This window comes from Pseudomonas sp. NY15463 (assembly GCF_048068415.1).
Lineage (GTDB): Bacteria > Pseudomonadota > Gammaproteobacteria > Pseudomonadales > Pseudomonadaceae > Aquipseudomonas > Aquipseudomonas mosselii_C.
The window spans coordinates 459,345-515,660 of record NZ_JBLUQD010000004.1; the positions used below are offsets into that span (position 1 = coordinate 459,345).

Here is a 56,316-nt window from a genome sequence, read left to right on the forward strand (position 1 = left end):
CAGGCGCTGCGGCCGGCGCGGGCGTGGACCTGCTGGTCGGTGGCCTGACCTTGGGGGCCGCAGCCCTGGCTGGCGCGATTGCAGGGGGCGCGTTACAGACGGCGCGCAACTACGGCGCACGCTTGATGGGCAAGCTCAAAGGCCAGCGCGAACTAACCGTGGACGACACGGTGCTGCGCCTGCTGGCGTTGCGTCAGCAGCAGTTGATGGTGGCACTCGACAGCCGCGGGCATGCGGCGCAGGACAGCATTCGCCTGGCCATACCGGATGAAAAAGCCTGGCGCGAGGGCAAGCTGCCCGACGCCCTGGGTAAAGCCCGGGCGCATCCGCAGTGGTCGACCCTGAACCCTGGCTCCAGGGTGAATCAGGCCCAACGCCAGGAACAGCTGGAGGCGTTGGTGGCCCAGCTCTGACGCCACAACACCGGCGCGCCGGGCCTACACCTGACACTCATGCCGGCGCAGGCGCACGGCAAGCCTCGACGCCTCAGGCGTTGCTGCGCAGCAGGCGCAGGCCATTGAACACGACCAGCAGGCTCACCCCCATGTCGGCGAACACCGCCATCCACAGAGTCGCCGTGCCAGTGAAGGTGATCGCCAGGAACAGCGCCTTCACGCCTAACGCCAGGACAATGTTCTGTACCAGAATGGCCGCGCTTTGACGCGACAGCCTGACGAACGCCGGAATCTTGCGCAGGTCGTCGTCCATCAGCGCCACATCGGCCGTTTCGATGGCGGTGTCGGTGCCGGCGGCAGCCATGGCGAAGCCAATCTCGGCACGGGCCAGGGCCGGTGCATCGTTGATACCGTCACCCACCATCCCTACGCGGTGGCCTTGGGCGTACAGGTTCTCGATGCTCTGTAACTTGTCGGCCGGCAGCAAGTTGCCTTCGGCAAGGTCGATGCCGACCTGCGCGGCGATGGCTTGGGCGGTGTGCGGATTGTCGCCGGTCAGCATGATGGTCTTGATGCCCAGCGCGTGCAGCTCGGCGATTGCCTGACGGCTGCTGTCCTTGACCGTGTCGGCCACAGCGAACAGCGCCAGCGGGCCGCTGCGGTCGAGCAGCAAGACCACGGTCTTGCCTTGGCGCTCCAGAGCGTCCAACGGCACTTCAAGCGCAGGCGAGCACAACCCCAACTCCTCCACCAGACGGTGATTGCCCAGGTGATAGGTTTGACCATCGATGTCGCCGCGCACACCACGGCCGGCCAAGGCCGCGAACCCCTCGACGTCACTCAGCGCAATGCCGTGCGCCTTGGCAAACTGCGCGATGGCGCCGGATACCGGATGGTCGGAGCGGGCCGCCAAACTGGCGGCGAGGGCCTGGGCACGGCCTTCAAAGCGCGGGTCGAGCACCTGGCTGTCGGTTTGCACAGGCTTACCGTGGGTAATGGTGCCGGTCTTGTCCAGGGCTAGGTAGTCCAGCTTGCGCCCACCTTCCAGGTAGACGCCGCCTTTGATCAGAATGCCTTTGCGCGCCGCAGCAGCCAGACCGCTGACGATGGTCACCGGAGTGGAAATCACCAAGGCGCATGGGCAGGCCACCACCAGCAGCACCAAGGCGCGGTAGATCCAGTCGAACCAGGCGTCGCCCATCAGCAGCGGTGGAATCAGCGCAACCGCCAACGCCACGACAAACACCACGGGGGTATAGAGGCGCGAGAACTGGTCGACGAAGCGTTGCGTCGGCGCGCGAGCGCCTTGGGCCTGCTCGACGGCCTTGATGATGCGCGCCAGGGTCGATTGGCCGGCAGCGGCGCTCACCCGGTATTCGAGGGCGCCGGCCTGGTTGATCGTGCCAGCGAACAGTTTGTCGCCCGCCGCCTTCTCGACGGGCAGGCTTTCGCCGGTAATCGGCGCCTGATCGACGCTGGATTGCCCACTGAGCACCTCGCCGTCCAGGCCGATACGCTCCCCCGGGCGCACCCGCACCCGTGCACCGATGGCCACGTCGCGCACGTCTACCTCACGCCACTGGCCATCGGGCTGCTGCACGGTGGCCATGTCCGGCGCCAACTGCATCAAACCACTGATGGCGTTGCGCGCCCGGTCCAGCGAGCGGGCCTCGATCAGCTCGGCGATGGTGAACAGCACCATCACCATCGCCGCTTCCGGCCACTGGCCGATGAGCACGGCGCCGGTCACGGCGATGCTCATCAGCGCGTTGATGTTGAGGTTGCGGTTCTTCAGGGCGATCCAGCCTTTCTTGTAGGTGCCCAGGCCACAGCCGAGAATGGCCGCCAAGGCCAGCAGCGCTACAATCCACTCCGGCGCAACGCCAGAGAAATGCACGACTTCGGCGGCGATCGCCGCAATACCCGACAAAGCCAATGGCCAAACCGACTTCTTCACCGCTGGCGGCGCTATGCCTTCGTCGTCGGCGGCCAGTGGCTCGGCCTTCATCCCCAAGCTGTCGATGGCCCGCTCGATGGCGGCGGTGCCATCGAGTGTGTGGCGCACGCCAAGCACGCGATTGATCAGGTTGAACTCCAACTGCTCGATGCCAGCGAGCTTGCCGAGCTTGTCCTGGATCAGCGTCTGTTCGGTGGGGCAATCCATCGCCTCAATGCGAAAACGACTGAGCTGCGCGCTGGCGCTGGCATGTTCGCTCAGTTGCACCAAGGCCGGGGCAGCCTTGCTGGCGCAGCAGTGGTGGGCGTGGCCTGCGTGTTGGCCTGAATGGCCATGGGCGTGATCATGCGCGTGGTCGTGCGGGGAGTCGTGGCTGACGGGGTGGTTCATGGGTTCGTCCTTAAAGGGAGCCTGTTGCCAAGTGAACACCCTGTAGCCACTATAGGGTCAACCCATTCGCTGGAGATTTGCCATGAAGATCGGAGAGCTGGCCAAAGCCACGGACTGCGCAGTGGAAACCATCCGCTACTACGAGCGCGAGCAACTGCTGCCAGAGCCTGCCCGCACCGAGGGTAACTACCGGCTCTACACCCAGGCCCATGTGGAGCGGCTGACGTTCATCCGCAACTGCCGCACCCTGGACATGACCCTGGATGAAATCCGCAGCCTGCTGCGCCTGCGCGACAGCCCGGAAGGTTCGTGCGGCAGCGTGAATGCGCTGATCGACGCGCATATCGAACATGTGCAGGCCAGGATCGACGGACTAGTGGCGTTGCAGGAGCAACTGGTGGACTTGCGCAGGCAGTGCAGCGCGCAGGGGGCGGAGTGCGCGATTCTGCAGCAACTGGAGACCAACGGGGCGGTGTCGATGCCAGAGGTGGAGCATTCGCATGTGGGGCGTAGCCACGGGCATTGATGGTGTCTGTACAAATGCCTTCGCGGGCAAGTCGGGACGCCGAACCGCCGCTCCCACAGGTGTACCGCTGATTCCAAACCCTGCGGTGTGCCTGTGGGAGATCAACCAGCCCTTAGGGCTGCGCTGTCGCGCAGAGAACTGATTTCGCAAGCGCGCCGCGTACCCTGTGGGAGCGGGCTTGCCCGCGAATGCGTCAGCTCAGGCGACGAGGATCTGTCAGACCGCCATCGGCGCTGTCATCGGCGCATGGTGTTCGTACCCATCCAGCCAAAAATCGCTCGGCTCGATCTTCTCCAGCCACTCCGGCGCATAGACACCCGTTTCGGCAAATGCCGGCACACGCTCGCTGATCACCAGCTTCGGCGCCTCCAGTGGCTCGCGCTTGAGCTGCTCGTTGAGCATGTCCAGGTGGTTTTCGTACACATGGGCATCGCCAATGAAGTAGGTGAACCAGCGTGGGGTGTAGCCGGTCAGGCGACCGAACAGCGACAGCAGCGCGGCGCCCTCGGTGAGGTTGAACGGCGTGCCCAGGCCCAGGTCGTTGGAGCGGATGTAGAGCGTCAGGGAGATTTCCTTGGTCTCGACATTCGGGTGGAACTGGTACAGCAGGTGGCACGGCGGCAGGGCCATTTCATCGAGCTGGGCGCAGTTCCAGCCATGGAACAGGATGCGTCGGCTGCCTGGGTCGTGGGCGATGGTGTCCAGGCACTGGCGCACCTGGTCGATGGCCTTGAACAGCACGACGAACGCCTGGCCGTCTTCTTCATCCTGGGCGATGCTGCGGAAACCGGCCTTTTCGGCCATCTCGATAGCCGCCGGGTTGCTCAGCGGGATGCGCTTGTAGCCCGGCCACTGGCGCCACTGCACGCCGTAGATCTCGCCCAGGTCGTCATGCCCCTGGCGGAACGGGTTGGCCAGCCACTGGGCATTTTCGTTGGCGTTCTGGTCCCAGACCTTGCAGCCCAGTTCGCGGAACTCTGCGGCGTTCTTCACACCGCGCAAGAAACCCACCATCTCGCCAATCGCCGACTTGAACGCCAGCTTGCGCGTGGTAATGGCCGGGAAGCCCTTTTGCAGGTCGAACCGCAGCATGGCGCCCGGCAGGCTGATGGTGCGGATACCGGTGCGGTTTTCCTGCAGCGTGCCGTTTTCGATCACGTCACGGACCAGGTCCAGATACTGTTTCATGGCTTACCTGTAGCGAACACGGCAGGGGGATCGCCCCTGCCGTGGAGGTTTCAGTGGGCGGGTGTCGCCGTTGGCTTGCGATTATAAGCCCACCAGATCAGGCCGAGACCAGCGAGGATCATCGGTACGCAGAGAATCTGACCCATGGTCAGCCAACCCCAGGCGATGTAACCCAGCTGAGCGTCCGGTACGCGGACGAACTCGACGATGAAGCGGAAGATGCCGTAGAACAGCGCGAACATGCCAGACACCGCCATGGTTGGCCGAGGCTTGCGCGAGAACGCCCAGAGAATCACGAACAGCGCCACGCCTTCGAGGGCGAACTGATACAGCTGCGACGGGTGACGCGGCAATTGGGCCGGGTCGCTGAACGGCGGGAAGATCATCGCCCACGGCACGTCGGTGGGCTTGCCCCACAGCTCGGCGTTGATGAAGTTGCCGATGCGCCCCGCGCCCAGGCCAATCGGCACCAGCGGGGCAACGAAGTCCATCAGTTCGAAGAACGACTTGTTGTTGCGCTTGCCGAACCACAGCGCCGCCAGCATCACGCCGATGAAGCCGCCGTGGAACGACATGCCGCCCTTCCACACCTCGAAGATCAAGGTCGGGTTGGCCAGGTACTGGTGCAGGTCGTAGAACAGCACGTAGCCCAAGCGGCCACCGACGATCACCCCCATCGATAGCCAGAACACCAGGTCGGAGAGTTTTTCGCGGCTCCAGGTGGGGTCGAAGCGGTTCAGTCGACGCGAGGCCAGCAGCCAGGCGCCGCCAATGCCGATCAGGTACATCAGGCCGTACCAGTGGATTTTCAGCGGCCCGAGGGCCACGGCCACGGGGTCGATCTGCGGATAAGGCAGCATGCTCAGTCCTCTTTGTTCAAATCAGGAAGCTCAAGCCGACACAGAACAGCAGTGCGGCGAACAGGCGCTTGAGTGCGCGCGGCGACAGCGTGTGCGCCAGGCGCGCGCCGAAGCGGGCGAAAAACATGCTGGTCACGGCGATGCCGACCAGCGCGGGCAGGTAGACATAGCCCAGGCTGTGGGCCGGCAGGTGCTCCTCGTGCCAACCCAGCCACATGAAGCTCAACGCGCTGGCCACGGCGATCGGCAGGCCACAGGCCGACGAGGTGGCCACCGCCTGCTGCATGGGCAGGCTGCGCCAGGTCAGGAACGGCACGGTCAGCGAACCGCCGCCGATACCGAAAATCGCCGAAGCCCAGCCGATCACGCCACCGGCAGCGGTGAGCGCCGGCTTGCCGGGAATGCCTCGGCTGGCCTTGGGTTTGATTTCCAGCGCCATCTGCGCCGCGATCACCAAGGCGAACACACCAATGATCTTTTGCAACATCGGGCCCTGGATCAGCGACGCGGTCTTGGCCCCGACCAGTGCACCGAGCAGGATGCCCAGGGTCATCCAGGCGAAGATCGGCCACTGCACCGCGCCTTTGCGCTGGTGTTCGAGCACGGCGTTGATCGAGGTGAAGACGATGGTCGCCAGCGATGTACCGACCGCCAGGTGGGTGAGCACGGAAGGATCGAAGCCCTGCAAGGTGAAGCTGAATACCAGCACAGGCACGATGATGATTCCACCGCCCACGCCGAACAGCCCGGCCAGCACGCCGGCACAGGCTCCCAACAGCAGGTAGAGTACGAATTCCATTCGTGGCCCCAGTCAAAAACAATCCGGCATGGTAACGGAAGCCAAGGCCGCGGCTCTAGTGAACTCTGTGTCAGGAGCGGGTTTGCCGGTAAAGTGGCCGAAAACACAGGGGATAACCTATGTGCCTGATCGTATTCGCGTGGCAGCCGGGGAGCGCCCGGCCGCTGGTGGTCGCGGCCAACCGGGACGAGTTCTACGCCCGGCCAACGCAAGCCCTGGCGGCGTGGGAGGATGCACCGGGGGTGCATGCGGGACGCGACCTGGAGGCTGGCGGCAGTTGGTTGGGGATCGGGCCGCAGGGGCGCTTCGCAGCACTGACCAATATCCGCGCCCCAGGCCAGCCCCAGGGGCCGCGCTCGCGGGGCGAGTTGGTCGCGGCCTATTTGCAGGGCGAGCTGGGCGTCGAGGCCTATCTGGACCAAGTTGCCAGTCGCAGCGCGCAATATTCGGGTTTCAACCTGCTGGTGGGTGATTCGCAGCAACTGGGCTACCTGCATGCGCGGGAAGCCTCCCCGCGCCTGCTGGCGGCGGGCGTGTACGGGCTGTCCAACGCTGGGCTGGATACGCCGTGGCCGAAGCTGCTCAAGGCGCGCAGTGGGCTGCAAAGCCTGCTCGACTCGGCTGATCCCCAGCAGTTGCTTGCGCTGCTGGCCGATGCCACTCAAGCCCCCGACAGTGCGCTGCCAGACACCGGCGTAGGGCTGGCCACCGAGAAATTGCTGTCGAGTGTGTTCATTGCCAGCCAGAACTACGGGACCCGGGCGAGTACGGTGCTGATTGTGGATAACTCAGGACGGCGACGAATGGTGGAGCGCAGCTTCGGGCCGTTCGGTGGGCATCTGGGGGAAGTGGATATCACGATTTGAAGCCATAGGGGCGCTTGGCGCACCTTTCGCAGCAAACGGCCGCTCAGGGAGACGCAGGCCCGTGTAGGAGCGGCCTTGTGCCGCGAAAGGCCCGCAAAGCGGGCCCATGATCTCAGAGCGTCTTGTTCGGCCCGATCATCCGCGCCAGCCCAAGGTTCTTCAGCGCCAGTTGCAACGCACTGTGGGTCAGCTGCGGGTTGTCATGGCTCAGCGCGTCTTCCAGCAGTTCCTTGGCCTTGCTCAGGTTCACCTGACGCAGCATCCACTTCACCTTCGGCAGGTTGGTGGCGTTCATCGACAGGCTGTCGAAGCCCATGGCCATCAGCAGGATCGCCGCCGCAGGATCACCGGCCATCTCGCCGCAGATACTCACCGGCTTGCCCTCACCATGGGCATCGCGCACCACGGTGTTGAGCGCTTGCAGCACGGCGGGGTGCAGGTAGTCGTAAAGGTCGGCGACCCGCGGGTTGTTGCGGTCCACCGCCAGCAGGTACTGGGTGAGGTCGTTGGAGCCGACCGACAGGAAGTCCACCTGCCGCGCCAGCTCCTTGGTCTGGTACACCGCTGCCGGGATTTCCACCATCACGCCTACCGGCGGCATCGGCACGTCGGTGCCTTCGTCACGCACTTCGCCCCAGGCCCGGTGGATCAGGTGCAGGGCCTCTTCCAGCTCGTGGATACCAGAGATCATCGGCAGCAGGATGCGCAGGTTGTTAAGACCCTCGCTGGCCTTGAGCATGGCGCGGGTCTGCACCAGGAAGATTTCCGGGTGATCGAGGGTGACGCGAATACCACGCCAGCCGAGGAACGGGTTTTCTTCCTTGATCGGGAAATACGACAGGGCCTTGTCGCCGCCGATGTCGAGGGTCCGCATGGTCACCGGCAACGGGTGGAAGGCTTGCAACTGCTCGCGATAGATCGCTAGCTGTTCCTTCTCGCTAGGGAAACGCTGATTGATCATGAACGGCACTTCGGTGCGGTACAGACCAACCCCTTCGGCGCCACGCTGCTGGGCGCGAGCCACGTCGGCCAGCAGGCCAGTGTTGACCCACAGCGGCATGCGGTGGCCGTCGGGAGTGACGCACGGCAGCTCGCGCAGCGCGTCGAGGCCACGCGCCAACTGGCGCTCCTCCTCGACAACGTCGCTGTACTGTTTGCGCAGCACCTCGCCGGGGTTGGTGAATACCTCGCCCTTGTAGCCGTCGACGATCAGCTCGATGCCGTCGACCTTCGAATACGGCAGGTCGACCAGGCCCATGACCGTGGGAATACCCATCGCCCGGGCCAGAATCGCCACGTGGGAGTTGCCCGAACCGAGTACCGATACCAAGCCGACCAGCTTGCCCTCGGGCACCTCGCCGAGCATGGCAGGGGTCAGCTCTTCGCTGACCAGGATGGTGTTGTCCTGGTACACCAGCGACTGCGAGCGGGCCTCCTGAAGGTAAGCCAACAGGCGCCGGCCGAGGTCCTTGACGTCCGACGCGCGCTCGCGCAGGTAGTCGTCGTCCATCAGCTCGAAGCGGTTGACGTGCTCGCCGACCACTTGGCGCAGAGCGCCTTGGGCCCATTGGCCAGTCTTGATGACCTCGACCACCTCGCCGCCCAGGGCGGCGTCTTCGAGCATCATCAGATACACGTCGAACAACGCGCGCTCTTCGGGGCGCAGCTGGGTAGCCAGCTTCGCCGAAAGCTTGCGCATGTCTTCGCGCACGCCTTCAAGGGCGTTGTTGAATAGCTTGAGTTCGTTGTCGATGTCTTCGACAGTCTTGTCCGGCACCACTTCAAGATCGGCCGGCGGCAGCATCACCACTGCACGGCCCACCGCTGCACCGGGCGAGCCGGGTACGCCGACAAAACGCGCTTCCTGGATGCCCTTGCCCTGACGGCCCAGACCACGGATCGAACCGGTGGCCTCGGCGTGGGCGATAACACCGGCGAGCTGAGCGCTCATGGTCACCAGGAAGGCTTCTTCTCCCTCGTCGAACTGACGCCGCTCTTTCTGCTGGATCACCAGGACCCCGACCACACGGCGGTGGTGAATGATCGGCGCGCCGAGGAAGGAGGCGAAGCGCTCTTCGCCGGTCTCGGCGAAATAGCGGTAACGGGGGTGGTCGGCGGCGTTCTCGAGGTTCAGCGGCTCCTCGCGGGTGCCGACCAGGCCGACCAGGCCTTCGTTGGGGGCCATGCTGACTTTGCCGATGGACCGCTTGTTCAGGCCCTCGGTGGCCATCAGCACGAAACGGTTGGTTTCGGGGTCGAGCAAGTAGACCGAGCAGACTTGGCTGCCCATGGCCTCCTTGACGCGCAAGACAATGATACCCAACGCCGTCTTGAGATCTTTGGCGGAGTTCACTTCCTGGACGATCTTGCGCAGCGTATTGAGCATGGCTCGGGGTCGGACTCCGTCGTCAGTCGCGCGTCAGCAGGCGCGGGGCTAGCTCTTTCAGGGCGCGTCGGTAGACCTCGCGCTTGAATGTCACCACCTGGCCCAGCGGATACCAGTAGCTGACCCAGCGCCAGCCGTCGAATTCCGGTTTGCCGGTGAGGTCCATGCGCACCCGTTGCTCGTTGCTCACGAGGCGCAGCAAGAACCACTTTTGTTTCTGGCCAATGCACAGCGGCTGGCTGTGGGTGCGCACCAGGCGCTGGGGTAAACGATAACGCAACCAGCCACGGGTGCAGGCAAGTATTTCCACATCCTGGCGTTCCAGGCCAACTTCTTCGTTCAGCTCGCGGTACAGGGCGTCTTCTGGTGTTTCGTCAGGGTTGATGCCCCCCTGGGGAAACTGCCAGGCATCCTGGTTGATCCGCCGAGCCCATAGCACCTGCCCGGCATCATTCGTGAGAATGATCCCGACATTGGGGCGAAAACCATCGGGGTCGATCACGGCAGCAACCTCGCAAACGCATGTCGCCGCATTGTTCCACAAAGCCTGCGAGCGCAGCAACGCGCCCGCCACGCTTATGTGCAGAGCGATCAAAACTCCGTATTCTGCGGGGCTTCCCGAGGCTTCTGCGAGCGACCCACATGCGCCTGGCTTTATTCGACCTGGACAATACCCTCCTCGGCGGCGACAGCGACCACGCCTGGGGTGACTACCTGTGCGAGCGGGGCATCCTCGACCCGGTCGCGTACAAGGCACGCAACGATGCCTTCTACCAGGATTACCTGGCCGGCACCCTGGACCTGCAGGCCTACCTGGCCTTCTCCATGGAGATCCTTGCCGCCACCGAGCCTGCCCAGCTCGACCAGTGGCACCGCGCGTTCATGCACGACTGCATCGAACCGATCATCCTGCCCAAGGCCCTGGCCTTGCTGCAGCAGCATCGCGAGGCGGGCGACCAACTGGTGATCATCACCGCCACCAACCGCTTCGTCACCGCCCCCATCGCCCGCCGCCTCGGCGTGCGCGTGCTGCTGGCGACCGAATGCGAGAGGCAGGATGGCCGCTACACCGGGCGCAGTACCGATATACCGTGTTTTCGTGAAGGCAAGGTGACGCGGCTGAACCGCTGGATGCTGGAAAACGGCTTCGACCTGGAAGACAGCTACTTCTACAGCGATTCGATGAATGACTTGCCGCTGCTGGAGAAAGTGACCCATGCGGTGGCGGTGGACCCAGACCCGAAGCTGCGCAACGAAGCCCAGGCGCGCGGCTGGCCGGTGATTTCGTTGCGCGATTGAAGTATTCCTGGCCCAGCCCTTTCGCGGTGGTCCACATAGGCGATGAAAAACTATCAGACCGGTTTGGCGCCCATCAGCCCGGCGATGGACAGCAGGCACACTCCGCTGAACAGCGCCAGCGCCAGGGTGAACCTGAGCCCTACTCGCTCAGCCTTGCGTAGCCGGTTCAGGCGCACCAGCAGCCACCACACAGCGAACACGCCGAATGCGTAAAGGACGCTGGAGGCCAGCACCCAGGTCTGCCCCAGGGGCCAGCCAACCAGATGGACCAGCCACCAGCCGGTGAACGGCATGCTCACCAGGCACAACCCCATCAGCAACCAGACGAACACCAGCGGCCGGCGCAGCAGCTTGGCGTAGGCCTCACTGTCGCCCTTGCGCCGAGCCCGCACGGTCCAGACCGCCAGGCACAGGGCGCCAAGCAGCAAGATGGCGGTGGCAGCGATATGCAGGGTCTTGAGGGTGGTCAGGTGTTCCATTTCTGGATTGTCCTTTATCAGGCCGTTCGTGCGCTGCCGTCTGCTCTTGTAAGAGCGGCCTCGTGCCGCTCCTACACAAAGCGCGATATCTGGCTTAGCTTAGCTGCTCAGCCGAGGAACAGCTTGTAAGCCGGGTTCTCGGTTTCATCCCAGTACGGATAGCCGATCTTGGCCAAGGCCGCCGGTACCAGGTGACGCTCTTCTTCCGGCACCTGCAAGCCCGCCACCACCCGGCCATCAGCAGCGCCGTGGTTGCGGTAGTGGAACATCGAAATGTTCCAGCGGCCACCGAGTTTGTTGAGGAAGTTGAACAGCGCGCCGGGCCTTTCGGGGAACTCGAAGCGCAGCACGATCTCATCGCTGGCCCCAGCCGAATGCCCACCGACCATGTGGCGGATGTGCAGCTTGGCCAGTTCGTTGTCAGTCAGGTCGGTGACTGGGAAGCCTTGCTCGGTCAGATGCTGTACCAGTGCCGCGCGCGGATCGTTTTCCGGGTGGGTCTGCACGCCGACGAAGATGTGCGCTTCGTCCGAGGTGTGCTTGCGGTAGTTGAACTCAGTGATCTGGCGCTTGCCGATAGCCTCGCAGAAGGCCTTGAAGCTGCCCGGACGCTCAGGGATGGTCACGGCGATGATCGCCTCGCGCTTTTCGCCAAGTTCGGCGCGCTCGGCTACGTGGCGCAAGCGGTCGAAGTTGACGTTGGCGCCAGAGTCGATAGCCACCAGGGTCTGCCCGGTCACACCTTTGAGTTCGACATACTTCTTGATACCCGCCACGCCCAAAGCACCGGCAGGTTCGGTGATCGAGCGGGTATCGTCGTAGATATCCTTGATGGCGGCACAGATTTCGTCGGTACTGACGGTGATCACCTCATCCACATGCTGACGGCAGATGTCAAAGGTGTGCTGGCCGATCTGCGCCACCGCCACGCCGTCGGCGAACAAGCCGACCTGCGGCAGTACCACGCGCTCGCCAGCGGCCATGGCGGCTTGCAGGCAGTTGGAGTCGTCCGGCTCGACGCCGATCACCTTGATCTGCGGGCGCAGGTACTTCACGTAGGCAGCGATCCCGGCAATCAGGCCGCCGCCACCGACCGGCACGAAGATCGCGTCCAGCTGGCCTGGATGCTGACGCAGGATTTCCATGGCCACGGTGCCCTGTCCGGCAATGGTGTGCGGGTCGTCGTAAGGGTGGATGTAGACGAAGCCCTTTTCCTCGACCAGTTTCAGCGAGTACGCCAGCGCCTCGGGGAACGAGTCGCCGTGCAGTACCACTTTGCCGCCCCGCGAACGCACACCTTCGATCTTGATTTCGGGGGTGGTCTTAGGCATCACGATGGTGGCCTTGATGCCCAGCTCGCGCGCCGCCAGGGCCAGGCCCTGGGCATGGTTGCCGGCCGAGGCGGTGACCACGCCACGGGCCAGTTCCTCAGCCGTAAGCTGCGCCAGCTTGTTGTAAGCCCCGCGGATCTTGAACGAGAACACCGGCTGCAAGTCTTCGCGCTTGAGCAGCACGCTGTTGCCCAGGCGCTTGCTCAGTTGCCCGGCGCTGTGCAGCGGGGTTTCGACGGCAACGTCGTAGACGCGCGAGGTGAGGATCTTCTTGACGTACTGTTCGAGCATCGGGAAAGCATCACTGGGCCGCGGGACAAGGGCTGGGAGTCTACCGCAGCGGGCTGTCGGGCAGCCACAGCAAAGCCCTCCTAGCCGTTATACTAGGCCCCTTTGCCATCCGCCCAGCCCCTTCCCGGAGCCCGCATGACCCAGGACCAACTCAAACAGGCCGTCGCCCAGGCCGCTGTCGATCTCATCCTCCCGAAGCTGGATGACAAGAGCATCGTCGGCGTCGGCACCGGTTCCACAGCCAACTTCTTCATAGACGCCCTGGCCCAGCACAAGGCTGCCTTCGATGGCGCCGTTGCCAGTTCCGAGGCCACCGCCCAGCGCCTGAAGGGCCATGGCATTCCGGTGTATGAACTCAACAGCGTCAGCGAGCTGGAGTTCTACGTGGATGGCGCAGACGAAAGCGATGCCCACCTGAACCTGATCAAAGGCGGTGGCGCAGCCCTGACCCGCGAGAAGATCGTCGCGGCAGTGGCCAAGACCTTCATCTGCATCGCCGATGCCAGCAAGTTGGTGCCAGTGCTGGGCGCCTTCCCGTTGCCGGTCGAGGTCATCCCCATGGCCCGCAGCCACGTGGCGCGCCAACTGGTCAAGCTGGGCGGCGACCCGGTCTACCGCGAAGGCGTGGTGACCGATAACGGCAACGTGATCCTGGATGTCCACAACCTGCAGATCACCAACCCAGTGGAGCTGGAAGCCCAGATCAACGCGATTGTTGGCGTGGTGACCAACGGCCTGTTCGCTGCGCGACCGGCTGACGTGCTGCTGCTGGGCACCGCCGAAGGCGTGAAGAGCCTTAAGGCTGAGTGAAGCGCGCCGCCTCTACGGGTGCTGTAGGAGCGGCCTTGTGTCGCGAAAGGGCCGCGTAGCGGCCCCGACGATAGGTGCCGTAGCCAAGATCTTGGGGGCGCGCAGCGGCCCCAGGGTTTATGTGTCATGCAAGATCGAGGGCGCGGCCTTTGATTCGGTGGCTTGCCGGGTCAATCGGCCGACTGGCGGAACACATAGAACAGGTTCGGCTCGCTCACCAGATACAGCGTGCCGGCCTCGTCCATCGCCATCCCTTCGGCCTGGGGCACAGGCTGCTTCAGCCCCTGGGAGCCCTTGCGCAGTGACAAGGTGCTCAATGGCCGCCCCTCCACATCCAGCTCGATCACCAGCCGCGACTCATCCGAGAGCGCCAGCAAATGCCCGCTGCGCTCGTCGTATTGCAGGCTCGACAAGTCCCGCACGAAAAGACGCGCATCGCGCTCGCGGTCTTGCACCACATGCACCGCGTAGGGCTGCTCGGGGTTGGTGTGGGGAAAGCCGTGCACTTCGTAGATCAACATCGGGTCGCGCTCCTTGGCCACGAACAGGCGTTTGCCTGCCGAATCGTATGCCAGCCCTTCGAAGCCCTTGTTGCCATTCAGGCCAATGCCCAAGGTCAGTTGCTCAGCATCGCCGGCATCGAGAAACGGCGTGTCGTCATCCAGGCGCACTTGAATCAGGCGCTGCTGGCGCTCGTCGGTGATCACGTAGGTGTTGGGCCCCACGTACTCCACCGCCTCAGGGTCGCCAAAACCGGTCAGTGGGACGCGGCGCAGAATACGCCCGTCCAACGACAGTTCGATCAGCTCTGGGCTGGAGTTAGTAACCGTGAACAGGCTCTTGCGATCAGGATCGAAGGTCAGCGCCGAAAGGTCCGCGTGCAGCCCCTCGATCGGCTGGGCTTCAAGGGTGACCTGATAGCGATCCAGGGCAATGCCCTGCTCGACCGGCTGCCACCACGTCTTGAGATTGAACCAGCCGCGCTCGAACAGGCGAAACTCATGCCCCGCCACGCCCAGCAGTGCCAACAGGACGAACAGAACAACAACACAGATCAAACGGTAGCTTCGGCGCATCAGGGCAAGCTCGACGGAAAGAGTGCGAATCTAACCATCTACAACTGAACCCAACCTTAAAGCCATCGACGCAAACGGCTGGCGAACCTGTCAGTTTTTTCGGAAGCGATAGAAGAGGTTGGGCTCACTGACCATGTACAGGTTGCCCTGGTCATCCATTGTGACCCCTTCAGCTCGTGGAATGGTGTCCTTCAGGCCATTGAAACCACCCAGCAGGGTCATGAAACTGACCTGCTCGCCCTGCTCGTTCAGCTCCAGTAACAGGCTCGACTCGGCCGACAGCGCCAACACATTGCCGGTACGCGGGTCGACCGCCACGGCAGACAGGTTGCGCACGTCCAGTTGATCGCTGGGTAACGCCACGCGTGGCCCCGTGGGCAGACTGCGGCCGTCAGTATTGATGGCAAACAGCTTGGGCGGACGCTCTTCGCCCAGCAGCAGGCGCTGACGCGTAGCATCCCAGGCGATGCCCTCGAAGCCCTTGTTGCTGTCTTCGGACGCGCCCAGGTCGAACGCCGGGTAATCGTCGCGGTTGAGCGAGGTGGTATCGGCCTCGACCTTGACCACCACCACGTCATGCCAGCGCTCGTCGACGATACCAATCCGGCCGTCCTCCATCACCGCCACCCCTTCGGGGTTGGCCCATCCCTGGAGGGGGATTTTGCGCAGCAGATTGCCTTGCAGGTCGAGTTCAGCCAGGAACGGGTGCTTACCCATCACGGCGAACAGCGTACGGGTGTGCGGATTGAAGGAAAGGTCCGACGCCTCGTCGCGCTCCATGCCCACCAAGGGCTTGGCATCGATATCCACGACGTAGGCCGGCAGCCAGACGCTCTGCTGGCGCTGCGCCTGGCTCTGGAAGCGCTCCTTGAGCCACAGCACACCACGATCGTCCCAGTGCATGGCCACAGCCACGCCGTAGCCGATCACCACCAGGGCACCGAGCAAAACGGGCCAACGCAACAAAGCGCTGCGCTTTGGGGCGGGCGGGAGCGGCGTGGCGGAGGGTGCGACCATCGTTTCGGATCCTAAGGCGTGCCGTTATGTACTGCATAACGTCGGCGAATGGGCATGAAGCTGCGCATTATCCGTATCGTTTGTGAAAAAAACGGCAAAACCGGCGATAGCAGCCTGCCATCGCCGTCACAGGATCAGAGCACGCGGCTTTCGAAACGGCACACGCCTGGAAGCTCCAGCACCAGCTCGTCACCGACGTTGAACGGGCCGACACCTGCCGGGGTGCCGGTGAGGATCACATCGCCCGCCTGCAGCGAGAAGCACGCCGCCATGTACTGGATGATCGGCACGATGGGGTTGAGCATCATCGCGCTGTTGCCGTCCTGGCGCACTTCACCGTTGATGCTCAGGCGCAACGGGATGTCGGTCACGTCCTCGAAGCTGGACGCGGCAACGAACGGCGGCAACACGCAGGCACCATCGAAACTCTTGCACAGCTCCCATGGCAGACCCTTTTCCTTGAGCTTGCTCTGCACGTCGCGCAGGGTCAGGTCCAGCGCCGGGGCGTAGCCCGAGATGGCGTCCAGCACCTCTTCCTCGGTCGGTTTGGTCGACAGCGACTTGCCCAGCAGCACGGCAATTTCGGCTTCGTAATGCACCGAGCCACGGTCGGTCGGAATCTTGAAGCCGCCTTCCAGGGGTACCACGCAACTGCCAGGCTTGATGAACAGCAGCGGCTCGGCGGGGATCGGGTTGTTCAGCTCCTTGGCGTGCTCGGCATAGTTGCGCCCGATGCACACCACCTTGCCCAACGGGAAGTGAATACGGGTGCCATCTACATACTGGTGCTGGTAACTCATGGCCGACTCCTGTGAATACTGCTTTTATTCGGGAGCGAAGATCTTACCCGGATTCATGATGCCGTTAGGGTCGAACACGGCCTTTATTGCCTTCATGCAGGCGATTTCTTCGGCTGAACGGCTGTAGCCCAGGTAGTCGCGCTTGGTCATGCCAACCCCGTGCTCGGCGGAAATCGAGCCGTTGTAGCGCTGGACGATCTCGAACACCCACTTGTTGACCTTAGTGCACGAGGCGAAGAAATCATCCTTGCTCATGTGCTCGGGCTTGAGGATGTTCAAGTGCAGGTTGCCATCGCCGATGTGGCCGTACCAGACCACTTCGTAGTCGGGGTAGTGCTGCGCGACGATGCTGTCTATATCGCGCAGGAATGCCGGCACCTTGGAGACGGTCACCGAGATATCGTTCTTGTATGGGGTCCAGTGCGAGATGGTTTCGGACAGGTATTCGCGCAGCTTCCACAGGTTCTTGAGCTGCGTCTCGCTCTGGCTCATCACCCCGTCGAGCACCCACCCCTGCTCCACGCAATGCTCGAAGGTGGCCAGCGCCTGGTTGGCCACCTCGTCGCTGCTGGCTTCGAACTCCAGCAGGGCATAGAACGGGCAGTCGGTCTCAAACGGCGCGGGCACGTCGCCGCGGGCCATGATCTTGGCCATACCCTTGTCGGAGAAGAACTCGAAAGCGGTAAGGTCGAGCTTGTCCTGAAAGGCGTGCAGCACCGGCATGATCGCGTCGAAGTCCGGCGTGCCGAGCACCATGGCGGTCAGGTTGCGCGGGGCGCGGTCCAGGCGCATGGTTGCCTCGACCACGAAGCCCAGGGTACCTTCGGCGCCAATGAACAGCTGGCGCAGGTCGTAGCCGGTGGCGTTCTTGATCAAGTCCTTGTTCAGTTCGAGCAACTCGCCCTTGCCGGTGACCACTTTGAGTCCGGCGACCCAGTTGCGGGTCATGCCGTAGCGGATCACCTTGATACCACCGGCGTTGGTGCCGATGTTGCCCCCAATCTGGCTGGAACCGCTGGAAGCGAAGTCCACCGGGTAATACAGGCGATTGTCTTCGGCGAACTGCTGCAATTGGCGGGTGATCACACCGGGCTGGCAGACCACGGTGCGATCGAATGCGTTGAACCCGATGATCTGGTTCATGTAGTCGAACGCCACCACCACCTCGCCGTTGGCGGCCACTGCCGCCCCCGACAGGCCGGTACGGCCACCTGAAGGCACCAACGCAACCGTGTGCCGGTTGGCCCACCGGACAATGGCCTGGACCTGTTCGACGGTCTTGGGGAACACGATGGCGCTGGGCGCAGGCGGGTAGTGCTTGGTCCAGTCCTTGCCGTAGGCCTCCAGCGAAGCCGGGTCGGTGAGCAACTTGCCAGGGTCGACAAGGGCCTTCAGTTCATCCAGTACTGCACGCTCGATCATCGTCGTAACTCTCAACTCATTCATAGTGAGCCTGAATACGCCTCACTGTCTGAAACAGCTCAGTAAGTGTCGCGTATGGTAGCATGGCGCTCCCGCTGTTCGTGCTAAGGCCGATGCCGCGCCGCAACACCCCTCGCCATTTTTCTCCGGGATACAGGTTTAAGCAGATGAGCAAGACTTCTCTCGAAAAGAGCAAGATCAGGTTCCTTCTTCTCGAAGGCGTCCACCAGAATGCCGTGGACACCCTCAAGGCTGCCGGCTACACCAACATCGAGTACCTCACCGGCTCGCTGCCTGATGCAGAACTGAAGGAAAAGATCGCTGATGCCCACTTCATCGGCATCCGCTCGCGCACCCAGCTGACCGAAGAGGTCTTCGACTGCGCGAAGAAACTGGTCGCAGTCGGCTGTTTCTGCATCGGCACCAACCAGGTTGACCTGGGCGCGGCCCGCGAGCGCGGCATCGCCGTGTTCAACGCCCCCTACTCCAACACCCGCTCGGTTGCCGAACTGGTGCTGGCCGAGGCCATCCTGCTGCTGCGCGGCATTCCTGAGAAAAACGCTTCCTGCCACCGTGGCGGCTGGATCAAGAGCGCGGCCAACTCCTTCGAGATCCGTGGCAAGAAGCTGGGCATCGTCGGCTACGGCTCGATTGGCACCCAGTTGTCGGTGCTGGCCGAGAGCCTGGGCATGCAGGTCTACTTCTACGACCCGCTGACCAAGCTGCCACTGGGCAACGCCACCCAGATCACCAGCCTGAACGAACTGCTGGGCCTGGCCGACATCATCTCGCTGCACGTTCCCGAGCTGCCATCGACCCAGTGGATGATCGGCGAGAAGGAAATCCGTGCCATGAAGAAGGGCTCGATCCTGATCAACGCCGCCCGTGGCACCGTGGTCGAGCTGGACCACCTGGCCGCCGCGATCAAGGACAAGCACCTGATCGGCGCCGCCATCGACGTGTTCCCGGTCGAGCCGCGCTCCAACGATGAAGAGTTCGAAAGCCCGCTGCGCGGCCTGGACAACGTGATCCTGACCCCACACATCGGTGGTTCCACCGCCGAGGCCCAAGCCAACATCGGCCTGGAAGTGGCCGAGAAGCTGGTCAAGTACAGCGACAACGGTACGTCCGTATCGTCGGTCAACTTCCCTGAAGTGGCCCTGCCGGCTCACCCAGGCAAGCACCGCCTGCTGCACATCCACGAAAACATCCCAGGCGTACTCAGCGAGATCAACAAAGTCTTCGCCGAGAACGGTATCAACATCTCCGGTCAGTTCCTGCAGACCGACGAGAAAGTCGGTTACGTGGTCATCGACGTTGACGCCGAGTATTCGGACCTGGCGCAAGAAAAATTGCAGCACATCAAGGGCACCATTCGCTCGCGCGTACTGTTCTGATTTTTCTGGCGACATGAAAAAGGGAGGCCCAGGTGGCCTCCCTTTTTTTACCTGCACGATCAGCAGTGCAGCGCGACCCAACGCTTACTTGACGTTGACGGTGATCTTCTGCGACTCGACGCTCGGCTTGAACGGCACGTGATACTGGTCGCCCAGGACCAGTTGCAAGGTGTGCTTGCCAGGGGTCAGGGTGATGGTCGCTTCGGTCTGCGCCTTGCCGAAGTGCAGTACCTGCGGGCCGGCCGGCAGCGGGGCGTGGTTCTCTGGCATCAGGCTGGTGGGCAGCGGCGTGTCGCTCAATGGTGCCTTGTCGACATCCACCAGCAGGTGGTGATGGCCGGTGTGCGGGGTTTGGTCACCGGCAGGCTTCAGGCCCATGCCCTCGATGCCGAATTTGACGGTGAAGGTCTTCTCGACCGTAGCACCATCGGCGGGGGAAACGATGAAGACCTTGGCGCCTTCCGGTGGCTGCTGGCTCTTCAAGGCATCCGCGGCACAGGCCAATACCGAGGCCCCCATCAGCAGACCGGCGACGGCAGCACGCGAAAATAGGCTGTTCATTCACTTCTCCTGTGATTCACTTCAATTGACCGCTATGGCGTAAACGAAACCCTGCGGTAGTTCACCATAGTCCAACTGAAGACCCAGAGGTTCAGAAAAGAGCCACAGAAATAATTCAAACCGGGTTAAACATTGGTAGGGTCTTGGGGTCATAGGCTGCGTTCGACCGGGCAGGGGAAAAGCCTCGGCGAATGAAATTCATCTGCCAAGAAATAAGGGGCACTCATGCGTTTGACCATTGGCGTACTGCTGGCCGTACTCTTCAGCCCATTGGCCCAGGCCGACCTGATCGACGAAATCAACGACCGTGGGGAGCTGCGCATTGCCGTGCAGCCCGATGCGGCGCCCTATGCCTATAAAGAGAAGGACAACGAGCCACTGACCGGCTTCGACATCGAACTGGGACAGGCCCTGGCAAATGAACTGGGCGTGCGCGCCGAATTCATCGAAACACCCGAAGGGGAAGTATTGCCCGGCGTCCAGGATGGCAAGTTCGACATCACCGTGCAAAAGTCCGGCACCGGACTCGATACGGCCCTGCAAGCCAGCGAATCGTTCGGCCGCGACAAACTGATGATTCCCTTCCAGAAAGACAATCCGGCCTTCGAAAGCGCACTGAACAATGCGCTGCAACGTATCAAGGACGATGGTCGGCTACTGAAGCTCGAAGACAAATGGCTCAAGGACTCGGTACAGAACGCCGCCGAACGGTGATAACCCCTCGCGGGGCTTGCCCCGCGATCAGCGGCCCAGCAAAGCGCGCTGGGCGTCTTCCAGCTCCAGCTCACTGAATACCTGCACGCCCGCGCGCCGCAGCAACGCCACGGTCACCCCTTCGCCAGGCACCTTCACGCCGCTGAAGCTGCCGTCATACGTCAGTCGATTGCCACACGAAGGACTCCCCGACTTGAGCACCGCCACGCCGATGCCATGCTTGCGCACCAGCGCCAGGGCACATTGCGCACCGGCCAGGAAGGCCGCGCTGACCGTTTCGCCCAGCACCGTGATCACCTGGGCCTCGCCATCGAGCACCTGACTGCCCTGCCCGCCCGGAATCTCTGCCGGGGCGCGCGGCGTCGGCAGCCCACCGGCCACCTCAGGACACAACGCCACCACCCGCCCCTCGGCCTGCCAGCGTTGCAGCACGTCGGGGTAGCCGCTGGCCCGCCCGTCATAACGCACCGGCTGGCCTAGCAGGCACGCGCTGACCAGGACTTTGGCCACCTCAGAACGGGTCATTGCCACGACGGCGGAACCAACCGGTCAACGACAGGCGTTCACGCCGCGCCGGAAGGACTTCGTGAGGCACATCGCCGGAGAGGAACACCACCAGCGTACCGGCCTGCGGCTGCACGTCATGCACGACGCCATCGTGCAAGAACATGCGCAACTGACCGCCGTCCTCGGGCTGCCAGCCTTCGTTGAGATACAGCACCGCCGAGACCATGCGTCGGTCGTCATCGCGGAAACGGTCCAGGTGACGCTTATAGAAAGCCCCTGGCGGATAAAGCGCGAAATGGCACTCGAAATCCTCAAGCCCCAGGTACAAACCTTGGTTGATGGCCTGGCGCAGACTGTCCATGGTGTCCAGGTAGCGGTCGCACGGTGCCGACTCGCCAGGGTCGAGCCACTGGATCTGGTCGCCGCGGATCGCCTCGCGCACCTCTTGCGAGGCGCCGCGCCCGACACCGGCAGGGTTGAGTTCGCCCTCGCTGTAGCGACGCCGGCATTCACCCGCAAGCTCGCGCGACAGCGCCTCAGGCAGGAATAGGGTTTGCTGCGACCAGCCACAGGTGGCCAGGTCGTCGACGATCGCCGACAGCAGTGGGTGTTCGAGAGGAATGTGCATGGCGCATCATAGCCATTCGGCATGCGTGCGCACAGCGCCACTTGGTCAGGAACCACGCGCGACGGCTCGACAAAGCCCCGCCACGCCAAGGACAATAGCGACCTGCCGACAGGAGTCCTGAATGCGCCGTCTGTTTTCCCTGCTTCTGCTGATGATCTGCACAATGCCTGTCTGGGCAGATAGCCTGGATCAGCTGTACAAGGCCGCTGGCTGGCCCGACCAACGCGCCCATTTCAACGATGCCGTGAGCGCCGCCCAGCAGCGCTACCGCAACAGCCTGCCGCCTGCGGTCTACCAGGCACTGGTCAACAATAGCAACCAGCGCTTCCAGGCCCAGGCAATGGATCGCCGTGCCCAGGCACAACTGCGCAGCAATCTGCCCAACCCGGCCCCAGCCCTGGCATTCTTCCAGTCACCGCTCGGACGCAAGGTCGTGGCCGCCGAGCTGTTGGCCACGCGCAAGGACCAACTGGCGAAGAACGCCAAGGGCCTGCCGAAAATGCCAGCCAGCGACAACCGCCTGTTGATCATCGGCCATTTGGCCAAGGCACTGCCAGCCCGCGAAGCTGGGGCCGAGGTCAGCCTGGCGATTGCCGGCGTGGCCGCCGACAGCCTCAGCTCGATGATCCCCGGCCTGTTCGGCGGCGGTCAGGCCCAGGGCCTGCTCGACGGCCAGCGCCAGCGGCTAATGAACCAGGTCGGTGAAGACCTGAACAACACCCTGCTGTACGTCTACCGCGACTTGTCGGACACCGAGCTAGAAGCGTTCTCGACCTTCGCCGAATCGGCCGACGGCCAAGCCTACTACAAGGCCGCAGTGGCAGCGGTACGTGCTGCGCTCGCGGTTGGCCAACAGGCCTCGGACCTCAACTGATCAGCCCAGGCGCTGACCGATGAAGTCGAAGTAGCGCTGGCGGATGCCCGGCAGCTCGTTGGCCAAGTGATGGCGCGCCTCAGGCAACATGAGGATCTGCGGTTCGGCGAACTTGGCCTTGAGCACTTGCAAATTGTGCTGCCAATCCACCGTGCCATCCGCCTCGCCCTGCACGATCAGCGGCCGCCGCATACTGGGCGGAGCCGCCTCGATGCGCTTGACCCACTTCAACAACGCCCCGACCCAAGCCGTGGGTAGCCGCCTGGGCTGCAACGGATCGGCCTGCAAGAACGGCAGGAACGCCGGGTCATTGGTGTTTTCGCTGAAGCGCCGCTCGATGCCGTTGACGAAATGGCGCAGCACACAATAGCTCAACTTCGACCAGTGCCAGTCCCGGGGGCGCACCAGTGGCGCCAGCAGGATCACCTCGCCATCCACCGGGCTCTGCTCACCCGCATGCAGCAGATGGTCGATCACGATCGCGCCCCCGGTACTTTGCCCGCACAAGTGCCAGGGGCGCGGTAACTCCAACTGGCGTGCCTGCTCGAACAGCCCCTCCAGCGCCTGCTGGTAGAGCGCGAAGTCCTCGATGCTGGCCCGCTCGCCACTGGACAGACCGTGCCCGGGCAAGTCACAACTGATCACGGCGTAACCGCGCACCAAGGCCCAGTCGATCACATGCCGGTACAGCCCCATGTGGTCGTAGTAGCCGTGCAGCACGAACAACGTCGCCACCGGGCACTCCGGCAACCACACCTGTGCGACCAGATCGAACCCTGCGACCTGAAAGCCACCCAGCCAGCTGTGCACAGGCAGGTCGAGCCCGTAGAAGCGTTGGTAATCGCGGCCTTGCTCGGGCAACGGCTGGCGTTCGACAAGCGGTGACAGGCTGCTGCGCAGCAGGTCGGGGTGGAAAGCGACAGGCATCAGGTACATCCACAACGGGGCAAGTATTGATCTGGGATATTCAGCTCTGGGCGGTGCCGTGGCAAGCTGCAACACTGTTCAACGGGCGGCGCGCCCCCACCAGGCAGCGTGCCCTCCCCACCGCTTCGTAGGCTGCCCATGCCCACCCGACACACCCGAACACTGCTCATCACCATCGCCGCCCTGCTCTGCGCCGCCATGCTGTGGTGGGCCTACGACAGCTTCCAGTCCCGCTACCTGCGCCCCTTCGACAACCAGGCCATGTTCTTCGATGGCAGCCAGTTGCAGCTGCCGCCTGAGTTGGCAGGCCCTGGCCCGATCCGCGTGGTGCATTTCTGGGACCCGGCCTGCCCTTGCAACGTCGGCAACCAACAGCACCTTACTGAGCTGGTGACACGCTTCGCCGCGCAGGGGGTGCGTTTTCATGTGCTGCAAAAACCCGGCAGCCACGGCCAATTGCCAGCCAATCTGGACTCGCTCCAGGCGCTGGACAACCTGCCTGGCAGCGAACACCTCCCCGCCACCCCGGCCGTAGCGATCTGGGACCGCGAAGGCAAGCTCGCCTACTTCGGCCCCTACAGCGAAGGTGCGGTGTGCAACTCAGGCAACAGTTTCATCGAACCGATCCTCGATGCGCTGAACCGGGGACGTCACGTACAGGCCTCCAACACGCTCGCGGTTGGCTGCTACTGCCCTTGGGCCGGCTGACGCACACGTGCCGGATTACCCATCACCACCGCGCCCGCCGGCACATCGCGGGTGACCACGCTGCCGGCGCCCACCACCGCGTTATCGCCAATGGTCACGCCCGGCAGGATGATCGCCCCACCACCGATCCATACGTTGTCCCCGATGCTCACTGGCCGACCACTCTCCAGCCCACTGCGGCGTTGCTCGGCGTCCAACGGATGGTCGGCGGTATAGATCTGCACCGCCGGCCCGATCTGGCAGTCGGCGCCGATACGCACCGGCAGCACATCGAGGATCACGCAGTTGAAATTGATGAAAGTATTGGCACCCACGCTGAGGTTGTAGCCGTAGTCACAGAAGAACGGCGGGCGAATCACCACGCCCTCGCCCACGCTCGCGAAGTGCTCGGCAAGCAGGGCGTGACGCGCCTGGCTGAGCAGCTCCACACTATGGTTGTAGCGGTGCATCCAGTGCTTGTTGGTAACCTGCTCCATTTGCAGCTCAGGGCAACTGGCGCGATAAGGCAAGCCTGACAGCATTTTCTGTTTTTCGCTGAGGGACATGGAAACTCCTTGTAGGGGACTATGCTCAGTGCGCGAACCCGCCGATGATCGGACCACATTTTTTCGCTCGAGTGCATAAAGGAGTCTCGATGAAGCGCAGCCTGACCCTGCTGGCCGTGGTGCTTGTGATTGCCGCCGCTGGCATCGGTTATGGGTACGTGCAGGGCAAGCAGCCCGTGCGTGACGGCGAGGTGGCCATCGAAGGCTTGCAGGCGCCGGTCAGCGTGCGTTTCGATGCCCGTGGCGTGCCCCACCTGCAAGCGCAGAACGAACAAGACCTGTACCGCGCGTTCGGCTATGTGCACGCCCAGGACCGCCTGTTCCAGATGGAGATCATGCGCCGCCTGGCCCGAGGCGAGCTGGCCGAGGTACTGGGTGCAAAACTGCTGCCCACCGACACCCTGTTCCGCAGCCTGCGCATCCGCGAGCAAGCAGCACTAATGGCGCAGCGCATCGATCACCAGTCCCCCGCCTGGCAGGCGCTGCAGGCGTACCTGGACGGCGTGAACCGGTGGCAGGCAAGTCACCCCCAGCCCATGGAGTTCGATCTGCTGGGCATCACTCCACGGCCCTTCACTGCCGAGGACACCCTGAGCATCGCCGGCTACCTGGCCTACAGCTTCGCCGCCGCATTCCGTACCGAGCCTGCGCTGACCTACATACGCGACCAGCTCGGCAGCCAATACCTGAAGATATTCGACCTCGACTGGCAACCCGACGGCGCCCTGGCAGCGCCCCTGGCCGCCGCCGACTGGCGCGCCCTCGAACAGCTCGCGCAACTGAGCCACGACGCCCTCGGCGAGGCGGGCATCCCGCAATTCGAAGGCAGCAACGCCTGGGTGGTTGCCGGCAAACATACCCGCAGCGGCCGACCGCTGCTGGCGGGCGATCCGCACATCGGCTTCGCCGTGCCAGCGGTATGGTACGAGGCCGAACTGTCAGCACCTGGCTTCAACCTGTATGGCTACTTTCAGGGCCTCAATCCGTTTGCCCTGCTGGGGCACAACCGCGACTTCGGCTGGAGCCTGACCATGTTCCAGAACGACGACCTCGACCTGATCGCCGAAAAGACCCATCCAGACAACCCTGAGCTGGTGATGGTCGATGGTCGCTGGCAACCCCTGGAGAAGACCGAACAAACCATCGCCATCAAGGACGAGCAAGCCGCCCACATCACCTTGCGCCGCTCGCCCCACGGCCCGATCGTCAACAGCGTGCTGGGCGACACCGCCGGCAAGACGCCCATCGCCATGTGGTGGGCGTTCCTTGAAACCGAAAACCCGATCCTGGAAGGCTTTTATCAGATCAACCGCGCCGATACCCTGGCCAAGATGCGCGAGGCCGCAACCAAGGTGCAAGCACCAGGGCTGAACCTGGTGTGGGCCAATGCTCGCGGCGATATCGGCTGGTGGGCCGCAGCACGCCTGCCGATCCGCCCCAACGGGGTCAACCCGGCGTTCATCCTCGACGGCAGCAGCCAGCAGGCAGACAAGCCTGGCTTCTACCCATTCAGCGCCAACCCTCAACAGGAAAACCCGGCCAGCGGCTACATCGTCTCGGCCAACTATCAACCACCTGCCGGGATGCCGATACCGGGCTACTACAACCTGGCAGACCGTGGCCGCCAGCTCGACCGCCACCTGAGCGATCCCGACATCCAATGGGACCTCCAGAACAGCCAGGTCCTGCAATTGGACACTAGCAACGACTATGGCCCACGCACCCTGGCCCCCTTGCTCGGCACCTTGCGTGGCGTGGCCGAAGGCGACGAGGAAAAGGAACTGGTCGAACAACTGGCAGCTTGGCGCGGCGACTACCCACTGGACTCCACCAGCGCCACGCTGTTCAACCAGTTCCTCTACGAGTTGGCCTTCGCTGCCCTACATGACGAACTGGGCGACACCTGGTTCCCGGTGCTGCTCAGCACCCGCGCCATCGACGCCGCCCTGCCGCGCCTGGCCGCCGATCCAGCCTCACCCTGGTGGACACTGCGCGGCGCCAATGAACGCACCGACCGCACCGCCATCGTGCGCCTGGCCTGGCAGCGCAGCCTCACACACCTGCGTAAGACCTTCGGCCAGGACCCGGCCAGTTGGCAGTGGGGCAAGGCCCATACCCTGACCCATAATCACCCGCTCGGGGTGCAAAAGCCGCTGAACCTGCTGTTCAACGTCGGCCCCTTCGCCGCGCCCGGCACCCACGAGGTTCCCAACAACCTGTCGGCCAAGATCGGCCCGGCACCTTGGCCGGTCACCTACGGCCCCTCGACCCGGCGCCTGATCGACTTTGCCGACGCTGGCGCTGCGCTCACCATCAATCCGGTCGGGCAGAGCGGCGTGCCGTTCGATACGCACTATGCCGACCAAGCCGAAGACTACATCCAAGGGCGCTACCACAGGGCGCGCCTGGGGGTGATCCCGGCGCAGAGCACGTTGCGCCTGGTGCCTGAGCGCGGATCCACATCCACAGCCTCCCGCCACGACTGAATTCCTTTCGCCCCTTCATGAGATAGACCGCATGCAGAAACACTTCATCGAGATCGACGGCGCACGCATGAGCTATGTCGACCAAGGTCAGGGCTTCCCAGTGCTGCTGGGCCACAGTTACCTGTGGTCAGCGGCCATGTGGCAGCCGCAGGTCGAGGCGCTGTCGCAGCACTTCCGGCTGATCGTGCCCGAGTTGTGGGGCCACGGCGACTCCGATGCTCCACCGGCCAATACCACCGACATGCAGGCACTGACGCGCCAACATGTCACCTTGCTGGACAAGCTGGGTATCGAGCGCTGCCATCTGGTGGGGCTTTCGGTTGGCGGCATGTGGGGCGCCGAGCTGGCCATCACCCACCCCGAGCGCATCGATCGCCTGGTGTTGCTGGACACCTACCTGGGCGCCGAACCCGAAGCCACGCGCCTCAAGTATTTCGCCCTGCTGGACGCGGCCAGCGCAGCCGGTGAGTTCAGCGACGCACTGCTCGACATCATCGTGCCGATCTTCTTCCACGCCGGTGGCCAAACGGTGCCGGAAATTCGCGAACGGTTCCGTGCAGATCTCAAAGCCACCCGCGCAGAGACCATTCGGCAGAGCCTCGATCCGATGGGCCGGGTGATCTTCGGGCGGCCGGACCTGCTCGGCCGACTGGGTGAGTTGCCGGGTGAGCGCAGCATCGTGGTATGTGGCGACCAGGACATTCCGCGACCACCGGCCGAATCGAATGAAATGTCGCGGATCATCGGCTGCCTGGCAGCCCAGATCCCGTTTGCCGGGCATATCTCCAGCCTGGAGAACCCACGGGTGGTGAATGCGTTCTTGCTGAATTGGTTGCCGCGTAACGGTTAGGCACCTGATTGCCAAGCAACTCAGCCTGGCAAGCGGCAGGTGAGCGGGCATGGGCAAATTGCCCGGCAATTTTCCTTGGGAGAGGCGGAATTTTTTCGCGTCAATCGGGCTCGAAGTGAAGCCAACCTGTGACCTGTACGGCCCATCACACCCACAAGGACGTTAACGATGAACAGCCCCAGCTCGCCTGCTACGAACGAACAACTGCTGTGGCTCATGGCCTTGCGCCGGGCGTTGAGTCAGCGCTGAGCCTACAGGTGGGGCGCTGGGTTCAGGCATTGCACCATCTCTGTAGGAGATCACCCAGCCCTTTGGGCTGCACTGTCGCGCAGAGAACTGATTTCGCAAGCGCTCCGCGTACCCTGTGGGAGCGGCGGTTCGGCGCCCCGACTTGCCCGCGAAGCAGGCGACTCGGTGTATGGCACCGGCTTCGCCGGTGTTCGCGGGCAAGCCCGCTCCCACTCCCCCTGCTAAATCAAAAAGTTATGTGTAGTTCTATGAGAGCGGGCTTGTCCCGCGAAGGGCTGCAAAGCAGCCCCAGGATTTGTGCAGCAGCCGGGATTCTTGGGGCCGCTGCGGTGGATTCAGGCATTGCCCATAAAGCCGTGCAGCACACACAAAAACGCCGACGCAAATGCGTCGGCGCTTTTCGTTTCGGGCCGCGAATCAGAACGCTGGCAGCACCGCGCCCTGGTATTTCTTGGCGATGAATTCCTTCACCTCAGGGCTGGTCAGGGCCTTGGCCAGCTTCTGGATGGCGTCGCTGTTCTTGTTGTCCGGGCGAGCAACCAGGAAGTTGACGTAAGGCGAATCGCTACCTTCGATCACCAGGGCGTCCTTGGCTGGGTTCAAGCCAGCTTCCAAGGCATAGTTGGTGTTGATCATGTCCAGGTCGACCTGATCCAGCACGCGCGGCAGCATGGCCGATTCCAGCTCACGGAACTTGAGTTTCTTGGGGTTCTCGGCGATGTCTTTCGGGGTGGCCAGGGCGTTCTTTGGATCCTTCAGGGTGATAAGGCCAGCTTTCTGCAACAGCAGCAAGGCACGGCCACTGTTGCTGCCCTCGTTCGGGATCGCGACGGTAGCGCCTTCCTTCAGCTCAGCCAGGCTCTTGACCTTCTTGGAGTAACCACCAAAGGGCTCGACGTGCACGCCGATCACGGTTTCCAGGTGGGTGCCCTTGCCTTCGTTGAAGTTCTGCAAGTACGGCAGGGTCTGGAAGTAGTTGGCGTCCAGGCGTTTCTGGTCTACCTGCACGTTCGGCTGCACGTAGTCAGTGAAGACCTTGATCTGCAGGTCGACACCTTCCTTGGCCAGGGTCGGCTTGATCAGTTCGAGGATTTCAGCATGCGGTACTGGGGTGGCGGCCACGACCAGTTTCTCGGCGGCAGACGCCAGGCCTGCGAAGGACAGGGCGGCGGCCAGGGCAGTGGTCAGCAGGGTCTTTTTCATGGTGATCCTTGTTCTTGAGCTGGGCCATCGCAGATGGCGGCGAAGTCGGGTGCCCATCCGTTTGGGCGGGCGTGAGGCGGACGATACCGGGATTCTTTATTGCGCAAAAATATCTTTTATTTAGCTGCTTATTCCAAAAACAAAATGCCACCACCGCGTTTGCTTATGAGCCCGCCAAGACTGACGCCGCGCCTACACGTCCAGCGTCCGCAGAGCCTCCTGCAAGACCCTGCGCAACCCGGCAACGGTCTGCGCATCCCGGCTCTGGGCCAGTTGACCAAGCTGGCGAGCCAGCGCTTGCAGCGGTGCACGCTCAGGCAGGTCCAGATGCTGCGCCAGGATTTCCTCGCCATCGCTGACCAGCAAAGCAAAGTGGATGACGTTCTCCAGCTCCCGGGTGTTGCCCGGCCAGGCATGGGCTTCGAGCGCCTGTTGAGCCGCTTCGCTGATCAGCGGCACCGGGCGGTCAAGGCGCACGCTGTAGATACCGACGAAGTACTCGGCCAGTGGCAGGATATCGCCCACCCGCTCACGCAGGGCGGGTAGCTCCAGTTCACCCTCGTGCAGATAGTGATAGAGCCGTTCGTTGAAACGCCCCGCTTGCACCGCCTGGGCCAGATCGATACTGGACGCCGCCACTAGGCGCACGTCCACCGGTTGCGGGTGGCTGGCGCCGACCCGTGTGACCTCGCGGTTTTCCAGGGCGGCGAGCAGCTTGGCCTGAATCGCCAGCGGCAGGTCGGCGATCTCATCCAGGTACAGCGTGCCGCCGTTGGCCGATCCGAACCAGCCGGCACGGCTGCTGGCGGTGCCGCCCTGGCTGCCGGCGCTGTAGCCGAACAGCTCAGCATCGGCGTAGGTGTGGCTGATGGCCGCGCAGTTGACCGACACGAACAGCCCGCCACGATCACTGGCGCGATGAATCTGCCGGGCCAGCAGTTCCTTGCCGGTGCCGGTTTCACCACGGATCAGCACTGGCAGTGGCTGCGGGGCCAGGCGTTCAAGGGCCTCGCGTAGCGCCTGCGAGCGCGGGTCGACGAACACCAGCGCCTTGGCACGGATGCTCAGCGGGCTCTTGTCCAGTTCAGGGAAGGTCAGCAGCGGCTGGCCGAAGGGTGCGTGAAAGCTCATGGAATACTCCCGCCCCGGTCAGCAGCGACCGGGGATCAAGACAAGACGATGGAAAACCGCAGGCTCAGGCGCGGCGCAGCGCGCGCTGGTCAACTCGGGCCTGTAGGCGGAACAGGTAGGCGAAGCCCTGCTCCCAACGCTCATGGCCAGACTTGACGTTGATATGTCCAGCATTGGCCAGCAGCCCCGCCTCCGCGCCCCAGGCGCGAGCCAGGTGCAGCGCACGCGGCACACTGACGGCTGGGTCGTTGTCGGAGCTGACCACTTGGCTGGGGAACGGCAACGCTTGCATCGGGATTGGCGCGAAGTTGCGCAGCGCCGGCGCACAGGCCGGGCGCTCGACGTCGGCCGGAGCCACCAGCAGTGCGCCGCGCACCCGGCGCAGCAGATTCGGGCTGGCCTGGGAGGCCCAGTGAGCGACGGTGATACAGCCCAGGCTATGAGCGATCAGAATCACCGGCGAGGGCTCGGCGACAATCGCCTGCTCCAGTGCCTGCACCCAGTCGCGCCGCTGTGGGGTGAGCCAGTCGTGCTGCTCGACCCGGGCGCTGTTGGGCAGGCTGCGCTGCCAGTGACTCTGCCAATGGTTGTCTGGCGATCCTTGCCAGCCCGGCACAATCAGGTAACGAATCGACTCATTGCGCATGGGGACGCCTCCAGAAGTTTGCGTGCTTGAGGTGCAAGTATAGGGAGGCAGTTATATTCGTAAAGGAATAAGAAGATATTTGTTAATATCTCTAAGTTTTAAGCGACAACCTAGAAGTGAAAGCGCTACGGCGCTGGTTTGCAAACTGGGGTCAAGGGCGACGGCCTATAAACAGCAAAAGGAGAGCGCTTTTTACTTGTCGCTTGCCGCTTCAAGCTTGCAGCTAAAAAAAAGGACCATCCCCTGCCAAGGAAAATGGCCCATAAGCACTTGCCTGAAGAGGATGTCGCCGATCAGCGCGCGGTTATCACCGCCAGCTTGCTGATCCCGGCACGTTCGATGGCCGCCATGGCCCGGGCCACTTCGCCGTAATTCACGCCATCGTCGGCCTGCAACTGCACACGCAGCTCGGCGTCCTTGTCCTTGGCGGCCTTGAGGTTGGTCTCCAGCAGGTCGGGCTGGATCTCGTCCTTGTTGATGAACAGCTTGCCGCTGCCATCGATGCTCACCACCAACGGGTCCTTCTGCTCCACCGGAGCCACGGCCTCGGTCTTGGGCAGGTTGATGGGGATGGCATTGGTCAGCAGGGGCGCGGTGACGATGAACACCACCAGCAGCACCAGCATGACGTCCACCAGCGGGGTGACGTTGATTTCACTCAACACTTCATCGCTGTCCTGGGTCGAGAAGGCCATGTCAGGAGGCCTCCTTCACTGGCTGGGTGAAACCAGCTTGCTGGCGCTGGGCGGTAGGGTGCAGCAACACACGGAAGGCACTCTTCTGCGCCAGGCTGTAGAAGTCATGGGCGAAGTCGTCCAGGTCGGCGGCGGTAAGCTTGAGGCGGCGCAGGAAGTAGTTGTAGACCAGCACCGCCGGCACCGCGACAGCAATACCCACACCGGTAGCCACCAGCGCCGCGCCGATGGGGCCGGCCACGGTTTCCAGGCTGGCCGAGCCTGCCGCGCTGATCCCCTTAAGCGCCTCCATGATGCCCCATACCGTGCCGAACAGGCCGATGAAGGGCGAGGTGCTGCCGATACTGGCGACCACCGCCAGGCCGGTTTCCAGCGAACGGCGCTCGCGCACGATCTGCTGGCGCAGGGCACGCTCCAGGCGGTCCTGATGGTTGATCGCGTGGCTCAGGTCACTGGCCTGGCCCAGCTCGCCCACGGCGATGGCGGCGTAGCCGGCCTGTGCCACACGGGCGGCGGGGCCGGGCTGCGCGTGGCTCAGCTCGGCGGCAGCGTCGAGGCTCGAAGCGGCCCAGAACTGCTGGTGGAAGCGCTTGTCCTGATGCTTCAGCCGCACGAACTGCACGACCTTGATCAGGGCCAGCGCCCAGGTAACGACAGAGAAGCCGACCAACAACCAGATGACGGCGCTTTCAACGGATTCGAGTGGGGATGCCAACAGGCTCATGATGTAGTCCTTCCTAGGTTCGGTGGCGCATTAACGCAACTTGAAATCGATCGGTACGCTGACCCAGCCCGCTTGGGCCACGTCGCCCTGCTTGGCCGGCACGAAGCTCCAGCGCTTGACGGCGGCCAGCGCAGCGGCGTCCAGGGCATCGCGGCCACTGCTTTTCTGAATCTGGATCTGCCCCGGCTTACCGCTGGGCAACACCTCCACGCGCAACAGCACGGTGCCTTCCCAGCCACGCCGCTGGGCCATCTGCGGATACTCCGGCGCCGGGTTCTTCAGGTAGGCGGCATTCGCCGAAGGCGGCGTTACCGGGGCTGGCGCAGGTGGCGCGGGCGGTGCCGGGGCGGCCACGGGAGCCGGAGGCGGAGCCTCGACGGGCTTGGGCGCGGGCGCAGGTTCTGGCTTAGGCTTGGCCACCGGTTTCGGCGCTGGCTTGGGCTTGGGTTTGGGCTTGGCGGCCAGCTCATCGACCACCGGCGGGGGTGGCTCGACCACGGGCGGCGCGGGTGCGGGTGGCGGCGGCTCGACCACCGGTGGCGCAGGTGCGGCGAACTCGATGGTCATCGGCGGAATCTGTGGCGGCACGATTGGCAGCGCGGGCGTGGGGGCCTGGCTGATCCAGTAAGCCGCGGCGCCGTGCAAGGCCAGCACCAGCAGGCCCAGAACCAGCGTGTCGCGGCGCTTGAGCCCACTGGCTGGAGTGCGCTGCAGGCGCAACTGACCAAGCGGCAGGCGCAGCGTGCGTCCGAGCTCGACCAGATCACCCGCTGCCGGGTGCCATGGTTGCTCAAAGGCCCTGACGGCCGTCTGGACATTACCCATTTGCTCAAACTCCCTATGGGCTGGATTCAGGTGTGTGGCTGAATCTTCGGGGTTTGAGGCTTATCTCTAAAAGTAACTTTTAAAGTTAATATTAGGCTTATTTGGAATATTAAATTGTACCATTAGCCTCCAGCCCGCAGCGTGCGTGGGTTGCAGCGAAGGTGCTGAGTGCTCGATGCCTTTAAGGCATATGAAATATTCGCCAAAGGCATCAGATAATAAAAAACCGGGCACTGTCCCTAATGCCCGTCAGTTAAGCCAATGGGGGCCGCTTTGCGACCCTTTCGCGGCACAAGGCCGCTCCTACAATGTCCGCGTAAGCCCGGGTAGTGCCGGCTTGTACGGTCGTGTAGGAGCGGCCTTGTGCCGCGCAAGGGACGCGCAGCGGCCCCAATTACTGCAACAAAGGCTTAACTGACGGGCATTAGGCGCAGTCCCGGTTTTTCAGTGCGCTGGGATCGCTTAGATATCCGCCACCTTCTGCCAGACCTTCGGTCGGAAGAACAACGTCTCGCCGCGCGCCAGCCCGCTCAGGCTGTCGTGATCCTTGACCACCTCGGCCTCGATCAGCTCGCTCTGCCCTTCGACCTTCAGCGTGACCCGAGTGGTGGCCCCCAGCGGACGGATATCGCGCACCTCGGCGGCATGGTGACCTTCAGTCTCATGCCGCGACAGCGAGACCTCGTGCGGGCGGAACAGCACGTGATGGCCTTCGCTCAAGGCCAGGCGGTTGGAATCGCCCAGGAAGTGGTAGACGAAATCGTTGGCCGGCTGCTCGTACACCTCGCCGGGCGAGCCGATCTGCTCGATCACACCCTTGTTCATCACCACGATACGGTCGGCCACTTCCATGGCCTCTTCCTGGTCGTGGGTCACGAACACCGAGGTCAGGTTGATGTCCTCGTGCAGCCGCGCCAGCCAGCGGCGCAGCTCCTTGCGCACCTTGGCGTCCAGCGCACCGAACGGCTCGTCGAGCAGCAACACCTTGGGTTCGACCGCCAGGGCACGGGCCAGGGCGATACGCTGGCGCTGGCCACCGGACAGCTGCTCGGGATAGCGGTCGGACAGCCAGTCGAGCTGCACCATGTTCAGCAGCTCATGGACTTTCTCGGCGATCTTGCTTTCGCTAGGACGCTCACCCTTGGGCTTCATGCGCAGGCCGAAGGCGACGTTGTCGAACACGCTCATGTGCCGGAACAACGCATAGTGCTGGAACACGAAACCAACGTTGCGATCACGCACGTCGTGGCCAGACACATCCTCGCCGTGGAACACGATGTTGCCGTCGTCCGGGGTTTCCAGGCCGGCGATGATGCGCAGCAACGTGGTCTTGCCGCAGCCGGACGGGCCGAGCAGGGCCACCAGCTCGCCGCTGTTGATATCCAGGTTGATGTTGTCCAGGGCCTGGAAGCTGTTGAAGCGCTTGCTGACGTTACGAACTTCGATCGACATGAATCATTCCTCCGCGGCGCTGTGGCGCAGGCGGTTAATACGGTTCTCGCTCCACTGCTTGAGCAGCAGGATGAAGAGCGCCAGGATCAGCAGCAGGCTGGCCACGCTGAAGGCCGCGACGTGGTTGTACTCGTTGTAGAGGATCTCCACGTGCAGCGGCAAGGTGTTGGTGACGCCACGAATATGCCCGGACACCACCGACACCGCGCCGAACTCGCCCATGGCCCGGGCGGTGCAAAGCACCACGCCGTAGATCAGGCCCCACTTGATGTTCGGCAGGGTCACGTGCCAAAACATCTGCCAGCCGTTGGCACCGAGCAGGCGCGCGGCTTCTTCCTCTTGCGTGCCCTGTTCCTGCATCAGCGGGATCAGCTCACGAGCGACGAACGGCACAGTGACGAAAATGGTCGCCAGGACGATGCCCGGCAGGGCAAAGACGATCTGGATGTCGTGATCCTGCAGCCACGGGCCGAACAGGCCTTGCGCGCCGAACATCAGCACGTAGACCAGGCCGGCGATCACCGGCGATACCGAGAACGGCAGGTCGATCAGGGTTACCAGCACGCTCTTGCCACGGAAGTTGTACTTGCTCACGCACCAGGCGGCGGACACGCCGAACACCAGGTTCAGCGGCACCGAGATCACCACCGCGAGCAAGGTGAGCTTGAGCGCCGACAAAGCATCGGCCTCGAAGATCGCCTCGAAGAACGTGCCGAAGCCGTTCTTCAGCGCCTGGGATACCACGATCACCAGCGGCAGCAGCAGGAACAACGCGAAAACGATCCAGCCCAGGGTAATCAGCACCCGGCGCGAGGTGGCGCTGCCGCGTCGGGCAGCGTTGGCGGCAGCGGATGCGCCTAGGGAAGTCGAAGACATGACCAAGCCTCCTTCAAGGGGTTTCGATGCGCCGCTGAAGCAGGTTGATCAGCAGCAGCAGGATGAAGGAAACCACCAGCATCAGCACGCCGATGGCAGTGGCGCCGGTGTAGTCGTACTGGTCGAGCTTGACCATGATCAGCAGCGGCAGGATCTCGGTCTTCATCGGCATGTTGCCGGCGATGAAGATCACCGAACCGTACTCGCCAACGCCGCGCGCGAACGCCAGGGCGAAGCCAGTCAGCCAGGCCGGCAGCAGCGCCGGGGCCAACACGTGGCGGAACACCTGCAACGGCTTGGCGCCCAGGCAGGCGGCGGCCTCTTCGACTTCACGCGGGATGTCGGCCAATACCGGCTGCACCGTACGCACCACGAACGGCAGGGTGACGAAGGTCAGCGCCAGGGTGATGCCAAGCGGGGTGTAGGCAATCTTGAAGCCAAGGTCGGTGGCGAACTGGCCGACCCAGCCCGAGGGCGCGTACAGCGCGGTCAGGGCGATGCCCGCAACGGCAGTCGGCAGGGCAAACGGCAGGTCGATCATCGCGTCGATGATCTTGCGCCCAGGGAAGGTGTAGCGCACCAGCACCCAGGCCAGCAAAGTGCCGATCACTCCGTTGATGATGGCAGCGAACAGGGCGGTGCCGAAACTCAGCTTGAGCGCGGCGAGCACGCGCGGTGCGCTGATGATGTTCCAGAACTGCTCCCAGGTCAGCTGTGCGGCATGCACGAACATGGCGGCCAGCGGTATCAGCACGATCAGACTGAGGTACACCAAGGTGTAGCCCAGTGTCAGCCCGAAGCCGGGTATGACGGGGGAAATACGACGTGACATAAAGGTCCCTGGTTGAACGCACGAAGCCCGGAAACGATCCCGGGCTGGTGCTAGCTTCTGAAATCCTGGAGCTGCTTTGCAGCCCATCGCGACACAAGGCCGCTCCTACAGGGGATCGTGCTTTTCTGTAGGCGCGGCCTTGTGTCGCGAAAGGGCCGCAGCGCGGCCCCCGCTGTTTTCATGGCCGATCACTGCGCCTGGTAAATCTGGTCGAACACACCGCCATCGTTGAAGAACTTAGGCTGCGCAGTCTTCCAGCCACCGAAGTCCTTGTCGATGGTCACTAGGTCGAGTTTCGGGAACTGCTTGCCAAACTCAGCGGCGACTTTCGCGTCACGCGGACGGTAGAAGTTCTCTGCGGCGATCTTCTGGCCAGCCGGGCTGTACAGGTGCTTGAGGTACTCGGTGGCGATCTCGGTATTACCCTTCTTCTCGGCGTTTTTGTCCACCACGGCCACTGGCGGCTCGGCCAGGATCGACAGCGAAGGCACGACGATGTCGAACTTGTCGGCGCCGCCGTCTTCCTTCAGCGCCAGGAAGGCTTCGTTTTCCCAGGCCAGTAGCACATCGCCCTGGCCGTTGTTGACGAAGGTGATGGTCGAGCCACGGGCGCCGGTATCGAGCACCGGTACGTGCTTGAACAGCTCCTGCACATACTCCTTGGCTTTGGCTTCGCTACCGCCAGCCTTCAGGCCGTAGGCCCAGGCGGCGAGGAAGTTCCAGCGGGCGCCGCCGGAGGTTTTCGGGTTAGGCGTGATGACCGAGACGTCTTTCTTGATCAGGTCGCCCCAGTCCTTGATACCTTTCGGGTTGCCCTTGCGCACCAGGAACACGATGGTCGAGGTGTACGGGGTGCTGGCGTCCGGCAGACGGGTCTGCCAGTTTTCCGGCAGGGTCTTGCCGAGCTTGGCGATTTCGTCGATGTCACCGGCTAGGGCCAGGGTCACCACGTCAGCGCGCAGGCCGTCGATGACCGCGCGGCCCTGCTTGCCCGAACCACCGTGGGATTGCTGGATCTTCACCGTGTCGCCTGGGTGGGCCTGCTGCCAGTGCTTGATGAACTCGGCGTTGTACTGCTGGTACAGCTCGCGGGTCGGGTCGTAGGACACGTTCAGCAGTTCGTAGTCCTTGGCGAGGGCGGAACCGGCAAAAACGGCACTGGCCAGGGCGGCGAGCGCATAACGGCGGATGGACATGGTGAAGCTCCCGATTGGCATTTTTCTAATTTGTGGGTAATGCGGTCTCAGCCGGATTTGTTGCCGGGCTGTTGCAGGCGGAACTTCTCCTTGCGCTCGATCTGCACCACCTGGGCGTTGTGCACGGTGATCTCCACGGCGCCGAAACGCAGGTCGCGCAGGGCGCTTTGGATCTCACGCAGAATGGTGGCTTCGTCCTGACCGTCGATGCTACGCAGCGATGCGCTCATGCTCGTTCTCCTGTGAGTAAGGGGTGCCGGGCAGAGGTTCGAAGGGGATTTGCGCCTGGCTTGGAAGCCATAGTAATGAGGCGCGGATATTCTTAAAAATACTGTTTAAGAATGTTTATATAACCAATTTTAAAAAGCTGGCGCTGCGCCTGTGGGAGCGGGTTCACCCGTTCCCACAGGGCCGATGATGGGCTTCAGGATTGCGGTTCACGAATCCTGTACCAGGCCACATACAGCGCCGGCAGGAACAACAGCGTGAGCAGCGTCGCACTGATGATCCCGCCGATCATCGCATAGGCCATAGGCCCCCAGAACACTTCCCGGGCGATGGGAATCATCCCGAGGCTGGCGGCCGCCGCCGTCAACAAAATCGGACGGCGCCTGTGGTTGGTGGCCTCCACCACCGCATCCCAAGGCGAGTAGCCCTGGGCCTCGAACGCGTCGATCTGGGTCACCAGAATCACCGAGTTACGGATGATGATCCCAACCAGCGCGAGGATACCGAGAATCGCCACGAAACCCATTGGCGTACCCGTCGGCACCAATGCCAGCACCACGCCGATCAAGCCCAGCGGCGCCACGCTGATGACCAGGAACAGCTTCTGCACGCTATGCAGCTGGATCATCAGGAAGGTCGCCATCAGGAACAGCATCAGCGGGATCACCTGCGCAATCGGGCCTTGGGCCTTGCCGCTCTCTTCTACCGTGCCACCCGTGGCCACCTCGTAACCAGCGGGCAGTTTGGCGGCGAATGCGTCGATCTCCGGCTTGAGCTGCGCGACCAAGTCGGTCGGCTGGACGTCGCCATTCACCGAAGCCTTGAGGGTGATGGTCGGTTTGCGGTCGCGGCGCCACACCAGCGGCTGCTCCAGCTCGTAGCGCACGGTGGCGAACGCCAGCAGCGGGATCGAGGTGCCGCTGGGGCTGACGATCTGCAGGTTCCGTAGGGTATCGGGCGAGCCGCGCTCGCTGTCGTCGGCGCGTGCGACCACATCGATCAGGTAGATGTCATCGTTGACCTGGGTGATCGGCACACCGCTGACGATGCTGTTCATCACGTTAGCCACATCCTCGGACGACAGCCCCAACTGGCGCGCCTTGTCCTGGGCGATTTCGACCCGCAGCACCTTACCCGGCTCGTTCCAGTCGTAGATCATCTCACCGATGTGCGGGTTGCCATCGAGCAGCGTAGCCAACTCGAGGGCGTGCTTGCGCACCTGGTCGATATCCTTGCCGCTGACCCGGTACTGGATCGGCCGGCCCACTGGCGGGCCCATTTCCAGCGTTTGCACGTTGGTGCCGATGCCGACAAACTCCTCGCGCAGCAGTTTCTGCAAGCGCCCGATCAAGGCTTGACGCTGTTCCAGGCCTTTGCTGACGATCACCAACTGGGCGTAGTACGGGTTTTGCAGTTGCTGGTCGAGGGGCAGGTAGAAGCGGATCGCGCCCTGGCCGATGTAGGTGCTCCAGTGCACCAGGTCGGGGTCGTCCTTGAGCTTGGCTTCGAGTCGGTCGACCACCTTGCGGGTTTCTGCTATCGAGGCGTTCTGCGGCAGGTTGAGGTCCAGCAAGATTTCCGGGCGGTCGGAGGCGGGAAAGAACTGGTTCTGCACGAAACGCATGCTGAAGATCGACAGCGCGAACAGCAGCACCGTACCGCCGATGGTCAGCCAGCGGTGGCGCATGCACCACAGCAGGCCGCCTTCGAAGCTACGCGCCACGCGCCCTGGCTTGGCCTCGTGGGTCTTGACCTTGCTGGCGCTGAGCATGTGCACCCCAAGCACCGGGGCGAAGAACACCGCCACCCCCCACGACACCAGCAGCGCCACCGCAATCACCGCGAACAGCGTGAAGGTGTACTCGCCGGCAGAACTCGCATTCAGACCGATAGGCACGAAGCCGGCCACGGTGACCAGTGTGCCAGTGAGCATCGGGAACGCCGTGGAGGTGTAGGCGAAGGTGGCCGCCTGCGCTTTGGTTTCGCCCATCTCCAGGCGCGTGACCATGACCTCGACGGTGATCATCGCATCGTCCACCAGCAGGCCGAGGGCGATGATCAACGCCCCGAGCGAGATACGCTGCATGGTGATGCCGCTGTACTCCATGAACACGAAAACCATCGCCAGCACCAGCGGGATGGAACATGCCACCACCAAGCCGGCACGAATGCCCAGGCTGATGAAGCTCACCACCAGGACGATCACCACCGCCTCGAACAGTGCACGGGTGAACCCGCCGACGGCCTCCTCGACCACCACCGCCTGGTCGGATACCGTGTGCACCCCCACACCCACCGGCAGGTCGTTGATCACCCGGTCCATCTGCTGTTTCAGCGCAGCGCCGAATGCCTGGATGTTGCCGCCGGCCTTCATGCCGATGGCCAGACCGATGGCAGGCTGGCCGTTGAAGCGGAACATCGGCGCGGGTGGATCGGCGTAACCGCGTTCGATGACGGCGATATCGGCCAGGCGATAGAAACGCTCATTGATCCGCAGGTTGACGTTCTGCAGGTCTTTTTCCGAGGCGAATTGCCCGGTGGTACGCACCGAAATTCGCTCCGGCCCAGCCTCGATGACCCCTGCCGGGGTCACTGCGTTCTGGGCCTGCAACGCCTGCATCACCTGGCGCTGGTCGATACCCAGCGCGGCCAGCTTACGCGTGGAGAAATTCAGATACAGCACCTCGTCCTGGGTGCCGACCATCTCGATCTTGCCGATATTGGGCACTTCGCGTACCTCGGCGCGGGCCAGCTCCACATAGTCGCGCAACTGGCGCAAGGTCAGGCCATCGGCAGTGAAGGCGTAGATCGAACCGAACACATCACCGAACTCGTCGTTGAACGCCGGGCCCTGTAGGCCTTTTGGGAACTGGCCACGGATGTCGTCGATCTTCTTGCGCACCTGGTACCAGATCTGCGGGATGTCGCGGGCTTTGGTGGTGTCACGCAGGAAAACAAATACCGTGGACTCGCCAGGCCGTGTGTAGCTCTTGACGTAATCGAGCGAGTCCAGCTCTTCGAGCCTTTTCTCGATGCGGTCAGTGACCTGGTTGAGAGTTTCGTCTTGGGTCGCGCCCGGCCAGCGGGTCTGGATGACCATGGTCTTGATGGTGAACGCCGGGTCTTCCTCACGGCCCAGGTTGAAATACGAAAACACGCCCATGAGCAGGCCGACGAACATCAGGTACCAGACGAAGGACTGATGGCGCAGGGCCCAGTCGGAAAGGTTGAAGCGTCCTTTCATTGTGTATCCTCGACGACCTTGACCTGCTGGCCGGGTTTGAGACTGTTCACACCTGCTGTCACGACGCGCTCGCCCGCCTGCACGCCGGCCCCGATTACGATGCGCTGATCGCTACGCTGCAACAGGCTGACGTCGCGCAGGGCGACGGTGTTTCGCTGCGGGTCCACCACCCATACCTGGGGTTTGCCGTCACGCTCGAACAACGCGGTCGCCGGCAGCTCGCTGCGCGGACTGACGGCATGGCTCACGCTAACACTGATGGCGGTGCCAAGGTGGAAAGCGTCCGGGGTGCTGGCCAAGGTCAGGCGCGCACGCCGGGTGCGGGTCGTGGCGTCCGCCTGCGGTTCCAGCTCGCGCAGCGTTGCGCGGGTGACGATGCTCGGATCCAACTGCGAAGCCACGCTGAATACCAGGTTCGCGTCCAACTGCTCGGCCACCCGGATGGGCAGGTCGATCACCGCCTCTTTGACGTCCGGACGAGCCAGGGTGACCACCGCCTGACCGGCACTCACCGTCTGACCGGCCTCGGCCTGCCAACCCGTGACAACCGCTGCGTGGTCGCTGCGCAAGGTGCTGTAGTCGAGCTGGTCCTTGGCCTGACTGACCGCAGAACGCGCTTGCTCCAGCGAAGCGCTGGCGGTTTTCAGGTTGGTCTGAGCGATGTCCAATTGCGCCTGCGCGCCGACGCCACGGTCATACAGCTGCTGCTGACGACGCGCATCGGCCTGGGCATTGATCCACTGCGCCTGGACCCGCGCCAGGTCACCCTCGGCGGCGCGCAACTGGTTCTGCTGGTCGGTGGGGTCGAGGGTCGCCAGGGTATCACCAGGGTTCACCCAAGCACCGGTATCCAGCCAACGCCGGGCGATACGCCCGGAAACCCGGAAGCCCAAGGTGCTTTCGTAACGGGCCTGCACCGTACCGGCGAACCGCCCCATCTGCGATTGCACCTTGGCCTGCACCAACGTCGAGAGCACTGGGCGCACAGGCTCCTGCGGCGCCTCCTCGGCGCTGCAACCTACCAAGAGGCCCGCGACTATCGGCAACCAATACTTCATGGCGCGACTCCTGCACCTGGGGTGGCGACTTTTTCCACCTGCATGCCGGGGTGCAGCAATTGCCCGCCAGCCACTACAACGGTTTCGCCACTCTGGATGCCGTCGGCGATCACCACCTTGCCGGTGAGGTAGCGCCCTACGCGCACCTTGCGCAGCTCGACCTTGTCGCCCTCGCCCACCACCCACACAGCGGGTTCTTTCGACGCCTTGGTCAACGCCGCCCAGGGCAATTCGACGCTCTGGCGTCCCTGGGTGTTACCGGTGGCGGTCACCGGCGAGCCCAACTGCATCTGCGGGGGCACATCGCGCAAGGCCACCTTAACCTGCACCGTGCCGCTCTGCGCGGAGACGGTCGGGGTGATTTCGCGGACCTTGCCCTGGGCCTTGACCTGCGGGTTGTCCAGCAGGCTCACCCACACGCCTTCATCGCTGGGTGGCGCCAACAGCAACGACTCGTAGACGTTGAACACCGCATCGCGGTCGCCATCCACCGCCAGGCTGAAGATCGGCATGGTGGCCTGCACCACTTGCCCCACCTCGGCCTGGCGCGCGGTAATCACGCCATCAGCCTCAGCCACCAACGCGGTGTAGCCCAGCTGTTCATTGGCGCTGGCAAGTTGCGCCTGGGCCGCCTTGAGGGCGCTCTGGCTGCCACGCAAGGCGGCCAGAGCCGAGTCGTACTCGCTCTGGCTGGTGTAGCCCTTGGGCAGCAGCTTCTGCTGCCGCCAGAATGCGGTACGGGTCTGGGTCACTCGCGCCTGCTCGGCGAACACCGCAGCCTTGGCAGAGTCGACGTTGTTCTGCAGATCTTTCGGGTCGAGGCGCGCGAGCACCTGATTGGCCTTGACGTGGGCGCCCACATCGACGCTGCGCGAGACGATCTTGCCCCCCACGCGGAACGAGAGTTCGGTCTGGACTCGGGCCTGGATGTCGCCGGTCAGGGTGATCCGCGCAGCAAAGTCGGTGGGCTGCGCCTGCTGCACGAGTACCCTGGGCAGCACTGACGGGGCCTTTTCCTCTCCACAGCCTGCCAACAGCAAAAGCAGCCCCAGGCACACGACCATCGGCGCATGCGATACCGTCATGCCGCCTCCTTGGTTTTCGAATGGTTACAGGACGCGATGAAAGCGTAGATCAGTGATCGACAAACGGCGTTGATGCAGGTTCCAAGAAAGCGTGGGGCGGTGCTCGGCGGGGTCCGCCTGATTCTCGGGCACTTTCGCCGCAAACACCGGCATAGCCGGTGCCATCTACCGCGTCGCCTGCTTCGCGGGTAAACCCGCTCCCACAGGGATGCGCTGTAGGAGCGGGCTTGTTCAGCTTGCCCGCGAGGAAGCCAGCAGCTGCTGCCATATTCAGAAACCATGCGCAGCACTGTCCTTGTTCTACCGCCACTACATTTCAGGGGTCTGTTGTTCGAGAAGGGATTGATCGAATGCCGCCTGCCCAATCGCACCTGTTACGCCGTGGACACTGTTCGGAACCGGGTAGGGTCTATTTGCTCACCACGGTTACTTATCGACGCACACCACTGTTCCTCAACTGGCGTCACGCCCGAGTGGTGGTGCAACAAATGCGCAAGTCTGATCAGGAAGACGCCTGTATCTCTCTAGCCTGGGTGGTGATGCCCGACCATCTGCATTGGCTCATCGAGTTGAAATCGGTGACCCTCGCCAGCCTGATGCGCCGGTTCAAGTCACGCTCAAGCCTGGCCTTGCATAAAGCAGGGCTCGAACTGGAGCCGGTATGGCAATCGGGTTATCAGGACCGGGCTTTGCGGCGAGAGGAGGATGTCAGGAAAGCAGCGCGCTACATTGTCGCCAACCCTTTGCGGGCTGGGCTGGTGACCAGTGTGCGGCAGTACCCGCACTGGGATGCAATCTGGCTCTGAAGCGGTGTTGGGGCCTTCGCGGGTAAACCCGCTCCCACAGGACCGCGCACTGCCTTCAAGACAGGCGCAGCACCTGTGGGAGCGGGTTCACCCGCGAACACCGGCAAAGCCGGTGCCATCCACGGCGAAGGGGCCGGGTCAGGCTGACGCAGCCACCTGCGTCGGGCGCTTGGCCTGCGCCTGACCGGCATTCGCCGCAGCGCCTTCCTCGATGGCTTGCTGGATCGCCTTGCGGCGATGCTCTTCGGCGCGGCGGCTGAAGTACCAAACCAGGAAGGTCACCAGCGACACCGACAGCAGGATCAGGCTCGCCACCGCGTTGATCTCAGGCTTCACACCCAAACGCACCGCCGAGAACACTTCCATCGGCAGCGTGGTGGAGCCAGGACCCGACACGAAGCTGGCCAGCACCAGGTCATCCAGCGACAGGGCGAACGACATCATGCCGCCCGCCGCCAGCGACGGCGCGATCATCGGGATGGTGATCAGGAAGAACACCTTCCACGGCTTGGCCCCCAGGTCCATCGCCGCTTCCTCGATGGAAAGGTCCAGCTCACGCAGACGCGCCGATACTACAACGGCCACATACGCCGCACAGAACGTGGTGTGGGCGATCCAGATGGTGACGATGCCACGCTCCTGCGGCCAGCCGATCATCTGCGCCATGGCCACGAACAGCAGCAACAGCGACAGACCGGTGATCACCTCGGGCATGACCAAAGGTGCAGTGACCAGACCACCGAACAGCGTGCGGCCCTTGAAGCGAGTCACCCGGGTCAGCACGAAGGCAGCTAGAGTGCCCAGTGCCACGGCGGCGACCGCCGTGTACAAGGCGATCTCCAGCGAGCGCATCACCGACCCCATCAGTTGGGTGTTGTCGAGCAGCCCGACGTACCACTTCACCGACCAACCGCCCCACACCGTCACCAGTTTCGAGGCGTTGAACGAGTAGATCACCAGGATCAGCATCGGCAGGTAGATGAACAGCAAGCCGAGCACCAGCATCAGCTTGGAAAAACTGAAGCGTTTCATGCCCTGCCCTCCATTTCTTTGGCCTGGCTGCGGTTGAACAGCAGGATCGGCACGATCAGGATCGCCAGCATCACCACCGCCAGCGCGGATGCTACCGGCCAGTCGCGGTTGTTGAAGAACTCCTGCCACAGCACTTTACCGATCATCAGGGTTTCCGGGCCGCCGAGCAGCTCAGGAATGACGAACTCGCCCACCACCGGAATGAACACCAGCATGCAGCCAGCGATGATGCCGTTCTTCGACAGGGGCACGGTGATCTTCCAGAAGCTGTTGAAGGTGCTCGAACCCAGGTCGGAGGCCGCTTCCAGCAAGCTGGGGTCGTGCTTCACCAGGTTTGCGTAAAGCGGCAGGATCATGAACGGCAGGTACGAATAGACCACGCCGATGTACACCGCCAGGTTGGTGTTGAGGATCTGCAGTGGCTGATCGATCAGCCCCAACCACAGCAGAAAGCTGTTGAGCAGGCCGTTGTTGCTCAGGATGCCCATCCAGGCGTACACGCGGATCAGGATCGCGGTCCAGGTCGGCATCATGATCAGCAACAGCAGGACGGTCTGGGTTTCCTTCTTGGCGTTGGCGATGGCGTAGGCCATCGGGTAGCCGATCAGCAGGCACATCAAGGTGCTGAAGAACGCCATCTTCAGCGAGCCGAGGTAGGCCGAGATATACAGTTCGTCTTCGGTCAGCAGGCCATAGTTGGCCAGGTTCAGCACCAGCTGGATCTTGCCTTCGAGGTAGGTATAGATCTCGGTGTACGGCGGGATCGCCACGTCCGCTTCCGCGAAGCTGATCTTCAGTACGATGAAGAACGGCAGCATGAAGAACAGGAACAACCAGATGAACGGCACGCCGATCACCAGATGCCGCCCCTGCGGGATAATGCGCTGGAAGGCTCGCTTGAGCTTGCGAAGTTTCATGACCGCAGTACCACGCCGCTGTCGTCTTCCCACCAGACGTACACTTCATCGTCCCACGTCGGGCGGGCGCCCTGGCGCTCGGCGTTGGCAACGAACGTCTGGACGATCTTGCCGCTGGGCAGCTCCACGTAGAACACCGAATGGCCACCGAGGTAGGCAATGTCGTGGACCCGGCCGCGCGACCAGTTGTGCTCGAAGTCCGGCTGCGTGGTGGTGACCAGCAGCTTTTCAGGACGCAGGGCATAGGTGATGTGCTTGTCTTCGACCGATGTGGTAATACCGTGGCCGACGTAGATTTTGCGCTCCAGTTCCGGGCTGGCAATGATCGCGTGGCCCTCGGCGTCGTCGACCACTTCACCCTCGAACAGGTTGACGTTACCGATGAACTCGCACACCAGGCGGCTGGTGGGGGTCTCGTAGATATCCACCGGCGAGCCGATCTGGGCGATCCAGCCCAGGTGCATGATGGCGATACGCTGGGCCATGGTCATGGCCTCTTCCTGATCGTGGGTCACCATCACGCAGGTCACGCCCACACGTTCGATGATCTCAACCAGCTCCAGCTGCATCTGCGAACGCAGTTTCTTGTCCAGCGCGCCCATCGGCTCGTCGAGCAGCAGAAGCTTGGGGCGCTTGGCCAGCGAACGGGCCAGGGCCACACGCTGACGCTGGCCACCGGACAGCTGGTGTGGCTTGCGCTTGGCGTACTGGGTCATGTGCACCAGCTTGAGCATCTCGCTGACGCGGGCATCGATCTCGGCCTTGGGCATCTTGTCCTGCTGCAAGCCGAAGGCGATGTTCTGCGCCACGGTCATGTGCGGGAACAAGGCGTAGGACTGGAACATCATGTTGATCGGCCGCTCGTAGGGCGGCATGTCGGTGATGTCCACGCCATCGAGGAAGATCCGCCCTTCGGTCGGACGCTCGAAGCCGGCCAGCATGCGCAGCAAAGTGGACTTGCCGGAACCGGAGCCACCCAGCAGGGCAAAGATCTCGCCCTTGCGGATTTCCAGGGACACATCGTCCACGGCAACCGTTTCGTCGAATTTTTTCGTGACCCGGTCGATCTTGACCAGCACCTGCTTGGGTTGCTGGCCACCCTCGAGGGCTTTTTTATAGGCACCGGAGGCAACTGCCATGAGTGAAACTCCCAACAAGATTTTTGTGCCCGCACGGCCTGTACTCAAGGCATCGCGGCGGGTCTGGATAATTATTTACCCGACTTGACCTTGGTCCAGCTGCGGGTCATCAGACGCTGCACCTTAGGTGGCAACTCCGAGTTGACGAACATCTTGTCCAGCACTTCCTGCGGTGGGTAAACCGCGGCGTCAGTCCTCACGGCCTGGTCCATCAGGTCGCCAGCCTTGGGGTTCGGGTTGGCGTAACCGACGTAATCACTGACCTGGGCGATCACCTCAGGTTTCAGCAAATAGTTGATGAAGGCGTGGGCCTCCTTGACGTTGCTGGCGTCCTTCGGGATGGCCAGTACGTCGAACCAGAGGTTGCCGCCCTCCTTGGGGATGGCGTAGGCCAGCTTCACGCCCTTCTTGGCTTCTTCAGCACGGGCCTTGGCCTGGAACACGTCGCCGGAGAAGCCGGCGGCCACGCAGATGTCGCCGTTGGCGAGATCGGTGATGTACTTGGAGGAGTGGAAGTAGGTCACGTACGGGCGCACGGCCAGCAGTTTCTGCTCGGCCTTTTGGTAGTCCTTGGGGTTGCTGCTGTTGGGATCAAGGCCCATGTAGTTGAGCACTGCCGGGAGCATCTCGTCGGCCGAGTCGAGGAAGGCGACGCCGCATTGGCTGAGCTTCTTCATGTTCTCAGGCTCGAACAACACCGCCCAGGAGTCGATGGTGTCGGTGCCCAGCACCGCCTTGACCTTCTCGACGTTGTAACCGATGCCGTTGGTGCCCCACAGGTAAGGGACGGCGTACTGGTTACCCGGATCGTTCTTTTCCAGGCGTTTCATCAGCGCCGGGTCGAGATTGGCGTAGTTGGGCAGCAGACGCTTGTCGAGCTTCTGGAACGCGCCCGCCTTGATCTGCTTGCCCAGGAAATGGTTGGACGGCACCACCACGTCATAGCCGGTGCGACCGGCCAGTAGTTTGCCTTCCAGCGTCTCGTTGCTATCGAAGACGTCGTACTTCGGTTCGATGCCGGTTTCCTTTTGGAATTCGGCCAGGGTATTCGGGCCGACATAGTCGGACCAGTTGTAGATGTGCACCGTGGGCGCCGCTTGGACGCTGAAAGCCAGCGTCAGACCCGCTCCAGCCATCAAGGCCTTGCGAAGAGAATAGTTAGACAAGTGGGTGGTCCTCACAATCAGTGCCTTTGCGGGCGGAAAAGCCTCGTCGCTCACGCAAAACCGGCGCGCAACTTACCTTCACGGCGTGGATGCCGCAAACTTATTTGCCTCACACAGCCTCTGGGCCGGGAAACCCCGGCCCAGAGGGCCTCGCATCAGGCTTACTTGCCCGACTTGATCTTGGTCCAGCTGCGAGTAATGACACGCTGCACGGAAGCCTCAGGTGCGGCAATCGCGTACAGGTGTTTCTTCACCTCGGCAGGTGGGTAGATGCTTGGGTCGCTGGTGATGTCCTTGTCGACGAACGGGGTCGCGGCCTTGTTGCCGTTCGGGAAGCGCACGGCATTGGTGATTTCAGCCATGATTTCAGGCTGCATCAGGAAGTCCATGAACTGGTAGGCCGCGTCTTTGTGCTCGGCATCTTTCGGAATAGCGACCATGTCGTAGAAGGTACCGGCGCCTTCTTTCGGAATGACGTAGCTCAGCTTGACCTTGTCACCGGCTTCGTGGGCGCGGGTCTTGGACTGCTCCAGGTCACCCGAGTAGCCGACCGCCACGCAGATGTTGCCGTTGGCCAGGTCGCCGATGTACTTGGAGGAGTGGAAGTAGGTGATCGACGGACGAATCTTCAGGAACAGGTCTTCGGCGGCCTTCAGGTCTTCTTTCTTGGTGCTGTCGGTCGGCAGGCCCAGGTAATGCAGCGCGGCCGGGAGCATTTCGGTCGGCGCATCGAGGAAGCTCACGCCGCAGCTCTTGAGCTTGGCGATGTTCTCAGGCTTGAACACGACATCCCACGAATCGATCTTGTCCACGCCCAGCGCGGCCTTGACCTTCTCCGGGTTGTAGCCAATGCCGATCGAGCCCCACATGTAGGGGAAGGCGTACTTGTTGCCCTTGTCGCTGGCATCGCCGACGGCCTTGAGCAGGTCTTCGTCGAGGTTCTTCCAGTTCGGCAGCTTGGAGCGGTCCAGCTCCTGATAGACACCTGCCTTGATCTGCTTGGCCAGGAAGTTGTTGGACGGCACCACGATGTCATAACCAGACTTGCCGGCCAGCAGCTTGGCTTCGAGGGTTTCGTTGCTGTCGAATACGTCGTACTTGACCTTGATGCCCGACTGTTTCTCGAACTTCGCGATGGTGTCCGGCGCGATGTAGTCCGACCAGTTGTAGACGTTCAACACCTTGTCTTCAGCCTGAACAGCGGTAGCCATGACACCCATCAGAGCGGTGGCCAGCAGCGTCTTGCCCATTTTCTTCATGCGTAATGCTCCAGAATTTATTATCAAGCCATCTGTTCAGCAGCCAGGTCCCACGTGACATGCGCTGGGCGACTGAAACAGCCGTTAGTCTGGCAAGTTACAAGGCGCGGTTTCAACACACGCAACGCCCCGAAAGCACTTAATGTCACCTCGCCAGCCTAGCAGACCGTCACCGGATCGCTTCGAGGGTCAGGTCCAGGCACTTGCGCGCCTTTTCCACCAACTCGTCCACCTCGGCATGGCTGATCACCAGCGGCGGGGCGATGATCATGGTGTCGCCCACCGCGCGCATGATCAGGCCGTTGTCGAAACAGAAGTTGCGGCACACCATGCCCACGCCCTGGCCTTCGTAGCGGCTGCGGGTGGTTTTGTCCTTGACCAGCTCGATCGCACCCAGCAGGCCCAGGCCGCGCACCTCGCCCACCAGCGGGTGGTCCTGCAGCTCACGCAGACGTTTTTGCAAGTAGGGTGCCACTTCGTCGCGGGCGTTCTCGACGATCTTCTCGTCGCGCAGGATGCGCAGGTTTTCCAGGGCCACCGCCGCGGCAACCGGGTGGCCGGAGTAGGTAAAGCCGTGATTGAAATCGCCGCCTTCGCTGAGCACCTGGGCGACCTTGTCGCGCACGATCACACCACCCATGGGGATGTAACCGGAGGTCAGGCCTTTGGCGATGGTCATCAGGTCGGGCTTGAGGTCATAGTAGTCCGAGCCGAACCACTCGCCGGTACGCCCGAAGCCACAGATCACCTCGTCGGCGACGAACAGGATGTCGTACTTGGCAAGGATCTCCTTGACCTTCGGCCAGTAAGTCTCTGGAGGAATGATCACACCACCGGCGCCCTGGATCGGCTCGGCGATGAAGGCGGCGACGTTGTCCTCGCCGACTTCGAGAATTTTCTGCTCCAACTGCTCTGCCGCCCACACGCCGAACGCCTCCGGGGTCATGTTGCCACCCTCGCCGAACCAGTACGGCTGCGGGATGTGCACGATGCCCGGAATCGGCAGACCGCCCTGCTCGTGCATGCCACTCATGCCGCCAAGGCTCGCACCGGCCACGGTGGAGCCGTGGTAGCCGTTGATCCGGCTGATGAGGGTCTGCTTGTGCGGCTTGCCTTTAAGCGCCCAATAATGACGGACCATACGCAACACGGTGTCGTTGCCTTCGGAGCCGGAGCCGGTGAAGAACACATGGGTCATGCCCTCGGGAGCGACCTCGGTGATCGCCTTGGCCAGTTCCAGCGCTGGCGGATGGGCGGTCTGGAAGAACAGGTTGTAGTACGGCAGCTCGCGCATCTGCTTTTCTGCTGCCTGCACCAGTTCTTCACGACCGTAGCCCACTGCCACGCACCACAGACCGGCCATGCCATCGAGAATCTTGTGCCCCTCGCTGTCCCACAAATGCACACCCTGCGCCTTGGTGATAATGCGCGGACCCTTGGCCTTCAACTGCTTGTAGTCGCTGAAAGGTGCCAGGTGGTGCTCGCCGCTCAGGGCTTGCCATTCGCGGGTTTGCGGGTTGTTGACGCTCATGTGCCTCTCCATTTTCCGGCGGCCGCGCGCAGGCGGCCTCAGGGTTGATCACACTGCAAAGAGCAGGAACTCACGCTCCCAGGAACTGATGACGCGCTTGAAGTTCTCGTGCTCGGCGCGCTTGGTGGCGACGTAGCCGGTGATGAACTTCTTGCCCAGGTACTGCACCAGCGCACGGCTGTTCTCCATGCGCTCCAGGGCATCCTCGATGGTCAGCGGCAGGCGCAGGTTGCGTCGCTCGTAACCACGCCCCTGCACCGGAGCGCTGGCCTCGATGCCTTCAACCATGCCGATGTAGCCGCACAACAGGCTCGCGGCGATGGCCAGGTACGGGTTGGCGTCGGCACCCGGCAAGCGGTTTTCCACCCGGCGGTTCTGCGGACCGGCATCCGGCACGCGCAGGCCGACGGTGCGGTTCTCCTCGCCCCACTCCACGTTCACCGGCGCCGAGGTGTCGGGCAGGAAGCGGCGGAACGAGTTGACGTTCGGGGCGAACAGCGGCAAGGCCTCGGGGATGAACTTCTGCAGGCCACCGATGTGGTTGAGGAACAGCTCGCTCATGCTGCCATCAGGGTTGGAGAAGATGTTCTTGCCGGTGACAGCATCCACCACGCTCTGGTGCAGGTGCATCGCGCTGCCTGGCTCACCGGTCATCGGCTTGGCCATGAAGGTGGCCGCTACGTTGTGCTTGAGCGCAGCCTCGCGCATGGTGCGCTTGAACACCAGGATCTGGTCGGCCAGGTGCAGCGCGTCGCCATGACGGAAGTTGATCTCCATCTGCGCGGTGCCGTCTTCGTGAATCAGCGTGTCGAGGTCCAGCTGTTGCAGCTCGCACCAGTCGTAGACATCTTCGAACAGCGGGTCGAATTCGTTGGCCGCCTCGATGGAGAACGACTGCCGGCCAGTTTCCGGGCGACCGGAGCGGCCTACTGGCGGTTGCAGCGGGAAATCCGGGTCTTCGCTGCGTTTGGTCAGGTAGAACTCCATCTCAGGTGCGACGATGGGCTGCCAGCCTTTGTCGGCGTAGAGCTTGAGCACTTTCTTAAGCACGTTGCGCGGCGACAGCTCGACCGGGTTGCCCTTTTTGTCGTAGGTATCGTGAATCACCTGGGCGGTCGGCTCGATGGCCCAGGGCACGAGAAACACCGCGTTCTCGTCGGGGCGGCAGATCATGTCGATGTCGGCCGGATCGAGCAGTTCGTAATAGATGTCGTCATCGACGTAGTCGCCGGTCACAGTCTGCAGCAACACGCTCTCAGGCAGGCGCATGCCTTTTTCGGCGATGAACTTGTTGGTCGGCGAGATCTTGCCTCGGGTGATGCCGGTCAGGTCGCTGATCAGGCATTCCACTTCGGTGATCTTGTGCTCTTTCAACCAATCGGTGAGCTGGTCGAGGTTGTTACTCATAAATACCTCAGGAGGTAATGTGGCCAGGTTGAGGGCAACCGGCGGCCATGGACGCCAGGCGTCGTTCCAGGGCGGCGCACACGGCACCGAGGGGCCTGGACAGGCCCGCGCCTTGATTCTGGAGGGTGTGCATGGCTAAAGCAAAATCCCCTGCGCAGGACGACCGTGGAAACACCCGGTACAGGTGAGTCCGTGAAAAAACCAATGGGCAGGAGACCAACAAGAGGTAGGGCAAAGCGTTACGAGGTATGGCTTTTTTGTGCAATCCGTCAATTATTGCGGCCAGTGCACTCACCCACTGTTGCAGGTGTGCAATGACCGGACGGCAACCGGGAGATGTGCCTGAGCGCACCGTGCAAGCGGTGTTTTCAGGTCTCGGCAGGCGGACCATGTGACCCTCGTATTATTGTGTTCTGGGTTGTGACCGAGCTTAGCCTTGTTCATTTTTTTACACAACCACTCCGTAAAAAATAAAACACGCCCCGCTCGTAATCACCTTTCGGGACGAAAATAGCGGATAATGGCACGCCCCGATATGCAGCAAATCTGCCGTAGATGTGCCATTTAAGGGCATCATGGGGCTGGCTTGACTTCACCTAGTCTTTCCGATTGACTGAGGTTGCAAGCCCCCCTTGATTGATATTTTTAACAACAAAGGTGTTGCATCATGTCGGTACCCCCGCGTGCCGTTCAGCTTAACGAAGCGAACGCGTTCCTTAAGGAACATCCTGAGGTTCTCTACGTTGACCTTCTGATTGCAGATATGAATGGTGTGGTTCGTGGCAAGCGAATCGAACGCACGAGCCTTCACAAGGTTTACGAGAAAGGCATCAACCTGCCGGCCTCCCTCTTCGCCCTGGACATCAACGGTTCGACCGTAGAAAGCACCGGGCTCGGTCTGGACATCGGCGATGCCGATCGGATCTGCTATCCGATTCCCGGCACCCTCTCCAACGAACCGTGGCAGAAGCGCCCCACCGCGCAACTGCTGATGACCATGCACGAACTCGAGGGCGAGCCGTTCTTCGCCGACCCACGCGAAGTGCTACGTCAGGTGGTGAGTAAATTCACCGAAATGGGCCTGACCATCTGTGCGGCATTCGAACTGGAGTTCTACCTGATCGACCAGGAAAACGTGAACGGCCGCCCACAGCCGCCACGCTCGCCGATCTCGGGCAAGCGCCCGCAGTCGACCCAGGTGTACCTGATCGACGACCTCGATGAATACGCCGACTGCCTGCAAGACATCCTGGAAGGCGCCAAGGAGCAGGGCATCCCTGCCGACGCCATCGTCAAGGAAAGCGCTCCGGCGCAGTTCGAAGTCAACCTGCACCACGTCGCCGACCCGCTCAAGGCTTGTGACTACGCGGTGCTGCTCAAGCGCCTGATCAAGAACATCGCCTACGACCATGAGATGGACACCACTTTCATGGCCAAGCCCTATCCGGGCCAGGCAGGCAACGGCCTGCACGTACACATTTCCGTGCTGGACAAAGATGGCAACAACATCTTCACCAGCGAGGATCCCGAGCAGAACGCCGCGCTACGTCACGCTGTCGGCGGTGTGCTCGAGACCCTGCCCGCCTCGATGGCCTTCCTGTGCCCCAACGTCAACTCCTACCGCCGTTTTGGCGCGCAATTCTATGTACCGAATGCGCCAAGCTGGGGCCTGGACAACCGTACCGTGGCCCTGCGCGTACCTACCGGTTCGCCGGATGCGGTGCGTCTCGAGCACCGCGTCGCGGGTGCCGATGCCAACCCGTACTTGATGATGGCGGCCGTGCTGGCCGGCGTGCACCATGGCCTGACCAACAAGATCGAGCCAGGCGAGCCGATCGAGGGCAACTCGTACGAACAGCTGGAGCAGAGCCTGCCGAACAACCTGCGCGATGCACTGCGCGAGCTGGACGACAGCGAGATCCTGAACAAGTACATCGATCCGAAGTACATCGACATCTTCGTCGCGTGCAAGGAGAGCGAGCTGGAGGAGTTCGAGCACTCGATCTCCGACCTCGAGTACAACTGGTACCTGCATACCGTGTAAACGAAAACGCCGCCCCAAGGGCGTAATGCCAGTCAGTTAAGCCAATTGGGCCGCTTTGCGGCCCTTTCGCAACACGAGGCCGCTCCTACAATGTCCGCGTAAGCCTGGGAAGTTCCAGCTTGCCCGGTCGTGTAGGAGCGGCCTTGTGCCGCGAGAGGGCTGGGTAGCAGCCCCGGCGATCCTGCGGGATGCCGAGATTCTGGGGCCGCTGAGCGGCCATTTCGCCACACAAGGCCGCTCCTACCAGGGGCAACGGCCTCAGAGCGACTTCTCGAAAATCTTCGAATTACGCTGGTAGTTGTACAGCGAAGCGCGCGCTGCCGGCAGGCGCTCTACCCCACTCGGCGCAAATCCACGTTCACGGAACCAGTGTGCGGTACGCGTCGTCAGCACGAACAAGGTATTGAGCCCCAGCGCACGCGCACGCGACTCAATGCGTTCGAGCAACTCGTCGCCACGCCCGCCATGTCGGTACTCCGGGTTCACTGCCAGGCACGCCAACTCGCCCGCGTCGGACTCGGCGATCGGGTAAAGCGCCGCGCAGGCGATGATCATGCCCTCGCGCTCCACCACACTGAACTGTTCGATCTCGCGCTCCAGCACCTCTCGCGAACGACGCACCAAAATGCCTTGCTCTTCCAGCGGGCTGATCAACTCCAGCAGACCACCCACGTCCTCAATGGTCGCCTCGCGCACCACCTCGAACTGCTCCTGCGACACCAACGTACCGGCACCGGCGCGGGTGAACAGTTCATTGAGCAGCGCCCCGTCTTCGACGTAGCTGACGATGTGACTGCGCGCCACACCGCCCTTGCAGGCCTCGGCGGCAGCATCGAGCAGTTCGCCCTGATAATCGCTGCCCAGGCGTTGCAGGTGCGGAGCAACCTGCTGCGGACGCAGCTCGCGGACTAGGCGCCCCTGCTCGTCCAGAAGCCCCGACTCAGCACCGAACAGCAGCAGCTTGTCGGCACCCAGCTCGATGGCTGCACGGGTGGCGACATCTTCACAGGCAAGGTTGAAGATTTCCCCGGTCGGCGAGTAGCCCAGCGGCGACAACAGCACGATGGAGCGCTCGTCCAACAGGCGACTGATACCCTTGCGGTCGACCCGACGCACTTCGCCGGTGTGGTGGTAGTCCACCCCTTCGAGCACACCGATGGGCCGCGCGGTCACCAGGTTGCCCGAGGCCACCCGCAGACGCGAACCCTGCATCGGCGAGGCCGCGATGTCCATCGACAAACGCGCTTCGATGGCCAGGCGCAGGGCGCCCACGGCATCGATCACGCAATCCAGGGTGGCCGCATCGGTGATGCGCAGGCCACGGTGGTAGTGCGGGGTCAGGCCGCGCTCGGCCAGTCGGTTTTCGATCTGCGGGCGCGAGCCGTGGACCAGTACCAGTCGCACGCCGAGGCTGTGCAGCAGCACCAGGTCATGGACGATGTTGCCGAAATTCGGATGGGCGACGCCATCACCGGGCAGCAT

The 56,316-nt window shown here is 62.8% G+C and carries 52 protein-coding genes (2 of these 52 running past the window's edge); 13 read left to right on the forward strand and 39 right to left on the reverse strand.

The window, feature by feature from the left end; genetic code table 11:
• On the forward strand, positions 1–413 hold the 3' end of the coding sequence (locus tag ACNFIC_RS12800; RefSeq protein WP_416781134.1) for a GTPase/DUF3482 domain-containing protein. The gene continues 952 nt to the left of window position 1, outside the view; the window shows 413 of its 1,365 coding nt (coding positions 953–1,365); its start codon lies off the left edge, out of view; it ends in the stop codon at positions 411–413.
• A gap of 73 nt (positions 414–486) precedes the next feature.
• Here ACNFIC_RS12800 and ACNFIC_RS12805 read toward each other — a convergent pair whose 3' ends face one another.
• A complete protein-coding gene (locus ACNFIC_RS12805; protein WP_416781135.1) occupies positions 487–2,742 on the reverse strand; it encodes a heavy metal translocating P-type ATPase in 2,256 nt (751 codons plus the stop codon).
• Between the two features lie 82 nt (positions 2,743–2,824).
• Here ACNFIC_RS12805 and cadR point away from each other — a divergent pair, with 82 nt between their 5' ends.
• On the forward strand, positions 2,825–3,268 hold the full coding sequence (gene cadR, locus ACNFIC_RS12810) for a cadmium resistance transcriptional regulator CadR (RefSeq protein ID WP_416781136.1): 444 nt from the start codon (positions 2,825–2,827) through the stop codon (positions 3,266–3,268).
• A 216-nt stretch (positions 3,269–3,484) separates the two neighbouring features.
• Here the strand turns inward: cadR and ACNFIC_RS12815 are convergent, their stop codons facing one another.
• The 3 genes from ACNFIC_RS12815 to ACNFIC_RS12825 are packed head-to-tail and all read right to left on the reverse strand — an operon-like array spanning position 3,485 to position 6,115.
• Positions 3,485–4,456, reverse strand: a complete 972-nt coding sequence (locus ACNFIC_RS12815; RefSeq protein ID WP_416781137.1) for a thymidylate synthase — start codon at positions 4,454–4,456, stop codon at positions 3,485–3,487.
• 50 nt (positions 4,457–4,506) lie between these two features.
• Positions 4,507–5,316: a prolipoprotein diacylglyceryl transferase gene (gene lgt, locus ACNFIC_RS12820; protein ID WP_138219403.1), complete on the reverse strand. Its 810-nt coding sequence runs from the start codon at positions 5,314–5,316 to the stop codon at positions 4,507–4,509.
• A gap of 16 nt (positions 5,317–5,332) precedes the next feature.
• Entirely contained in the window at positions 5,333–6,115 is a 783-nt protein-coding gene (locus tag ACNFIC_RS12825; RefSeq protein ID WP_416781138.1) for a sulfite exporter TauE/SafE family protein, read from the reverse strand.
• Positions 6,116–6,234: 119 nt separating this feature from the next.
• Here ACNFIC_RS12825 and ACNFIC_RS12830 point away from each other — a divergent pair, with 119 nt between their 5' ends.
• Complete coding sequence (locus ACNFIC_RS12830; RefSeq protein WP_138219405.1) at positions 6,235–6,981, forward strand: NRDE family protein; 747 nt, start codon at positions 6,235–6,237, stop codon at positions 6,979–6,981.
• 112 nt (positions 6,982–7,093) lie between these two features.
• Here the strand turns inward: ACNFIC_RS12830 and ptsP are convergent, their stop codons facing one another.
• Positions 7,094–9,367: a phosphoenolpyruvate--protein phosphotransferase gene (gene ptsP / locus ACNFIC_RS12835; protein WP_138219406.1), complete on the reverse strand. Its 2,274-nt coding sequence runs from the start codon at positions 9,365–9,367 to the stop codon at positions 7,094–7,096.
• Between the two features lie 22 nt (positions 9,368–9,389).
• Positions 9,390–9,869 (reverse strand): RNA pyrophosphohydrolase, encoded by a 480-nt coding sequence (locus ACNFIC_RS12840; RefSeq protein WP_028688498.1) that lies wholly within the window; start codon positions 9,867–9,869, stop codon positions 9,390–9,392.
• 140 nt (positions 9,870–10,009) lie between these two features.
• Between ACNFIC_RS12840 and ACNFIC_RS12845 the strand changes: the two genes are divergently transcribed.
• Complete coding sequence (locus ACNFIC_RS12845; protein WP_416781139.1) at positions 10,010–10,666, forward strand: HAD family hydrolase; 657 nt, start codon at positions 10,010–10,012, stop codon at positions 10,664–10,666.
• Between the two features lie 53 nt (positions 10,667–10,719).
• Here ACNFIC_RS12845 and ACNFIC_RS12850 read toward each other — a convergent pair whose 3' ends face one another.
• Together ACNFIC_RS12850 and ilvA are read right to left on the reverse strand one after the other, a co-directional pair.
• On the reverse strand, positions 10,720–11,145 hold the full coding sequence (locus ACNFIC_RS12850; RefSeq protein WP_138219408.1) for a DUF2269 domain-containing protein: 426 nt from the start codon (positions 11,143–11,145) through the stop codon (positions 10,720–10,722).
• A gap of 107 nt (positions 11,146–11,252) precedes the next feature.
• Positions 11,253–12,767 (reverse strand): threonine ammonia-lyase, biosynthetic, encoded by a 1,515-nt coding sequence (gene ilvA, locus ACNFIC_RS12855; protein WP_138219409.1) that lies wholly within the window; start codon positions 12,765–12,767, stop codon positions 11,253–11,255.
• A gap of 135 nt (positions 12,768–12,902) precedes the next feature.
• On the opposite strand from ilvA, the gene rpiA reads away from it, so the two are divergent.
• The gene (gene rpiA / locus ACNFIC_RS12860; RefSeq protein ID WP_138219410.1) at positions 12,903–13,577 is read left to right on the forward strand and encodes a ribose-5-phosphate isomerase RpiA; all 675 of its coding nucleotides are present in this window, start codon (positions 12,903–12,905) and stop codon (positions 13,575–13,577) included.
• A 170-nt stretch (positions 13,578–13,747) separates the two neighbouring features.
• On the opposite strand, the gene ACNFIC_RS12865 is transcribed toward rpiA, so the two are convergent.
• From ACNFIC_RS12865 to ACNFIC_RS12880, 4 genes are all read right to left on the reverse strand, one after another.
• Positions 13,748–14,653: an SdiA-regulated domain-containing protein gene (locus tag ACNFIC_RS12865; protein ID WP_416781140.1), complete on the reverse strand. Its 906-nt coding sequence runs from the start codon at positions 14,651–14,653 to the stop codon at positions 13,748–13,750.
• A 90-nt stretch (positions 14,654–14,743) separates the two neighbouring features.
• Positions 14,744–15,670 (reverse strand): SdiA-regulated domain-containing protein, encoded by a 927-nt coding sequence (locus ACNFIC_RS12870; RefSeq protein WP_138221766.1) that lies wholly within the window; start codon positions 15,668–15,670, stop codon positions 14,744–14,746.
• A gap of 134 nt (positions 15,671–15,804) precedes the next feature.
• A complete protein-coding gene (locus tag ACNFIC_RS12875) occupies positions 15,805–16,470 on the reverse strand; it encodes a fumarylacetoacetate hydrolase family protein (protein ID WP_138221767.1) in 666 nt (221 codons plus the stop codon).
• A 24-nt stretch (positions 16,471–16,494) separates the two neighbouring features.
• The gene (locus tag ACNFIC_RS12880; RefSeq protein WP_416781141.1) at positions 16,495–17,892 is read right to left on the reverse strand and encodes an FAD-binding oxidoreductase; all 1,398 of its coding nucleotides are present in this window, start codon (positions 17,890–17,892) and stop codon (positions 16,495–16,497) included.
• 167 nt (positions 17,893–18,059) lie between these two features.
• On the opposite strand from ACNFIC_RS12880, the gene serA reads away from it, so the two are divergent.
• Positions 18,060–19,289, forward strand: a complete 1,230-nt coding sequence (gene serA / locus ACNFIC_RS12885) for a phosphoglycerate dehydrogenase (RefSeq protein WP_138221769.1) — start codon at positions 18,060–18,062, stop codon at positions 19,287–19,289.
• An 84-nt stretch (positions 19,290–19,373) separates the two neighbouring features.
• Here serA and ACNFIC_RS12890 read toward each other — a convergent pair whose 3' ends face one another.
• Positions 19,374–19,850 (reverse strand): DUF4399 domain-containing protein, encoded by a 477-nt coding sequence (locus tag ACNFIC_RS12890; RefSeq protein ID WP_138221770.1) that lies wholly within the window; start codon positions 19,848–19,850, stop codon positions 19,374–19,376.
• A 225-nt stretch (positions 19,851–20,075) separates the two neighbouring features.
• Between ACNFIC_RS12890 and ACNFIC_RS12895 the strand changes: the two genes are divergently transcribed.
• Complete coding sequence (locus tag ACNFIC_RS12895; RefSeq protein ID WP_138221771.1) at positions 20,076–20,564, forward strand: transporter substrate-binding domain-containing protein; 489 nt, start codon at positions 20,076–20,078, stop codon at positions 20,562–20,564.
• A 27-nt stretch (positions 20,565–20,591) separates the two neighbouring features.
• Here ACNFIC_RS12895 and ACNFIC_RS12900 read toward each other — a convergent pair whose 3' ends face one another.
• Entirely contained in the window at positions 20,592–21,089 is a 498-nt protein-coding gene (locus tag ACNFIC_RS12900; RefSeq protein ID WP_416781142.1) for a DUF523 domain-containing protein, read from the reverse strand.
• Positions 21,076–21,699 carry a 2OG-Fe(II) oxygenase gene (locus ACNFIC_RS12905; protein ID WP_416781143.1) on the reverse strand — a complete coding sequence of 208 codons (624 nt, stop codon included), beginning with the start codon at positions 21,697–21,699 and terminating at the stop codon, positions 21,076–21,078. Before ACNFIC_RS12905 ends, ACNFIC_RS12900 begins: the two co-directional genes overlap by 14 nt.
• Positions 21,700–21,820: 121 nt before the next feature.
• On the opposite strand from ACNFIC_RS12905, the gene ACNFIC_RS12910 reads away from it, so the two are divergent.
• Positions 21,821–22,573: a DUF2059 domain-containing protein gene (locus tag ACNFIC_RS12910; protein ID WP_138221774.1), complete on the forward strand. Its 753-nt coding sequence runs from the start codon at positions 21,821–21,823 to the stop codon at positions 22,571–22,573.
• Here the strand turns inward: ACNFIC_RS12910 and ACNFIC_RS12915 are convergent, their stop codons facing one another.
• The gene (locus ACNFIC_RS12915) at positions 22,574–23,500 is read right to left on the reverse strand and encodes an alpha/beta hydrolase (RefSeq protein WP_138221775.1); all 927 of its coding nucleotides are present in this window, start codon (positions 23,498–23,500) and stop codon (positions 22,574–22,576) included.
• A 138-nt stretch (positions 23,501–23,638) separates the two neighbouring features.
• On the opposite strand from ACNFIC_RS12915, the gene ACNFIC_RS12920 reads away from it, so the two are divergent.
• The gene (locus tag ACNFIC_RS12920; RefSeq protein WP_138221776.1) at positions 23,639–24,208 is read left to right on the forward strand and encodes a DUF6436 domain-containing protein; all 570 of its coding nucleotides are present in this window, start codon (positions 23,639–23,641) and stop codon (positions 24,206–24,208) included.
• On the opposite strand, the gene ACNFIC_RS12925 is transcribed toward ACNFIC_RS12920, so the two are convergent.
• Positions 24,187–24,753, reverse strand: coding sequence for a sugar O-acetyltransferase (locus ACNFIC_RS12925; protein WP_138221777.1), 567 nt, complete (start codon positions 24,751–24,753; stop codon positions 24,187–24,189). The genes ACNFIC_RS12920 and ACNFIC_RS12925 overlap by 22 nt on opposite strands.
• A gap of 89 nt (positions 24,754–24,842) precedes the next feature.
• Here ACNFIC_RS12925 and ACNFIC_RS12930 point away from each other — a divergent pair, with 89 nt between their 5' ends.
• Positions 24,843–27,239: a penicillin acylase family protein gene (locus ACNFIC_RS12930; RefSeq protein WP_416781144.1), complete on the forward strand. Its 2,397-nt coding sequence runs from the start codon at positions 24,843–24,845 to the stop codon at positions 27,237–27,239.
• A gap of 31 nt (positions 27,240–27,270) precedes the next feature.
• On the forward strand, positions 27,271–28,089 hold the full coding sequence (locus ACNFIC_RS12935) for an alpha/beta fold hydrolase (protein WP_416781145.1): 819 nt from the start codon (positions 27,271–27,273) through the stop codon (positions 28,087–28,089).
• A gap of 666 nt (positions 28,090–28,755) precedes the next feature.
• Here the strand turns inward: ACNFIC_RS12935 and ACNFIC_RS12940 are convergent.
• The 14 genes from ACNFIC_RS12940 to ACNFIC_RS13005 form a co-directional block, all read right to left on the reverse strand.
• Positions 28,756–29,541, reverse strand: coding sequence for a MetQ/NlpA family ABC transporter substrate-binding protein (locus ACNFIC_RS12940; RefSeq protein WP_138221780.1), 786 nt, complete (start codon positions 29,539–29,541; stop codon positions 28,756–28,758).
• Between the two features lie 192 nt (positions 29,542–29,733).
• Entirely contained in the window at positions 29,734–30,672 is a 939-nt protein-coding gene (locus tag ACNFIC_RS12945; RefSeq protein ID WP_138221781.1) for a sigma 54-interacting transcriptional regulator, read from the reverse strand.
• A gap of 64 nt (positions 30,673–30,736) precedes the next feature.
• Entirely contained in the window at positions 30,737–31,318 is a 582-nt protein-coding gene (locus tag ACNFIC_RS12950) for an alpha/beta hydrolase (RefSeq protein ID WP_416781146.1), read from the reverse strand.
• Positions 31,319–31,611: 293 nt separating this feature from the next.
• Positions 31,612–32,013, reverse strand: coding sequence for an ExbD/TolR family protein (locus ACNFIC_RS12955; RefSeq protein WP_028688526.1), 402 nt, complete (start codon positions 32,011–32,013; stop codon positions 31,612–31,614).
• Position 32,014: 1 nt separating this feature from the next.
• The gene (locus tag ACNFIC_RS12960) at positions 32,015–32,737 is read right to left on the reverse strand and encodes a MotA/TolQ/ExbB proton channel family protein (RefSeq protein WP_138221783.1); all 723 of its coding nucleotides are present in this window, start codon (positions 32,735–32,737) and stop codon (positions 32,015–32,017) included.
• Between the two features lie 30 nt (positions 32,738–32,767).
• Positions 32,768–33,562: an energy transducer TonB gene (locus ACNFIC_RS12965; protein WP_138221784.1), complete on the reverse strand. Its 795-nt coding sequence runs from the start codon at positions 33,560–33,562 to the stop codon at positions 32,768–32,770.
• Between the two features lie 462 nt (positions 33,563–34,024).
• Positions 34,025–35,014, reverse strand: a complete 990-nt coding sequence (locus ACNFIC_RS12970) for a sulfate/molybdate ABC transporter ATP-binding protein (protein ID WP_138221785.1) — start codon at positions 35,012–35,014, stop codon at positions 34,025–34,027.
• Between the two features lie 3 nt (positions 35,015–35,017).
• Entirely contained in the window at positions 35,018–35,890 is an 873-nt protein-coding gene (cysW, locus tag ACNFIC_RS12975) for a sulfate ABC transporter permease subunit CysW (RefSeq protein ID WP_416781147.1), read from the reverse strand.
• A 13-nt stretch (positions 35,891–35,903) separates the two neighbouring features.
• Positions 35,904–36,722 (reverse strand): sulfate ABC transporter permease subunit CysT, encoded by an 819-nt coding sequence (cysT, locus tag ACNFIC_RS12980; protein WP_138221787.1) that lies wholly within the window; start codon positions 36,720–36,722, stop codon positions 35,904–35,906.
• Between the two features lie 188 nt (positions 36,723–36,910).
• The gene (locus ACNFIC_RS12985) at positions 36,911–37,918 is read right to left on the reverse strand and encodes a sulfate ABC transporter substrate-binding protein (RefSeq protein WP_138221788.1); all 1,008 of its coding nucleotides are present in this window, start codon (positions 37,916–37,918) and stop codon (positions 36,911–36,913) included.
• 47 nt (positions 37,919–37,965) lie between these two features.
• The gene (gene oscA / locus ACNFIC_RS12990) at positions 37,966–38,148 is read right to left on the reverse strand and encodes a sulfur starvation response protein OscA (RefSeq protein ID WP_016489716.1); all 183 of its coding nucleotides are present in this window, start codon (positions 38,146–38,148) and stop codon (positions 37,966–37,968) included.
• A 194-nt stretch (positions 38,149–38,342) separates the two neighbouring features.
• Positions 38,343–41,390 carry an efflux RND transporter permease subunit gene (locus ACNFIC_RS12995; RefSeq protein WP_416781148.1) on the reverse strand — a complete coding sequence of 1,016 codons (3,048 nt, stop codon included), beginning with the start codon at positions 41,388–41,390 and terminating at the stop codon, positions 38,343–38,345.
• On the reverse strand, positions 41,387–42,448 hold the full coding sequence (locus ACNFIC_RS13000; protein WP_416781149.1) for an efflux RND transporter periplasmic adaptor subunit: 1,062 nt from the start codon (positions 42,446–42,448) through the stop codon (positions 41,387–41,389). The genes ACNFIC_RS12995 and ACNFIC_RS13000 overlap by 4 nt, the downstream gene beginning before the upstream one ends.
• The gene (locus ACNFIC_RS13005) at positions 42,445–43,533 is read right to left on the reverse strand and encodes an efflux RND transporter periplasmic adaptor subunit (RefSeq protein ID WP_138221791.1); all 1,089 of its coding nucleotides are present in this window, start codon (positions 43,531–43,533) and stop codon (positions 42,445–42,447) included. Before ACNFIC_RS13005 ends, ACNFIC_RS13000 begins: the two co-directional genes overlap by 4 nt.
• A 350-nt stretch (positions 43,534–43,883) precedes the next feature.
• Between ACNFIC_RS13005 and ACNFIC_RS13010 the strand changes: the two genes are divergently transcribed.
• A complete protein-coding gene (locus tag ACNFIC_RS13010) occupies positions 43,884–44,339 on the forward strand; it encodes an REP-associated tyrosine transposase (RefSeq protein ID WP_416781150.1) in 456 nt (151 codons plus the stop codon).
• Positions 44,340–44,477: 138 nt separating this feature from the next.
• Here ACNFIC_RS13010 and ACNFIC_RS13015 read toward each other — a convergent pair whose 3' ends face one another.
• From ACNFIC_RS13015 to ACNFIC_RS13045, 7 genes are all read right to left on the reverse strand, one after another.
• The gene (locus ACNFIC_RS13015) at positions 44,478–45,371 is read right to left on the reverse strand and encodes an ABC transporter permease subunit (protein WP_138221539.1); all 894 of its coding nucleotides are present in this window, start codon (positions 45,369–45,371) and stop codon (positions 44,478–44,480) included.
• Positions 45,368–46,249, reverse strand: a complete 882-nt coding sequence (locus ACNFIC_RS13020) for an ABC transporter permease subunit (protein WP_171031012.1) — start codon at positions 46,247–46,249, stop codon at positions 45,368–45,370. The genes ACNFIC_RS13015 and ACNFIC_RS13020 overlap by 4 nt, the downstream gene beginning before the upstream one ends.
• Positions 46,250–46,284: 35 nt before the next feature.
• Positions 46,285–47,427 carry a polyamine ABC transporter ATP-binding protein gene (gene potA, locus ACNFIC_RS13025; protein ID WP_138221537.1) on the reverse strand — a complete coding sequence of 381 codons (1,143 nt, stop codon included), beginning with the start codon at positions 47,425–47,427 and terminating at the stop codon, positions 46,285–46,287.
• A 71-nt stretch (positions 47,428–47,498) separates the two neighbouring features.
• Complete coding sequence (locus ACNFIC_RS13030; protein ID WP_138221543.1) at positions 47,499–48,563, reverse strand: polyamine ABC transporter substrate-binding protein; 1,065 nt, start codon at positions 48,561–48,563, stop codon at positions 47,499–47,501.
• Positions 48,564–48,754: 191 nt separating this feature from the next.
• A complete protein-coding gene (locus ACNFIC_RS13035; protein ID WP_138221536.1) occupies positions 48,755–49,852 on the reverse strand; it encodes a polyamine ABC transporter substrate-binding protein in 1,098 nt (365 codons plus the stop codon).
• A gap of 169 nt (positions 49,853–50,021) precedes the next feature.
• A complete protein-coding gene (locus tag ACNFIC_RS13040; RefSeq protein WP_138221535.1) occupies positions 50,022–51,383 on the reverse strand; it encodes an aspartate aminotransferase family protein in 1,362 nt (453 codons plus the stop codon).
• Positions 51,384–51,431: 48 nt separating this feature from the next.
• Positions 51,432–52,790 (reverse strand): glutamine synthetase family protein, encoded by a 1,359-nt coding sequence (locus ACNFIC_RS13045; protein ID WP_138221534.1) that lies wholly within the window; start codon positions 52,788–52,790, stop codon positions 51,432–51,434.
• A gap of 667 nt (positions 52,791–53,457) precedes the next feature.
• Between ACNFIC_RS13045 and ACNFIC_RS13050 the strand changes: the two genes are divergently transcribed.
• The gene (locus ACNFIC_RS13050) at positions 53,458–54,834 is read left to right on the forward strand and encodes a glutamine synthetase family protein (RefSeq protein ID WP_138221533.1); all 1,377 of its coding nucleotides are present in this window, start codon (positions 53,458–53,460) and stop codon (positions 54,832–54,834) included.
• 258 nt (positions 54,835–55,092) lie between these two features.
• On the opposite strand, the gene argA is transcribed toward ACNFIC_RS13050, so the two are convergent.
• Positions 55,093–56,316, reverse strand: partial view of an amino-acid N-acetyltransferase gene (gene argA, locus ACNFIC_RS13055; protein WP_138221532.1) — the 3' portion only. It continues 75 nt past the right edge of the window; 1,224 of the gene's 1,299 nt are visible here — the last part of the coding sequence; its start codon lies beyond the right edge, outside the window — the gene reads right to left on this strand; the stop codon is at positions 55,093–55,095.

Coding starts and splice junctions, on each gene's coding strand:
- ACNFIC_RS12805 (WP_416781135.1), bottom strand. CDS start 2,742: ATGAACCACCCCGTCAGCCACGACTCCCCGCACGACCACGCGCATGAT.
- cadR (WP_416781136.1), top strand. CDS start 2,825: ATGAAGATCGGAGAGCTGGCCAAAGCCACGGACTGCGCAGTGGAAACC.
- ACNFIC_RS12815 (WP_416781137.1), bottom strand. CDS start 4,456: ATGAAACAGTATCTGGACCTGGTCCGTGACGTGATCGAAAACGGCACG.
- lgt (WP_138219403.1), bottom strand. CDS start 5,316: ATGCTGCCTTATCCGCAGATCGACCCCGTGGCCGTGGCCCTCGGGCCG.
- ACNFIC_RS12825 (WP_416781138.1), bottom strand. CDS start 6,115: ATGGAATTCGTACTCTACCTGCTGTTGGGAGCCTGTGCCGGCGTGCTG.
- ACNFIC_RS12830 (WP_138219405.1), top strand. CDS start 6,235: ATGTGCCTGATCGTATTCGCGTGGCAGCCGGGGAGCGCCCGGCCGCTG.
- ptsP (WP_138219406.1), bottom strand. CDS start 9,367: ATGCTCAATACGCTGCGCAAGATCGTCCAGGAAGTGAACTCCGCCAAA.
- ACNFIC_RS12845 (WP_416781139.1), top strand. CDS start 10,010: ATGCGCCTGGCTTTATTCGACCTGGACAATACCCTCCTCGGCGGCGAC.
- ACNFIC_RS12850 (WP_138219408.1), bottom strand. CDS start 11,145: ATGGAACACCTGACCACCCTCAAGACCCTGCATATCGCTGCCACCGCC.
- ilvA (WP_138219409.1), bottom strand. CDS start 12,767: ATGCTCGAACAGTACGTCAAGAAGATCCTCACCTCGCGCGTCTACGAC.
- rpiA (WP_138219410.1), top strand. CDS start 12,903: ATGACCCAGGACCAACTCAAACAGGCCGTCGCCCAGGCCGCTGTCGAT.
- ACNFIC_RS12865 (WP_416781140.1), bottom strand. CDS start 14,653: ATGCGCCGAAGCTACCGTTTGATCTGTGTTGTTGTTCTGTTCGTCCTG.
- ACNFIC_RS12870 (WP_138221766.1), bottom strand. CDS start 15,670: ATGGTCGCACCCTCCGCCACGCCGCTCCCGCCCGCCCCAAAGCGCAGC.
- ACNFIC_RS12875 (WP_138221767.1), bottom strand. CDS start 16,470: ATGAGTTACCAGCACCAGTATGTAGATGGCACCCGTATTCACTTCCCG.
- ACNFIC_RS12880 (WP_416781141.1), bottom strand. CDS start 17,892: ATGATCGAGCGTGCAGTACTGGATGAACTGAAGGCCCTTGTCGACCCT.
- serA (WP_138221769.1), top strand. CDS start 18,060: ATGAGCAAGACTTCTCTCGAAAAGAGCAAGATCAGGTTCCTTCTTCTC.
- ACNFIC_RS12890 (WP_138221770.1), bottom strand. CDS start 19,850: ATGAACAGCCTATTTTCGCGTGCTGCCGTCGCCGGTCTGCTGATGGGG.
- ACNFIC_RS12895 (WP_138221771.1), top strand. CDS start 20,076: ATGCGTTTGACCATTGGCGTACTGCTGGCCGTACTCTTCAGCCCATTG.
- ACNFIC_RS12900 (WP_416781142.1), bottom strand. CDS start 21,089: ATGACCCGTTCTGAGGTGGCCAAAGTCCTGGTCAGCGCGTGCCTGCTA.
- ACNFIC_RS12905 (WP_416781143.1), bottom strand. CDS start 21,699: ATGCACATTCCTCTCGAACACCCACTGCTGTCGGCGATCGTCGACGAC.
- ACNFIC_RS12910 (WP_138221774.1), top strand. CDS start 21,821: ATGCGCCGTCTGTTTTCCCTGCTTCTGCTGATGATCTGCACAATGCCT.
- ACNFIC_RS12915 (WP_138221775.1), bottom strand. CDS start 23,500: ATGCCTGTCGCTTTCCACCCCGACCTGCTGCGCAGCAGCCTGTCACCG.
- ACNFIC_RS12920 (WP_138221776.1), top strand. CDS start 23,639: ATGCCCACCCGACACACCCGAACACTGCTCATCACCATCGCCGCCCTG.
- ACNFIC_RS12925 (WP_138221777.1), bottom strand. CDS start 24,753: ATGTCCCTCAGCGAAAAACAGAAAATGCTGTCAGGCTTGCCTTATCGC.
- ACNFIC_RS12930 (WP_416781144.1), top strand. CDS start 24,843: ATGAAGCGCAGCCTGACCCTGCTGGCCGTGGTGCTTGTGATTGCCGCC.
- ACNFIC_RS12935 (WP_416781145.1), top strand. CDS start 27,271: ATGCAGAAACACTTCATCGAGATCGACGGCGCACGCATGAGCTATGTC.
- ACNFIC_RS12940 (WP_138221780.1), bottom strand. CDS start 29,541: ATGAAAAAGACCCTGCTGACCACTGCCCTGGCCGCCGCCCTGTCCTTC.
- ACNFIC_RS12945 (WP_138221781.1), bottom strand. CDS start 30,672: ATGAGCTTTCACGCACCCTTCGGCCAGCCGCTGCTGACCTTCCCTGAA.
- ACNFIC_RS12950 (WP_416781146.1), bottom strand. CDS start 31,318: ATGCGCAATGAGTCGATTCGTTACCTGATTGTGCCGGGCTGGCAAGGA.
- ACNFIC_RS12955 (WP_028688526.1), bottom strand. CDS start 32,013: ATGGCCTTCTCGACCCAGGACAGCGATGAAGTGTTGAGTGAAATCAAC.
- ACNFIC_RS12960 (WP_138221783.1), bottom strand. CDS start 32,737: ATGAGCCTGTTGGCATCCCCACTCGAATCCGTTGAAAGCGCCGTCATC.
- ACNFIC_RS12965 (WP_138221784.1), bottom strand. CDS start 33,562: ATGGGTAATGTCCAGACGGCCGTCAGGGCCTTTGAGCAACCATGGCAC.
- ACNFIC_RS12970 (WP_138221785.1), bottom strand. CDS start 35,014: ATGTCGATCGAAGTTCGTAACGTCAGCAAGCGCTTCAACAGCTTCCAG.
- cysW (WP_416781147.1), bottom strand. CDS start 35,890: ATGTCTTCGACTTCCCTAGGCGCATCCGCTGCCGCCAACGCTGCCCGA.
- cysT (WP_138221787.1), bottom strand. CDS start 36,722: ATGTCACGTCGTATTTCCCCCGTCATACCCGGCTTCGGGCTGACACTG.
- ACNFIC_RS12985 (WP_138221788.1), bottom strand. CDS start 37,918: ATGTCCATCCGCCGTTATGCGCTCGCCGCCCTGGCCAGTGCCGTTTTT.
- oscA (WP_016489716.1), bottom strand. CDS start 38,148: ATGAGCGCATCGCTGCGTAGCATCGACGGTCAGGACGAAGCCACCATT.
- ACNFIC_RS12995 (WP_416781148.1), bottom strand. CDS start 41,390: ATGAAAGGACGCTTCAACCTTTCCGACTGGGCCCTGCGCCATCAGTCC.
- ACNFIC_RS13000 (WP_416781149.1), bottom strand. CDS start 42,448: ATGAAGTATTGGTTGCCGATAGTCGCGGGCCTCTTGGTAGGTTGCAGC.
- ACNFIC_RS13005 (WP_138221791.1), bottom strand. CDS start 43,533: ATGACGGTATCGCATGCGCCGATGGTCGTGTGCCTGGGGCTGCTTTTG.
- ACNFIC_RS13010 (WP_416781150.1), top strand. CDS start 43,884: ATGCCGCCTGCCCAATCGCACCTGTTACGCCGTGGACACTGTTCGGAA.
- ACNFIC_RS13015 (WP_138221539.1), bottom strand. CDS start 45,371: ATGAAACGCTTCAGTTTTTCCAAGCTGATGCTGGTGCTCGGCTTGCTG.
- potA (WP_138221537.1), bottom strand. CDS start 47,427: ATGGCAGTTGCCTCCGGTGCCTATAAAAAAGCCCTCGAGGGTGGCCAG.
- ACNFIC_RS13030 (WP_138221543.1), bottom strand. CDS start 48,563: ATGGCTGGAGCGGGTCTGACGCTGGCTTTCAGCGTCCAAGCGGCGCCC.
- ACNFIC_RS13035 (WP_138221536.1), bottom strand. CDS start 49,852: ATGAAGAAAATGGGCAAGACGCTGCTGGCCACCGCTCTGATGGGTGTC.
- ACNFIC_RS13040 (WP_138221535.1), bottom strand. CDS start 51,383: ATGAGCGTCAACAACCCGCAAACCCGCGAATGGCAAGCCCTGAGCGGC.
- ACNFIC_RS13045 (WP_138221534.1), bottom strand. CDS start 52,790: ATGAGTAACAACCTCGACCAGCTCACCGATTGGTTGAAAGAGCACAAG.
- ACNFIC_RS13050 (WP_138221533.1), top strand. CDS start 53,458: ATGTCGGTACCCCCGCGTGCCGTTCAGCTTAACGAAGCGAACGCGTTC.